This is a genomic window from Enterobacter sp. BWH52 (assembly GCF_001037565.1).
Taxonomy (GTDB): domain Bacteria; phylum Pseudomonadota; class Gammaproteobacteria; order Enterobacterales; family Enterobacteriaceae; genus Enterobacter; species Enterobacter hormaechei_C.
In genome coordinates this window covers 775,708-833,378 of sequence record NZ_KQ089854.1, presented here as the reverse complement: position 1 = coordinate 833,378, position 57,671 = coordinate 775,708, and the positions used below count along the sequence as shown (strand labels likewise).

Sequence of the window (57,671 nt, the reverse complement as noted above, 5' to 3'; positions counted from 1 at the left end):
CACCTCTGTACCGGTAATTTTTGTTGAGGCAAGGCGTGGTGACACGAAGCATACTCAGGTATGTGAGTGTCGCCGCAACGCAGCATCAGCAAAAATTTGGTAGGCCTGAGTGGACTTGAACCACCGACCTCACCCTTATCAGGGGTGCGCTCTAACCACCTGAGCTACAAGCCTGTAGAGGTTTTTTACTGCTGTTTTTCATCAGACAATCTGTGTGAGCACTGCAAAGGCAGGTTCTTTAAGGTAAGGAGGTGATCCAACCGCAGGTTCCCCTACGGTTACCTTGTTACGACTTCACCCCAGTCATGAATCACAAAGTGGTAAGCGCCCTCCCGAAGGTTAAGCTACCTACTTCTTTTGCAACCCACTCCCATGGTGTGACGGGCGGTGTGTACAAGGCCCGGGAACGTATTCACCGTGGCATTCTGATCCACGATTACTAGCGATTCCGACTTCATGGAGTCGAGTTGCAGACTCCAATCCGGACTACGACGCACTTTATGAGGTCCGCTTGCTCTCGCGAGGTCGCTTCTCTTTGTATGCGCCATTGTAGCACGTGTGTAGCCCTACTCGTAAGGGCCATGATGACTTGACGTCATCCCCACCTTCCTCCAGTTTATCACTGGCAGTCTCCTTTGAGTTCCCGGCCTAACCGCTGGCAACAAAGGATAAGGGTTGCGCTCGTTGCGGGACTTAACCCAACATTTCACAACACGAGCTGACGACAGCCATGCAGCACCTGTCTCAGAGTTCCCGAAGGCACCAATCCATCTCTGGAAAGTTCTCTGGATGTCAAGAGTAGGTAAGGTTCTTCGCGTTGCATCGAATTAAACCACATGCTCCACCGCTTGTGCGGGCCCCCGTCAATTCATTTGAGTTTTAACCTTGCGGCCGTACTCCCCAGGCGGTCGACTTAACGCGTTAGCTCCGGAAGCCACGCCTCAAGGGCACAACCTCCAAGTCGACATCGTTTACGGCGTGGACTACCAGGGTATCTAATCCTGTTTGCTCCCCACGCTTTCGCACCTGAGCGTCAGTCTTTGTCCAGGGGGCCGCCTTCGCCACCGGTATTCCTCCAGATCTCTACGCATTTCACCGCTACACCTGGAATTCTACCCCCCTCTACAAGACTCTAGCCTGCCAGTTTCGAATGCAGTTCCCAGGTTGAGCCCGGGGATTTCACATCCGACTTGACAGACCGCCTGCGTGCGCTTTACGCCCAGTAATTCCGATTAACGCTTGCACCCTCCGTATTACCGCGGCTGCTGGCACGGAGTTAGCCGGTGCTTCTTCTGCGGGTAACGTCAATCGACAAGGTTATTAACCTTATCGCCTTCCTCCCCGCTGAAAGTACTTTACAACCCGAAGGCCTTCTTCATACACGCGGCATGGCTGCATCAGGCTTGCGCCCATTGTGCAATATTCCCCACTGCTGCCTCCCGTAGGAGTCTGGACCGTGTCTCAGTTCCAGTGTGGCTGGTCATCCTCTCAGACCAGCTAGGGATCGTCGCCTAGGTGAGCCGTTACCCCACCTACTAGCTAATCCCATCTGGGCACATCCGATGGCAAGAGGCCCGAAGGTCCCCCTCTTTGGTCTTGCGACGTTATGCGGTATTAGCTACCGTTTCCAGTAGTTATCCCCCTCCATCAGGCAGTTTCCCAGACATTACTCACCCGTCCGCCACTCGTCAGCGAAGCAGCAAGCTGCTTCCTGTTACCGTTCGACTTGCATGTGTTAGGCCTGCCGCCAGCGTTCAATCTGAGCCATGATCAAACTCTTCAATTTAAAAGTTTGATGCTCAATGAATTAAACTTCGTAATGAATTACGTGTTCACTCGTTGAGACTTGGTATTCATTTTTCGTCCGAGGACGTTAAGAATCCATGTCACTTTGAGTGCCCACACAGATTGTCTGATAAATTGTTAAAGAGCAGTTGCGACGCGCTTCAGCGCTGTGTCGCGAGGTGGCGTATATTACGCTTTCCTCTTTCAGAGTCAACCCTGATTTTCAGGATTTTTTCTCTTCAACCGACCGGGTTGTTTGTGAAGTGATTCACATCCGCCGTGTCGATGGAGGCGCATTATAGGGAGCCGCCGAGGAATGACAAGCGGAAAAATGCATTTTTATTTCAACCGCTCACCTTTTCGCCAAAACGCCTATTTTTGGTGCTTTTTAATCTCTTTTGGCAGTTCTGCCAGACTAGTTATCACCCAGTCGGCTGCATTTTCTGCTTCTGGGGTGACCGGTTTACCGGTACGCACTAATACTTTGGTACCTACACCTGCCGCCGCTGCTGCCTGCATATCTTCCAGTTTATCGCCCACCATATAAGATGCGGCCATATCAATGTGCAGGAATTCCTTTGCAGAGATAAACATGCCCGGGTGTGGCTTACGGCAATCGCAGGTCTGACGATACGCCTCTACACTTCCCTGCGGGTGATGCGGACAATAATAGATGCCATCAAGATCGACGCCGCGATCGGCCAGAGACCAGTCCATCCATTCCGTCAGCGTCTCGAACTGCGCTTCGGTAAATTTACCTCGGGCGATACCGGACTGGTTAGTTACCACCACCAGCGCATAGCCCATCTCTTTCAACTGGCGCATGGCATCTATTACGCCCTCGATAAATTCGAACTCATCAATCTCATGGACGTAACCGTGATCCACATTAATAGTGCCGTCACGATCGAGAAAAATTGCGGGTACAGATTTTGCCACCGGTTTGCTCCTGAAAAAGGCTTGTTCAGCTAGTATCTCATGAATCGCAGCGCAATAAAGTGCTCATCGCAAAGAGGTGGATTGATTTAGACGTCTGGATGCCTTAACATCCATTTTGTTTACGGTCATTCCCCGTATCTGGCAGAAGAAAATGCCACGGCTAACTTACTTACGATAAAAATAATCTAATGATTAAACTTTCCAATATCACCAAAGTGTTCCAGCAGGGGAACCGAACCATTCAGGCGCTGAACAACGTCAGCCTGCATGTGCCTGCTGGTCAGATTTATGGCGTCATTGGCGCATCGGGTGCAGGTAAAAGTACGCTGATCCGTTGTGTTAACCTGCTTGAGCGCCCAACCCAGGGCAGCGTAGAAGTTGGCGGCCAGGAGCTTACCGCTCTCTCAGAAAAAGAACTCACCAAAGCGCGTCGCCAGATTGGCATGATTTTCCAGCACTTTAACCTGCTGGCCTCACGCACCGTTTTCGGTAACGTTGCGTTACCCCTGGAGCTGGATAACACACCAAAAGAAGAAATTACGCGTCGCGTCACCGAACTGCTCGATCTGGTTGGTCTGGGTGATAAACATGACAGCTACCCGGCAAATTTGTCCGGCGGGCAAAAACAGCGAGTAGCAATCGCTCGCGCGCTGGCAAGCAACCCAAAAGTGCTGCTGTGCGATGAAGCCACCAGCGCATTAGATCCGGCTACCACGCGCTCTATTCTGGAACTGTTAAAAGACATTAACCGTCGTCTGGGCCTGACTATCCTCCTTATTACGCATGAAATGGATGTAGTGAAACGTATCTGCGACTGTGTAGCAGTCATCAGCAACGGTGAGCTGATTGAGCAGGACACGGTGAGCGAAGTCTTCTCGCACCCGAAAACGCCGCTGGCTCAGCAGTTCATTCAGTCCACACTGCATCTTGATATTCCGGAAGATTATCTGGAACGACTGAAAACAGAAGCCGTTGCAGACAGCGTTCCAATGCTGCGCATGGAGTTTACGGGTCAGTCCGTTGACGCACCGCTGCTTTCCGAAACCGCGCGTCGCTTTAACGTTAATAACAACATTATTAGCGCGCAGATGGATTACGCCGGTGGCGTGAAGTTCGGCATTATGCTGACGGAAATGCACGGCACACAGGAAGAAACCCAGGCGGCAATTGCCTGGCTGCAAGAACATCACGTAAAAGTAGAGGTACTGGGTTATGTCTGAGCCGATGATGTGGCTACTGGTTCGCGGCGTTTGGGAAACGCTGGCAATGACCTTCGTATCGGGCTTCTTTGGTTTTGTGATTGGGCTGCCGGTCGGCGTGTTGCTGTACGTCACGCGCCCGGGTCAAATTATTGAAAACGCGAAGCTGTATCGCACGCTCTCTGCGCTGGTGAACATTTTCCGGTCTATTCCGTTCATTATTCTGCTGGTGTGGATGATTCCGTTTACTCGCGTGATCGTCGGGACGTCGATTGGTTTGCAGGCGGCAATTGTCCCGCTGACAGTAGGCGCGGCACCGTTTATCGCCCGTATGGTGGAAAACGCCCTGCTGGAAATCCCAACAGGCCTGATTGAAGCTTCCCGCGCGATGGGTGCAACACCAATGCAGATCGTTCGCAAAGTTCTGCTGCCAGAGGCGCTGCCTGGGCTGGTGAACGCAGCAACCATCACGCTTATCACGCTGGTCGGTTATTCCGCAATGGGCGGCGCCGTAGGTGCTGGCGGTTTAGGCCAGATTGGATATCAGTACGGCTATATTGGCTATAACGCTACCGTAATGAATACCGTTCTGGTATTGCTGGTTGTGCTGGTTTACTTAATTCAATTCTCTGGCGATCGTATCGTCCGGGCTGTTACGCATAAATAACGTTACAAACAACACAAACTCGACGAGTTAAGGATATAACATGGCGTTTAAATTTAAGACCTTCGCAGCAGTAGGCGCACTGATTGGCTCGCTGGCACTGGTGGGTTGCGGTCAGGACGAAAAAGATCCAAACCACATCAAAGTAGGCGTTATCGTCGGTGCAGAACAGCAGGTTGCTGAGGCCGCGCAGAAAATCGCTAAAGAGAAATATGGCCTGGACGTTGAACTGGTGACCTTCAACGATTACGTTCTGCCGAACGAAGCGCTGAGCAAAGGCGACATTGACGCTAACGCCTTCCAGCATAAACCGTACCTGGATCAGCAGATCAAAGATCGCGGCTACAAACTGGTTGCTGTCGGTAACACCTTCGTTTACCCGATTGCCGGCTACTCCAAGAAAATTAAATCTCTGGATGAACTCCAGCCGGGTTCACAGGTTGCCGTCCCTAACGACCCAACCAACCTTGGCCGTTCCCTGCTTCTGCTACAGAAAGTGGGCCTGATTAAACTGAAAGAAGGCGTTGGCCTGTTACCGACCGTTCTGGACGTAACCGAAAACCCGAAAAATCTGAAAATTGTTGAGCTGGAAGCACCACAGCTGCCACGTTCTCTGGACGATGCGCAGATCGCCCTGGCCGTGATCAACACCACTTACGCCAGCCAGATCGGCCTGACCCCAGCGAAAGATGGCATCTTCGTTGAAGATAAAGATTCCCCGTACGTCAACCTGATCGTGACTCGCGAAGACAACAAAGACGCGGAGAATGTGAAGAAATTCATACAGGCATATCAGTCTGAAGAAGTGTACCAGGAAGCCAATAAGGTGTTTAACGGCGGCGCGGTTAAAGGCTGGTAATCTCCCGGCAGTGTAATATCATCAAGACGGGCATTTGCCCGTCTTGTCATTTGTGCGGTCAACTGCTTCAATATCTGACGTTTTGATTATCCACTGAGGAATTATTATGCGTGCTTTACCGATCTGTCTTTTAGCACTGATGCTGAGCGGCTGTTCTATGCTAAGCAGATCTCCTGTTGAACCTGTTCAAAGCACTGCAACCCCGCCAAAAGCGGAGCCAGCAAAACCGAAAGCGCCTCGCGCTGCGCCGGTACGTATTATTACCAAAGCCGACGAGCTGGTCGGTAAGCCATTCCGTGAACTGGGCGAAGTGAGCGGCGAATCCTGCCAGGCAACGAATCAGGACTCTCCACCCAATATTCCGACAGCCCGCAAGCGTATGCAAATCAACGCGTCGAAAATGAAAGCCAACGCGGTGTTGCTGCACAGCTGTGAAGTCACCAGCGGCACACCAGGTTGCTATCGTCAGGCGGTATGTATCGGTTCTGCGCTTAACATTACGGCGAAATGAGTTCATTTCAGTTCGAGCAGATAGGCGTTATCCGCTCCCCTTATAAAGAAAAGTTCGCCGTGCCGCGTCAGCCGGGTCTGGTCATTCACGGCGGCGGCGAGCTTCATCTTGTCGCGCCGTATAACCAGGCCGATGCAGTGCGCGGGCTTGAGGCGTTCAGCCATTTATGGGTGGTCTTTGTGTTTCACCAGACCATGGAAGGCGGCTGGCGTCCCACTGTGCGTCCTCCTCGTCTGGGCGGAAATGCCAGAATGGGGGTCTTTGCCACCCGCTCAACCTTTCGTCCCAACCCCATCGGAATGTCGCTGGTCGAGCTGAAAGGCATACGTTGTCAGAGAGATCAGGTGATCCTGGAGTTAGGTAGCCTTGACCTGGTTGATGGCACACCGGTCATAGATATTAAGCCTTACCTGCCCTTCGCCGAAGCGCTGCCGGATGCCCGGGCAAGCTATGCTCAGGACGCACCGCAGGCAGATATGCCGGTTCACTTCACGTCTGAAATAACGACGCAAATCAGCGAGCTGGAAAAGCGTTATCCACGTCTGCGTGACTTTATCGTTGAAGTGCTGGCGCAGGACCCCCGTCCCGCCTACCGCAAAGAAGAGGAAGCCGGGAAAACGTACGCCGTCTGGCTGCTGGACTTTAACGTGCGCTGGCGCGTGACTGCGGCGGGTTTTGAAGTGTTTGCCCTGGAACCCAGGTAATTTTGTTCTCCTCTCTTTTGGCATCTTTGCCACACTGGTAAACTAAACCACTTTTTTTGTGTCAGGCTGGTGTTTCAGCCTGTTCCAATCGTCGAAATGGAACCGTAACAACATGCGTACTAGCCAATATCTGCTCTCCACTCTGAAGGAGACACCTGCCGACGCCGAGGTGATCAGCCACCAGCTGATGCTGCGCGCCGGGATGATCCGCAAGCTGGCCTCCGGGTTATACACCTGGCTGCCGACCGGCGTGCGCGTCCTGAAAAAAGTCGAAAACATCGTGCGTGAAGAGATGAACAACGCCGGTGCTATCGAGGTGTTAATGCCGGTCGTTCAGCCCTCTGAACTGTGGCAGGAGAGCGGTCGCTGGGAGCAGTACGGTCCTGAACTGCTGCGTATTGCCGATCGTGGCGATCGTCCATTCGTCCTCGGCCCAACGCATGAAGAAGTGATCACCGATCTGATCCGTAACGAGCTGAGCTCTTACAAACAGCTGCCGCTGAACTTCTTCCAGATCCAGACCAAGTTCCGTGACGAAGTGCGTCCACGCTTTGGCGTCATGCGTTCTCGCGAGTTCCTGATGAAAGATGCTTACTCTTTCCATACTTCTCAGGAATCGCTGCAAGAGACCTACGACAAAATGTACGCGGCCTACAGTAAAATCTTCTCCCGCATGGGGCTGGATTTCCGTGCTGTACAGGCTGATACCGGTTCAATCGGCGGTAGCGCCTCCCATGAATTCCAGGTTCTGGCGCAGAGCGGCGAAGACGATGTGATCTTCTCTGACTCCTCTGATTACGCCGCGAACATCGAATTTGCAGAAGCGCTGGCACCAAAAGAACCACGCGGCGCGGCAACGCAAGAGATGACGCTGGTTGATACGCCAAACGCGAAAACCATCGCCGAGCTGGTTGAGCAGTTTACTCTGCCGATCGAAAAAACCGTGAAAACCCTGCTGGTGAAATCGGCTGAAGGTAGCGCTTATCCACTGGTTGCCCTGCTGGTACGAGGCGATCACGAGCTGAACGAAGTGAAAGCCGAGAAGCTGCCGCAGGTTGCCAGCCCGCTGACCTTCGCAACGGAAGCGGAGATCCGCGCCGTGGTGAATGCAGGTCCTGGTTCTCTGGGCCCGGTGAACATGCCTGTTCCGGTGGTCATTGACCGCACCGTTGCGGCGATGAGCGACTTCGCTGCGGGCGCAAACATCGACGGTAAACACTACTTCGGCATCAACTGGGATCGGGACGTGGCGACGCCGGAAGTGGCTGACATCCGTAACGTGGTCGCAGGCGATCCAAGCCCGGACGGCAAGGGTACCCTGATGATCAAACGCGGTATCGAAGTAGGCCACATCTTCCAGCTGGGCGATAAGTACTCACGCGCAATGAACGCTGCCGTTCAGGGCGAAGATGGTCGTAACCAGGTTCTGACCATGGGCTGCTACGGCATTGGCGTAACGCGCGTTGTTGCTGCCGCTATCGAACAGAACTATGACGAACGCGGAATCGTCTGGCCGGATAACATCGCGCCGTTCCAGGTAGCGATCCTGCCAATGAACATGCACAAGTCTTACCGCGTGCAGGAGCTGGCTGAGAAACTCTACGCTGAGCTGAGCGCGAAAGGTATCGACGTGCTGATGGATGACCGTAAAGAGCGTCCTGGCGTGATGTTTGCTGACATGGAACTGATCGGTATTCCACACACCATCGTCATTGGCGACCGTAACCTCGACAGCGACGAGATTGAATACAAGTACCGTCGCAACGGCGAAAAACAGATGATCAAGACGGGCGATATTCTTGATTACCTGGTGAAAGCCATCAAAGGTTAAGAAACAAAAAACCCCGCCAGTGCGGGGTTTTTTAATGGCTATATCTTATTTACTGTCGCAGTCTTTCCCCGCAGCAAACTTCGCGTCTTTATCTGCCACTAGCGTTTTCACCAGCTCGCCGCTATCCGGGTTTGGCTCCAGCGTAAAATGCCCTTCAACCGTCAGCAACACTGGCTTACTGTCGTTGCCGCGCGCAACGGCATAGTCTCGCTCCAGCTGGGCATTGTTCGCCACGCTGACTTTCTTCCCGGTTGCACAGTCAGTGAAGATCGCCGCATCCGCCATGTAGAAATACATTCCTCGCATCGCCATTGGGGTGGCTGGCAGGGTCGCTTTCACCGGGGCCAACGTGTAGTTGAACTGGGATTCAATCGGATTGCCTTCGCGATCGAGCATCTCCATCCCCTCGCCTTTGGCGCGGAAGAAGGTTTTATCGCCCGTGGTATCCGTCAATACCAGCTTCTCAGCCGTACGCGCCCATGTTCCGTAAGATGCAAAAGAAGACGGTTCTTTCGCCCCCTGGTAACGCTGGTTCATGACCCAGGTGCCATCTTTTTGCAGGAACAGAGAGGTTTCGATGCCCTCGCAATCTGCACACGGTAATACGCCGCGCCAGCTTTGCTGCATCGGCTTTAATTCTTCATTTTGCGTTGGCTGTAGTACCTGCGTTTCCGAACGGTTATTACAGCCAAAAAGCGCAAACAGGCTTGTCACGGCCAGCGCTGATAATAATGCTTTTTTCACAATACTTTCCTTATGAAAAGGGTATCCCTTTCGTCACATTATGGGTGACGGACTTTGCCACGCAGTGATTTTACGGTGGATTTCTGCGCCTTCGATGACAACCGACGTTCTTTCGATGCCCGCGTTGGACGTGTTGCCCGGCGACTTTTTTGTACAGCCGTCAGCTCTTTGATGACCGCGACCAGCCGGGCAATTGCCGCTTCCCGGTTAAGCTCCTGGCTGCGATACTCCTGCGCTTTAATCACTATCACACCCTCGCTGGTGATCAGGTGATGGCTGGCGGCAAGCAGGCTTTCTTTATAATACTCTGGCAGGCTGGAGGCCCGAATGTCAAAGCGCAAATGGATAGCCGTTGAGGCCTTGTTAACGTGCTGCCCCCCTGCGCCCTGGGCCCGGATAGCGGTGATCTCCAGCTCGTTATCAGGGATGCTGACATTTCGGGACAATACAATCATGATGCGGGCTGCCAGGCCGTGAGATGAATTTCCAGATTATTCTGAGAATCGGAAAGCCAGATGGCACCGTCCTGAATTGTTGCCTGTAGCGCCATCGTCCGGCTGGCGAACGCACTCAGCTGCGCCAGCTGTTCATCATCCAGATACCAGACGGTAAGATTTTTGAACTGCGCACATTTATTTTTATTTTGTTGCCACCAGATCTCCGCCGCGCGCTGGTTGTAGGCAAACAACGCCACTTCAGCAGACTGGGTGCAGGCCTTTTTGATCCGGCGTTCATCCGGCAGGCCAAGCTCAATCCATAAATCGATACCCAGATGATCGTTGCGCAACCAGGCTTCCGGTTCATCTTCCGCGCTTAAACCACGGGTAAATTGCAGACGCTCGTCGGCATACTTAATCCACGCCAGCAGGCGCAGCATCATGCGCTCCTGGGTTTCAGAAGGGTGACGCGCCAGCGTCAATGACGCATCCAGAAACTGGTTACGGTCAAGATCCGCCACATTGACCACAGCTTTATAAATAGTCGCTTTCAGCGCCATGAGAGAACTCCTTTTGAATCAGGCGTACATTGTAGCGAAAACCGCGGCAAAAGGCTGTTACGAGGTGGTGGCTCACTCTTATCAAGGCGCTGATATTGCTTAAATGAGTATGGTATAGTCACCTTGCTAAACCGAGTTTAACTTCGTAGGCTTAATGATATCTCACAGTAAGTCAGTACGCTGGCAGGAGGTGATGTGAATAATTATTGTGAGTTGATTCGCAGACGGTATGCGGAGATCGCCAGCGGAGATCTGGGGTACATTCCGGATGCGTTGGGCTGTGTATTGAACGTGCTAAATGAAGTGGCCTCTGATGAGAGCCTTTCTGAATCGGTCAGGGAAAAAGCAGCGTATGCTGCGGCGAATTTACTGGTGAGCGATTATGTCGATGAATGATACTTATCAACCCATCAATTGTGATGACTATGACAACCTCGAACTCGCCTGCCAGCATCATTTAATACTGACGCTGGAGCTAAAAGATGGCGAAGTGCTAAAGGCAAAGGCCAGCGATCTGGTTTCCCGTAAAAATGTGGAATACCTGGTTGTGGAAGATGCAGGTGCAACGCGTGAGCTACGCCTCGACAAAATTGCCAGTTTCAGCCATCCGGAAATCGGCACCGTCGTGGTGAGCGAATCCTGATAACCAACGGGCAGCCAGGCTGCCCGTTACGCTTTCCATTCAAAATTAACACCCGCTTCAGCCCACCCCTCTTCAGTGATGAACACCCCTGCCGCCGCGATGAGCGTGTCGCCGTAAAACAGAAGCGGCGTGGTATCACGTCGCCAGGGCGGAACGTTCTGTTCCTGCCAGATTTTCTTCAGCTTACGCCCGCCGTTACGACCGACGATATGCAGCATGCCGCTGGCCCTGAAGCGTATGGTAACGTTCTCGTCCGGCTCAGGTAGACGCACATTGCCCGAATGACTTAACGCAACGACACCGGCATTCATCGGTAGCGTTAACGCTTTTTCCGGCGACGGCCAGCCGAGCACAACGTCAGCCAGCGACGGCACAGATTTTACCCACCAGAGTTGCCCTTTATAACGCCTGACGTCATAACCATTCAGGTGTATACACGGTGCGGCATCTTCCCTCGCCTGTGCAACTTCCTCCCAGATACGGTTGAGCATCGCCCTGGACGGCATAACCGCACGGTGGTAAGCCAGCCAGCGGCGAATCAGAGCAGCCCGACGCACGGGGCTCATCACCTTCAACGGCGCAACGTTCAGGGCACCGTCAGCGGTAATCAGTGTATTCAGCTCCCCGCTCAGCAACTCATCCAGCAAGCTTTCCTGTTCAGCACACAGCATGGCGCTTCTGGCCGCCGCTTCGGAAAAATGCGCCCAGCGCTCACTCAGCAGCGGTAAGACGCGCAGGCGCAGGAAGTTACGGTCGTAACTGTCGTCCTGATTGCTGTCGTCTTCAATCCAGCACAGATGATGCTGCTGCGCCCAGGCTTCCAGTGATGCGCGCGTCTCACCCAGCAGCGGGCGGATGAGCTCTGTTTCAGCAAAATCAGCGCGCTCAGGCATGGCGGATAAACCCGCAGGCCCGCTGCCCCGCTTGAGCGCCAGTAAAAACGTCTCGCACTGGTCGTCCAGATGCTGCGCGGTGACCAACGCTTCTCCAGGCTGTAATGCGCCAGAAAACGCGGCGTAGCGGGCTTTCCGCGCCTGCGCCTCAATACCCAGCCCCTCATCCTCAAGCGTGACGCGTTCAACGATCAGCGGGATCTCCCACCCTGAGCACACCGCTTCGCAGTGCGCCACCCAGTCGTCGGCATGGGGGCTTAAGCCGTGATGGATATGCATCGCCCGCAGCTGGACGTCAGGCTCACGGTCGCGCCAGAGCTTAAGGCGGTGCAGCAAAACGGTGGAATCCAGGCCACCGCTGAACCCCACCAGCAGCTGGCGGTAGGGTGAAACGGCGTGCGCGATAGCGGGTAAGGTCATAGGAAATTACACATAAAAAATGCCCGAACTGAACGGGCATTATCACACATGACGGCGATTACTGCTGATAAAGCTCCAGCGGCAGGCCGTCCGGATCGTTGAAAAAAGTGAAACGTTTATCGGTAAAGGGATCGACACGAATCGCTTCGCAGGCCACGCCGTGGGCTTCCAGATGTTTTACCGCGCTGTCCAGGTCATCGACACTGAAGGCCAGGTGGCGCAGGCCGCAGGCTTCCGGGCGTGAAGGACGCGCTGGCGGGAAAGGAAAAGAGAACAGCTCAATCACATATTGACCGTTTAACGCCAGATCGCCTTTCCAGGAGTCGCGCTCCTCACGGTAGGCCTCGCTCAACAGCGTAAAGCCGAGAACGTCGCAGTAGAATGCCTTACTTTTCGCATAATCGGTGGCAATGATCGCAATATGATGAACCGCTTTTAAACCCAGCATAGTTTCTCCTTTTTATGATGCCCTGAACGTTACAACCGACAACCCGCCCCTGGCAAGCGGCCCCTTTTATTTTAGGACTCTCACCCAGTACACGCCGTTATCATCGCGTTTCGCGCCATGAATATCCGTTTCAAAGCCAGGATAGTGGCGCCCCACCGAACAGAGCATCAGCAGGAAATCGAGCACCGCCCGGCTCTCCTCGGTGATCATTTCACCCGGCATCAGCAGCGGCACGCCTGGCGGATAAGGCAGGATCATGTTGGCCGATACCCGCCCGACCAGGTTCTCCAGTTCAACGGTTTCAACCTCCCCTTTCACCTGGCGCTGCCACGCCCTGTGCGGCGTCAGCTTCATTTCAGGCAGAACATCAAATGCCTGCAACATCAGGCGCGGCAGATCGTGCTGGCGGATCAGCCTGTGGATCCCCTGGGCCAGATCCTGAATACGCATATTGCGGTAGAAGTCAGGATCTTCCGCGTAGAGATCCGGCAGCATGTTCTTCACCCGCAGGTTCAGATCGTATGCGCGCTTAAACTCCATCAGTCCCCGGAGCAGCCCCATCGCACGGGTTTTATCGATCCCTATGCTGAACAGGAACAGCAGATTATAGGGGCCGGTTTTCTCCACCACCACGCCGCGCTCATCAAGGAACTTCGCCACCAGCGCAGCCGGGATCCCTTCCTCACCCATCACACCCTGCTCATCCATGCCCGGCGTCAGGATTGTCACCTTAACCGGATCGAGGAACATGTGGTCCGCATCAGCATCCCGAAAACCGTGCCAGCTCTCCCCCGGCGCGACGGGCCAGCATTCTGCCTCATCAATCTCTTCCGGCTGCCAGATATCAAAGAACCAGCCGTCCGCTTCATCTTTAAGTCGCTGAACCTCTTTTCGGAAATGCAACGCCCGCTCCACCGAACGATTGATCAGGCGTTTACCCGGATTACCGCGCAGCATCGCCGCCGCCGTTTCGATGGACGCCACCAGCGGGTAGCTTGGCGACGTGGTCGTGTGCATCATGAAAGCTTCGTTGAAGGTGTCCTCGTCGTACTCACCCTTGATGTGAATGAGAGACGCCTGGGAAAACGCGGCCAGCATTTTGTGCGTCGACTGCGTTTCGAAGAACACCTTGCCCGGCACCCGCTCGCCGCTCATCCCACTTTTACCCGAGTAAATCGGGTGGAAATTAGTGTAAGGCACCCACGCGGAGTCAAAGTGAATCGACGGCACGTCCAGCGTCTGCTTGATCCAGTTCGTGTTGTAAAGCAGCCCGTCATAGGTGGAGTTGGTGATCACCGCATGCACAGGCCAGCTTGCCTCGGGGATAGCCGCGATCTTATTTTCAATGGCTTCATGCGCGAACTCACGGCGAGGAATGCCGCCGAGGATCCCCAGCGCATTACGCGTGGGAGACAGCCAGAGCGGCACCACATCGCTCATCATCAGCAAATGCGCCAGTGATTTATGGCAGTTTCGGTCAATCAGCAGCGTACTGCCGGCAGGCGCGGCGTACATCCCGACGATTTTGTTCGAGGTTGAGGTACCGTTGGTCACCATGTAGCTTTGCTCGGCGCCAAAGGTCCGGGCGATGTATTCTTCAGCTTCCAGATGCGGGCCGGTATGATCCAGCAGAGAGCCTAACTCGGTGACCGAAATCGACACGTCCGCCTTCAGCGTGTTACCGCCGAAGAAATCGTAGAACAGGCATCCCACCGGGCTTTTTTGATAGGCCGTTCCCGCCATATGGCCTGGCGTACAGAAGGTGTACTTCCCTTCTTTCACATAGGTGAACAATGCGCGCGTAAACGGCGGTGTGATGTTATCGAGGTATTCACCAGTGTACTGCTGAATGCGGGTCGCAATGTCCTCGGCAACGCCGAGTGAGTATTCGAAGAACCACAGCGCCATACGCATATCGTGCGCACTCACGTCCATGGTCGAGTGAGTGTTGATAAACGCGTACAGCGGAAGATATTCGTTGAGCTTATTGATATCGCTGCACAACTCCATGTCGTATTCGTCCCAGTCGAATATCACGCCACAAATGCGCGGATTGTGTTCGATAAATTTCAGCAGGTCGGCGCTGTTTTGCGGCCAGATCAGCTGGTATCCGCGTGCTTTAAGGGCTTGCTCCAGCTCCTTGATGGGTTCGTCTTTATAAAAGACGCCGTGTGGCCCCATGATGGCAATGATGTTCATGGTTTACCTCCTTGAAAAACATCAGATAAGCATAGTTAAGGTAAACGGCAGGTATAAAAAAAGCCGCAACAATGTGCGGCTTTTAGGATAATTGTGAGGCTTACGCGTAACCGTAGGTCATCAGACGCTGATAACGACGGTTGAGCAGATCTTCTGTGCTCAGCACGTCCAGGTCCGCCAGGTCTGCCAGCAGCTGCGCTTTCAGGGAAGCAGCCATCACTTCCGGCTTACGATGCGCGCCACCCAGCGGTTCAGGGATAACGGTGTCGATCAGCTTCAGCTCTTTCAGACGTGGGGCAATGATGCCCATCGCTTCAGCAGCCAGCGGCGCTTTATCGGCACTTTTCCACAGGATGGAGGCACAGCCTTCCGGAGAGATAACGGAATAGGTACTGTACTGTAGCATATTCACTTTATCGCCCACGCCAATTGCCAGCGCACCGCCGGACCCACCTTCACCGATAACGGTACAGATGACCGGCACTTTCAGGCGAGACATCTCGCGCAGGTTGCGTGCGATGGCTTCAGACTGACCACGCTCTTCGGCACCAACCCCCGGGTAAGCACCCGGCGTGTCGATGAAGGTGATGATTGGCATATTGAAACGCTCAGCCATCTCCATCAGACGCAGGGCCTTACGGTAGCCTTCTGGTGCTGGCATACCGAAGTTACGACGGATTTTCTCTTTGGTTTCACGGCCTTTCTGATGACCAATGATCATCACCGGACGTCCATCCAGACGCGCGATACCGCCGACGATAGCTTTATCGTCAGCGTATGCGCGGTCGCCTGCCAGTTCGTCAAATTCGTCAAACGCCAGGCGGACATAATCCAGGGTGTACGGACGCTGTGGATGTCGCGCCAGCTGGGCGATCTGCCATGCGCCGAGATCGGCAAAGATTTTGCGCGTCAGTTCTACGCTTTTTTCGCGCAGACGATGCACTTCTTCGTCGATGTTAATATCCAGTTTTTCATCCTGACGGCTCACGGCTGTCAGAGAATCGATTTTCGCTTCCAGCTCTGCAATCGGCTGTTCGAAATCAAGGAAATTCAGACTCATAGTATTCCTGTATTAGTCAAACTCCAGTTCCACCTGCTCCGAACCAATGAGGCCACGGAGATCGTTCAGTAAACGATCGCTCGGAGAGACACGCCACGTTGCACCAAAGCGCAACCGCGCGCGTGCATCCGCCCTCTGATAGTAGAGATGTACTGGAATGGTCCCCGAGCGGTGGGGTTCCAGAGACTGACGGAGTCGGTTTAAAAGCTGGTCATCAATTTGCCTGTCCGTCAGCGAGATAGCAAGCCCGCGAGCATATTTTTCCCGGGCTTCGTCAATGTCCATCACTTCGCGGGCGGTCATTTTAAGCCCCCCGCTGAAGTCATCAAAGCTGACCTGTCCGCTGACGATAAGTATGCGGTCTTTTTCCAGCAATTGCTGGTATTTATCCAGCGCGTCGGTGAACAACATCACCTCCAGACGCCCGGAACGGTCATCCAGGGTACAGATGCCGATACGATTGCCGCGCTTGGTGACCATTACCCTTGCAGCAATCACGAGCCCCGCAGCCGTGGTGATTTTACCACGTTCTGTCGGATGCATGTCTTTAAGCCTGTGGCCGCCGACATAGCGCTCAATTTCTTTAAGATACTGGTTGATCGGGTGCCCCGTCAGGTACAGACCTAACGTTTCCCGCTCTCCATCCAGCACTACCTGTTCTGGCCACGGCTGGCAGTTGGAATAGGACTGCTCGATCTGCTCTGGCTCTTCCGCCAGCACGCCGAACATATCCGCCTGGCCAATGGCTTCCGCTTTCGCATGCTGATCGGCCGCCTTCAGCGCATCGCCGAGCGAGTTCATCAGCGCGGCGCGGTGTGGCCCCAGACGGTCAAACGCGCCGGACATGATCAGTTTTTCCAGCACGCGGCGGTTCAGTTTTTTGGTATCGGTACGGGCGCACAGATCGAACAGCTCACGGAAGTAGCCGCCGTTGTTACGCGCTTCAATGATCGCCTCGATCGGCCCCTCACCCACGCCCTTGATCGCGCCGATCCCATAGACGATTTCCCCGTCATCGTTAACGTGAAAATGATACAGGCCCGAGTTAATATCCGGCGGCAGGATCTTCAGCCCCATGCGCCAGCACTCGTCCACCAGGCCAACCACCTTCTCGGTGTTGTCCATATCGGCAGTCATTACCGCTGCCATAAACTCAGCGGGATAGTGAGCTTTCAGCCACAGCGTCTGATACGAAACCAAAGCATAGGCGGCGGAGTGAGATTTGTTAAATCCGTACCCGGCGAATTTCTCCACCAGGTCGAAGATTTTCATCGCCAGTTCGCCATCGATGCCGTTTTTCTTCGCTCCATCTTCAAAGATGGAGCGCTGCTTGGCCATCTCTTCCGGCTTTTTCTTACCCATCGCACGACGCAGCATGTCTGCGCCGCCAAGGGTATAACCCGAAAGTACCTGGGCGATCTGCATCACCTGCTCCTGATACAGGATGATGCCATAGGTTGGCTCCAGTACCGGTTTCAGGCTTTCATGCTGCCACTGAACGTCCGGGTAGGAAATTTCTTCGCGCCCGTGCTTACGGTCGATAAAGTTATCCACCATCCCCGACTGCAACGGCCCCGGACGGAACAGGGCCACCAGCGCGATCATATCTTCGAAGCAGTCGGGTTGCAGACGCTTAATCAAATCTTTCATGCCGCGGGATTCAAGCTGGAAGACGGCTGTCGTCTCCGAGCGTTGCAGCATGTCGAAACTTTTCTTGTCATCAAGCGGGATAGCCGCGATATCCAGCGGCGGTTCGCCGTTCTTCTCGCGACGGGCGTTGATCATCTCCAGCGCCCAGTTGATGATGGTCAGCGTACGCAGGCCGAGGAAGTCAAACTTCACCAGCCCGGCGTATTCCACGTCGTTCTTGTCGAACTGGGTGACCGGATGCTGGCCCGCTTCATCGCAGTACAGCGGCGCGAAGTCGGTGATTTTGGTCGGGGCGATAACCACGCCCCCCGCATGCTTACCGGCGTTACGCGTGACGCCTTCCAGCTTGCGCGCCATGTCGATCAGCGCTTTCACCTCTTCGTCGGCTTCGTAGATTTCCGGCAGCTGAGGTTCGGCTTCAAAGGCTTTCGCCAGGGTCATGCCCGGATCGGGCGGGACCAGCTTAGAGATACGATCGACAAAACCGTACGGGTGGCCCAGAACGCGGCCCACGTCGCGGATAACCGCTTTCGCCGCCATCGTCCCGAAGGTAATGATCTGTGAAACCGCATCACGACCGTACATATCGGCCACGTGCTCAATCACCTGGTCGCGTTTTTCCATGCAGAAGTCGACGTCAAAGTCGGGCATGGAGACACGTTCCGGGTTGAGGAAACGTTCGAACAGCAGGTCGAATTCCAACGGATCGAGGTCGGTGATTTTCAGTGCGTACGCCACCAGCGAGCCGGCACCGGAACCACGGCCCGGGCCTACCGGCACGCCGTTATCCTTCGACCACTGGATGAACTCCATCACGATCAGGAAGTAGCCAGGGAACCCCATCTGGTTGATCACCTGGAGTTCAATATCCAGGCGCTCGTCATATTCAGGACGCTTCTCTTTACGGACCGCTTCATCCGGGAAAAGGAATTCCAGACGCTCTTCCAGACCCTCTTTCGATTTCATGACCAGGAAATCTTCGGTGGTCATGTCGCCCGTCGGGAACTGCGGCAGGAAGTATTCGCCGAGACGCACGGTGACGTTACAGCGCTTGGCAATCTCTACGCTGTTTTCCAGCGCTTCCGGGATGTCCGAGAAAAGCTCACACATCTCCTCTTCGCTGCGCATGTACTGCTGCGATGAGTAGTTGCGCGGGCGTTTCGGATCGTCGAGGGTGAAGCCGTCGTGGATAGCGACGCGAATTTCATGCGCGTCAAAATCGCCCGCCTCAAGGAACCGCACATCGTTGGTGGCCACTACAGGCAGGCCACGCGCTTCCGCCAGGGCGACGGCCGCATGCAGATAGCTCTCTTCGTCCGCACGCCCGGTACGGATCAGCTCCAGGTAATAGCGATCCGGGAAATACTCTTCGTAGAACGAGACGCACTGATCCACCAGCGCGTTGTTACCGCGCAGCAGACATTTGCCGACATCCCCCATACGACCACCGGAGATCAGCAGCAAACCTTCGTTCAGCTCTGCCAGCCAGTCGCGGTCAATCCATGGGCCCAGTGCGCCGTAGCCGCGCTGGTAGGCTTTTGAGATCAGCAGAGTGAGGTTCTGATAGCCCGTGTTATTCATGGCTAACACGGAAATTTGCGTCATCTCATCGCCGAGCAGGTCGCTCTGCACATGAAAATCCGCACCGACGATGGGCTTTAATCCTGCGCCATGCGCCGTTCCGTAGAACTTCACCAGGCCACACAGGTTGGTAAAATCGGTGATCGCCAGCGCAGGCATGCCAAGCGAGGCCGCCTTTTTTACCAGCGGCCCGGTCTTTGCCAGCCCATCGATCATGGAGTAGTCGCTATGCACCCGCAGGTGTACGAAACGTGGTTCAGCCATCTTCAAATCCCGCGTTACTTAATTGCTTGCGTCTTGATTCAGGACACCAGTCCCAGCGCGCGTTTCACCGGGCCAAAGCTGCGCCGATGATGTTCAGTTGCGCCATGTTCAGCCAGCTTTTCCAGATGGAAAGCCGTTGGATATCCCTTGTGCTGGGCGAAACCATACGCGGGATAAGTGAGGTCCAGCGCGGCCATTTCAGCATCGCGCGTCACTTTGGCAATGATTGACGCCGCACTGATTTCTGCGACGCGGCTATCGCCTTTAACAACAGCCATGGAAGGCATCGGCAGCGCCGGGCAACGGTTACCGTCGATCAGTACATACTCAGGCACAATCTTCAGGCCCGCAACGGCACGCTGCATCGCCAGCATGGTAGCGTGCAGAATGTTTAGATCGTCAATCTCATGCGGTTCTGCGCGCCCGAGACTCCAGGCCAGCGCCTTCTCTTTAATTTCATCGAACAGCGCTAAACGACGCTTTTCGCTCAGTTTTTTCGAGTCGTTCAGGCCAACGATCGGGCGGGCTGGATCGAGGATCACCGCCGCGGTCACAACGGCACCCACTAACGGGCCACGACCGACTTCATCCACACCGGCAACGAGGTGGGTATGGGGATAAATAAATTCCATCATTGTGCTAACTCCAGCACCGCATCGGCCGCCTGCTCATCAGCATTACAGCGGATCAGTTGATGCAGTTCACGGAAGGTATCATGCATCTGGTGGCTGGTTTTACCGTTGGCCAGCAGCGGCAGCAGCGCATCTGCCAGCGCCTGCGGCTGGCATTCATCCTGCAAGAGCTCTTTCACCAGCTCGCGACCCGCAAGCAGGTTTGGCAGAGATACGTAATCTGTTTTTACCAGACGTTTTGCCAGCCAGAAGGTAAACGGCTTCATGCGATAACCGACCACCATTGGGCATTTTGCCAGCATACACTCCAGCGCAGCCGTGCCGGAAGCCAGCAGTGCGGCATCGCTCGCAAACATAGCTTGCCGCCCTTTTCCGTCCAGCAGGCGGACGTGAAGATCCGGGGCGACGTCGGCTTTGATACGCTCAAACTGCTCCCGGCGTTTGGCATTCACCAGCGGCACGACCACTTCAAGATCGGGGTAAGTCTTGCGAAGAATTTGCGCCGTTTTCAGGAAATCGGCACTGAGCATTTCAACTTCCGCACCCCGGCTTCCTGGCAGCAGCGCCAGACAATGCACATCATGCGGGATGCCCAGTTCGTCACGCGCCGCGTTTTTATCCGGATCCAGTGGCATGGCATCCGCCATGGTATGACCGATAAAACGGCACGGGACATTAAATCTGTCGTAAAACGCTTTTTCGAAAGGCAGAAAAGCCAGCACCAGATTGGTGGACCGTCCGATTTTGAAAACGCGTTTCTGTCGCCACGCCCACACGGATGGGCTGACGTAATGGATCGTTTTGATCCCCTGCTTTTTCAGGTTCCCTTCAAGGGTAATATTGAAATCAGGCGCATCAATGCCGACAAATACATCGGGCTTGAGGTCGGTAAAGCGGCGGGTAAGGTCGGCGCGGATATGCAGCAGGCGACGCAAGCGGCCCAGCACCTCGACGATGCCCATCACAGCCAGCTCTTCCATTTCATACCAGGCTTCGCAGCCTTCGGCCTGCATTAGCGGCCCAGCCACGCCCACAAAGCGGGCATTGGGTACACGGGCTTTAAGCGCGCGGATAAGACCTGCACCAAGAATATCGCCGGAGGTTTCTCCGGCGACCAGGGCGATGGTAAGCGGACGACTGTCGACCATTAACGAATCAGACCACGGGTTGAACGTTCAAAGAATTCCATGAACGTTTTCACTTCAGGGTGCTTATTCGCCAGCTCGGCAATTTCCGGCTTAGCCTCTTCCAGCGTTTTACCGCTACGGTACAGCAATTTGTACGCGTTGCGGATCGCGGTAATCGCTTCGCGGCTGAAGCCACGACGCTTGAGACCTTCAATGTTCACGCCAAACGGCGTGGCATGGTTGCCCTGCGCAATCACAAACGGTGGGACGTCCTGCGCCACACCGGAGCATCCGCCGACCATCACGTGTGCACCAATGATGCAGAACTGATGGACTGCGGTCATGCCGCCAATAATGGCGAAATCATCGACCGATACGTGTCCCGCCAGCGTTGCGTTGTTGGCGAGAATACAGCGGCTCCCCACGGTACAGTCGTGCGCAATGTGCGCATTAACCATAAACAGGTTGTCGCTGCCCACCTTCGTCAATCCACCGCCTTGCGTTGTACCACGATGAATGGTGACGCTTTCGCGAATGCGGTTACGATCGCCGATTTCCACGCGGGTCGGTTCGCCAGCATACTTGAGATCCTGGTTAACTTCGCCGATGGAGGCGAACTGATAGATCTCATTGTTGCAGCCAATGGTGGTATGACCATTCACGACAACGTGAGATTTCAGTACTGTACCCTCACCAATTTCGACATGGGGTCCAACAATACAAAACGGGCCGATGTGGACATTGGCATCAATGATGGCACCCGTTTCCACAATGGCGGTAGGATGAATAAAGGCGGATTTATCAATCACGTATCAGGCCTCCCGGCTACGCGCACACATCATTGTCGCTTCGCAAACAACTTTGCCGTCAACCATAGCTACGCCTTTGAAGCGAGTCAGGCCGCGACGCGTTTTTTCAAAAGTGACTTCCATGATCATTTGATCACCAGGCACGACCGGACGCTTGAAGCGCGCTTCATCGATACCCGCGAAGTAATAGAGTTCACCCGGTTCCAGTTTACCTACGCTTTTAAACGCCAGAATACCGGTAGCCTGTGCCATCGCTTCCAGGATCAATACCCCAGGGAAGATAGGCTTACCAGGGAAGTGCCCCTGGAAGAACGGCTCGTTAACGGAGACATTTTTCACTGCGCGCAGAAAACGACCTTCTTCAAAATCCAGCACACGGTCTACCAGTAAAAACGGATAGCGGTGCGGCAGAAGTTCTAAAATCTCTTCAATATGCAGAGTATGAGTGTCAGTAGTCAAAATACTCTTCCTGTCAAATGTACTAAGTAGCAATAATAACACGGCCTGCCGGTTTATAAACAAAGCCGACAGGCCGGGAAATTTAGCGTTAAACGGATGAACGCTTAGTCTTGTTGATCGATTTTGCGCTCAATCGCTTTGAGTCGCTTGCTCATATCATCAATATTCATCACCAGTGCAGCTGTTTTACGCCAGACCTTGTTCGGTTGCAGCGGAATACCGGAGGAATAAACGCCAGGCTCAGTGATTGGACGCATCACCATGCCCATCCCCGTCACCGTGACTTTGTCGCATATTTCCATATGGCCATTGATCACGCTGGCACCGCCAATCATGCAGTAACGGCCAATTTTCAGGCTGCCTGCCATGATAACACCACCCGCAACTGCGGTATTGTCGCCAATCACAACGTTATGTGCAATCTGGCACTGGTTGTCTATGATAACACCGTTACCAATAATGGTGTCGTCAAGCGCACCGCGGTCGATGGTGGTGCAAGCGCCGATCTCCACACGATCGCCGATAATCACGCGACCCAGCTGAGGGATCTTAACCCAGTTACCCCGATCGTTAGCGTAACCAAATCCGTCAGAACCAATCACCGTGCTGGACTGTACGAGACAATTCTCGCCAATCTCAACCTCATGGTAGACAGAGACATTGGCCCACAGACGAGTCCCTGCGCCAATTTTCGTATTTTTTCCAACAAAGCAGCCTGGGCCAATCACCACGTTATCACCCAGCACGACGCCGGATTCGATAACGGCGTTTGCGCCGACTGATACGTTGTTACCCAGCTGAGCCGTCGGATCAATCGCAGCACTGGCTGCAATGTTCTGTGCCGGCTGCGGCGTGGTATCAAGAATTTGGGCCATGCGCGCATAGGTCAGGTAGGGATTTTTCACTACCAGTGCAGCGCTAGTGGCAAACGGAAGATCGTCCTGCGTCAGAACAACGGCAGACGCCTGGCACTGGGCCAGGTGTTCACGGTACTTAGGGCTTACCATGAAGGTAATAGTGCCTGCTTTAGCAGATTGCATGGACGCAACAGCGGTGATGACGATATCGCCATCACCGTGTAATTCTGCATCCAACTGCTGAGCTAAATCAGCCAGTCGAATTGAAGGCATTACTTATTTAACCTGTTTCAGAACATCAGCGGTGATGTCTTTAACATCGCTGCTGTTGAATGCAACGGCGTTCGAATCAACAACCAGATCGATGCTCTGATCGGCTGCGACTGCTTTAACGGCAGACTGAATACGCGTCACCAGTTTGCCACGCTCTTCGTTAGAACGACGCTGACGATCCTGCTCGAAAGCCTGCGCTTTCTGAGAGAAGGTCTGGCGCTGAGACATGACGTCTTTTTCCAGTTTGCTGCGCTCGCTCGCTTTCATGGTAGAACCATCACGCTGAAGACGCTGCATCTTGGACTGAAGATCACCTTCCATACGTTGCAGTTCGCTCGCACGGCCTTTGAATTCGTTTTCCAGCGTTGCAGAAACACCGGTTTTCTGTGCAACCTGCTGGAACAAATTACCCATGTTGACGATTGCAATTTTATCCGCTGCCTGAGCAGAAGTTGCCATCGCTAAACCGAGACCTGCAGCTAATAACCACTTTTTCACAATTAACTCCTTACCATCCCATTGGCACCCGAGGGGTACCGTTCTTTGCGTGGCAAGGCGATCGTTTTACCGATCGCCGGTTGTCAGCGCTACACTGCCAACGCATTCCATTGCAGCGGATTATTACCAGGTTTTACCAATGTTAAACTGGAACTGCTCCGCTTTGTCTCCATCGTATTTCTTAAACGGCTGGGCGTAAGAGAAGACCAACGGCCCCAGCGGTGACATCCATTGTAATGCGATACCTGCGGACATGCGAATGTTGCTCGGATCGCTGTAGTCCGGAACCCCCGCCGCACGCATCTGGGCGGTGTTCTCCCAGTTGGTGTCCCACACTGTACCTGCATCCATAAAGAAGGAGGTGCGGACAGAGTTTGCGTACTTGTCGCTGATAAACGGCGTAGGCGTGATGAACTCGAGGCTCGCCACGGCCATAGCGTTACCACCTACTGCGTCATCAGAGCTACATACTTGCTTAGGATCACGGCTTGCGCAGTTATCTTCGTCATTACCGCCGTAATAAACCGCTTTCGGACCAATGTTATTGGACTGGAAGCCACGCACGGTGCTTGAACCACCGGCGTAGAAGTTTTCATAGAACGGCAGTTCTTTGCTTCCAATACCGTCACCATAACCCCAACGGGTACGACCCAGAACAACCCACTTGTGATCTTCATCAATTGGGAAGTAGGACGCCGTATCCAGCGTGACCTTGTAGAACTCGTTATCCGAGCCCGGGATAGTCACTTTACCGTTCAGGTTGACACGTGAACCTTCCGTCGGGAAGTAGCCACGGTCAAGACGGTTGTAGGTCCAACCGTAGTTGAAGGTGAAGTCATCCGCGGCGAAACCGTTGTCATCGCTGGACGTACTCGCCGACTGACCGATGGAGTCCAGGTAACGCCACATCGCCACCTGCGGTTGCATGTTGGACAGGTCGTTATGCACGTACCCTAAACCTGCGCGCAGGGTGTTGTATTCGTTAACCGGGAAGCCGAGCGTACCATCCAGACCGTAACTCTTGTTGGTATACGAGGAGAGGTCCGCGTCATCCGCTTTAAAGTCGTTATAGAAGATACGACCGCCCAGGCTTACACCGTCAACGGTGAAGTATGGGTTGGTAACAGAGAACTCAGAGTAGGTCTGGTAGTCGTTTTTCGTCCCGTTGATACCGACAGAGTAGCCCGTACCCAGCCAGTTATCCTGCTGAACGCCGACCTGGAAGCTCACGCCACTTTCAGTGCCGTAACCAATACCGAAGTTGAAGCTACCGGTATTACGTTCTTTAACTTTATAAACAACATCAACCTGATCCGGACGACCTGGTACACGCTGAGTATCGGTATCGACCGTTTCGAAATAGCCCAGACGGTTCAGACGCTCTTTACCCTGGTCTACCAGATCGCTTCCCAGCCATGCCCCTTCCATCTGGCGCATTTCACGGCGCAGAACGGAGTCTTTAGAGGTATCGTTACCTTCGAAGCGGATCTTACGCACATAGAAACGGTTGCCCGCATCAACGTTAACGTGCAGCTTAACGGTTTTATCCGTGTCGTTAATTTCCGGCTGCGTTTGCACACGCGGATACGCATAACCATAACGGCCGAGCAGCTTCTTAATGCTGTCTTCCATTTTGGTGACTTTAGATCCGCTGTACAGATCGCCCGGCTGAATTTTGGTCAGAGATTCAATTTCAGCTGAATGTCCTGCCAGGTTGCCGCTGACTTCAACACCTGAAAGCGTGTACTTATCGCCTTCAGTGATGTTAACGGTAATGTAGATACCTTTCTTGTCCGGAGTCAGACTCACCTGAGTTGAATCGATGTTGAAACGGGCGTAACCGCGATCCAGATAGTAGCTGCGCAGGGTTTCAAGGTCACCCGCCAGTTTCTGTTTCTGGTATTTACGATCGCCCACCACGTTCCACCACGGCACTTCGTCACGCAGCTGGAAGTTGGAGATCAGTTCGTCGGTGCTGAACGCGTGGTTACCCACGATGTTGATCTGCTGGATCTTCGCAGAAACACCTTCCTGGAAGACCAGTTTCAGGTCGACACGGTTACGTGGCAGCGGTGTAACAACCGCTTTAACGCTCGCGCTGTATTTACCGACGCTGTAATAGAAATCTTCCAGACCTTTTTCAATGTCTGCAAGGGTTGTGCGGTCCAGAGATTCCCCCACACGAACACCCGATGCCTCAAGGTTCTGCTTGAGCATGTCATCTTTCACCGACTTGTTGCCGGAGAAAGTGATGCTGGCAATCGTTGGACGTTCTTTTACCTGAACCACCAGCGTATCACCATCGCGCAGGACGCGGACGTCCTCAAAGTTGCCAGTGGCAAACAGAGCACGGATGGTGTTACTGATATCTTCATCATTAACCGTATCGCCGGGGCGCACAGGCATACTGAGGAGGGCCGCACCAACGGCGACACGCTGAAGGCCTTCGAAATGAATATCTTTCACTACGAACCCGTCAGCACCGTATACGGTCGCGCTGCTAAACAGCAGCGACGCTATGAGCAACTTTTTCATCGCCATCGTTATTATGCGTTCTTCCTAACTAACTCTCTTACAACCGAGAGAAATCATTGAAAAGTGCAAGCCCCATTAACAGCACCAGCAAAATCGAGCCAATGCGATAACTAAAGTCTTGAACTCGCTCGGATACCGGTCCGCCTTTTAGCTTTTCAATCGCTAAAAACAGCAAATGGCCCCCATCTAGTACGGGAAGCGGGAACAGGTTGATTATCCCCAGGTTCACGCTAATCAGCGCAAGGAACATGAGATAATAAATCACCCCGAACTCCGCTGACATCCCAGCCCCCTGAGCAATCGAAATTGGCCCACTGAGGTTGTTCAGTTTCACATCACCGGTTATCAATTTCCCCAACATGTTGACCGTAAGCTTCATCAGCTGCCATGTTTTATCCGTGGCCTCAACGATGGCGCTAAACGGCCCATACTGGCGTATTGTCTTGTACTCATCTGGCAGTGGGATCACTTTCGGCACAACGCCGGCAAACCCTTCCGCCTTACCGCCGCCCGATTTGGTATCCGGGGTGAGAGTCAGTGAGAGCGAACTCCCCTGCCTTTCCACTTCCAGCGCGAGCGGCTTGCCTGGATTATCGCGCACCAGAGTAACAAAGGTCATCCATTGTGTTAATGGCTGACCATCGACTTTAACGATCCTGTCACCCGCTTGTAAACCTGCTTTACTCGCTGCCGATTTGGCCTGTACTTCGGCTAATACCGGCTCGATCTGCGCGCCGCGCGGTCGAATCCCGAGTGCGGCGACAGGGTCCTCTTTGTCTGGCTCAAAGCGCCAGTGGCGTAAATCCAGCACTTTTTCCTGCCGCTGGTCGGAACCAAATGGCGATACGCTGACGGTTGTCTGCTCATCACCGATTTTGGCAACCAGTTGTAACCTCACGGCATCCCAATCAGGGGTTTCGATACCATCAATCGCTTTAAGTTCCATTCCCGGTGTAATTTGCGCCGTTGCCGCAATAGAACCCGTGGTGATTTCGCCCACGACCGGGCGCACGCCAGGCACGCCGATGATAAACACCAGCCAGTAGGCGAAGATAGCGAAGATGAAATTGGCTACCGGGCCGGCAGCGATGATGGCAGCACGTTGTCCAACAGTTTTATTGTTAAACGCGCGATGGCGAAGTTCCGGGGCGACAGGCTCAACGCGTTCGTCGAGCATTTTGACATAGCCGCCCAGGGGAATCAGAGCAATGACAAACTCGGTGCCATGCTTATCGGTACGCTTCCAGAGCGATTTGCCAAAGCCAATCGAGAATCGCTCCACCCGCACACCACAGCGCCGGGCAACCCAGAAATGGCCAAATTCATGCACGGTAATCAGTACACCCAGTGCAACAATGAACGCCGCCAGATTCCAGAGAATGCTCAGCATAAAACCTTCCGTTATATCGTCCCAAACACCAGTAAAAGCAGGCAAGCAAATACGGGAACAGCCGCGGTAAGGCTGTCAATGCGATCCAGTATTCCGCCATGTCCTGGAATCAGGTGACCACTGTCCTTAATCCCTGCTTCACGCTTAAACATACTCTCGGTTAAATCACCCAGCACCGATGCCAGCGCCGCGAAAATCGAACATACCAGCAGCGTGGAGGGGGCAACCTCAAGATTCGCCCAGACCCCATAGCCCCAGGAGATAATTGCTGCCGTAAACAGGCCGCCAATGAAGCCTTGCCAGGTTTTGCCCGGAGAAACCTTTGGCGCCAGTTTATGTTTGCCGAACAGTTTACCAAACATATAGGCCCCGGAGTCAGCCCCCCAGACGAGAATCATCACATAAAGCAGCCATATCGCGCCGCTGTAGTGGTTTTCGTCATAGTGCCAGGCGCGCAGCGCAACCATCCCCCAGAAAAAGGGAACAATCGTGAGCAGACCAAAAATAAGGCGCAACACTTTAGAGTTACGCCAGATCGCCGCAGAGCCTGGATAGAAAAGCACTAAAACAAGCGCAGCAATCCACCAGGCCAGCGATATCCATAAGGATCCGGCAACCAGCGGCTGGTGAACATCGTGATGATATTCAGGCAAGGTATACAGCATCAGGGCCAGTAAAAAACCACAGAGTACCGCCAGCCATACCCGCTGAGTGCGCGAGGTAAAGCCGCTAAGCTGCCCCCATTCCCACGCGGCGAGCATACACACCACCAGCGTAACAATAGCGAATCCCACCGGAGGCAGTAAAAACAGCGCTGCGATGACGACGGGTATTAATACAAAAGCGGAAATCAGGCGATACTTCAGCAAAAGCTACCCCCATCAGGCGTTATCGCCACCAGGCTCGGTGCCGCCGAAACGACGCTCTCGATTGGCAAAGGCATGCAGCGCACCTTCAAAGTCTTGTTCATCAAAATCTGGCCAAAGAACATCCGTAAAGTAAAGTTCGGCGTAGGCAATTTGCCACAGCAAAAAGTTACTAATGCGATGCTCCCCCCCTGTCCTTATAACCAAATCCACGGGTGCCAGTTCATTCATGCAGATTTGCTGACTCAGCGCCTCTTCATCAATCTGGTCGGGTCTTAACAGCCCTTCCTGAACCTGCTCAGCCAGATGCCGAACCCCCTGGATAATATCCCAGCGTCCGCCGTAATTCGCCGCGATATTGAGCGTCAGGCCGGTATTATTTTCCGTCAGCGCTTCTGCTTTGCGAATCCGTTCCTGCAAACGTGAGTTAAAACGACTGGTTTCGCCAATAATACGCAAGCGGACGTTGTGGCGGTGCAGGCTTTTTACTTCGCTATCGAGCGCCCACACGAACAGTTCCATCAACGCAGTCACTTCCTGCGCAGGTCGATTCCAGTTCTCACTGCTAAAAGCATAGAGCGTTAACGCATCAATGCCGTTATTGGCGGCAAAAGAAACGGCGCGGCGAACAGATTTCGCCCCAGCTTTATGCCCAAAGGCTCGTATCTTCCCTTGTCTTTTCGCCCAGCGGCCATTGCCATCCATGATGATTGCAACATGGCGACAGCCATGTGCTGGCAAGTTTTCGCTTATTGGTTGATTCGCAGACAACATAACGCGTTTTTAGTCCCTGAAAGGATTTAACGGTACACAGGAATACTGAAGCCTATACATAAAAAAGCCGTGTCAAACCACGGCTTACCTGACCACTTAAAGCCAAATACCTGCGATCAGGTGGCGCAGACTATATCACTGAAGCCCAACGCTAACAAATAGCACGACGACTAGTGCTTGCTTTATCACCAGCTTGCGAGACGTGTCACCTGTTTACGCGCAACAATGCGTGCCTGTTCATCCACGGCCAGCACCTCTTCCACGCTCTGCGGCTCACGCAAATCCATCATCTCCAGCACGGATAAATTCAACGCGGCGATATCAGTGAAGCGGATCTGCTGATTCAGGAATGCTTCAACGGTCACTTCATTGGCCGCATTAAGCGCCGTTGTCGCCGCCTGCCCCTGATCGAAGGCCGTCATCGCCAGTTTCAGACAGGGATAACGGTCGTAATCAGGCTCGCTAAACGTCAGTGAACTCAGCTTGCAAAAATCGAGAGGCTTAACGCCCGATTTTACGCGGTTTGGCCACGCCATTGTATGAGCAATTGGCGTACGCATATCCGGTTCGCCCAGCTGGGCCAGCACGCTGCCGTCCTGATAGCGCACCATCGAGTGAATAACCGACTGCGGGTGGATCAGCACTTCCATCTGTTTCGCCGACGCATTGAACAGCCAGCGAGCTTCAATGTATTCCAGACCTTTGTTCATCATGGTGGCCGAATCGACGGAGATCTTACGCCCCATTGACCAGTTCGGATGACGACATGCCTGATCCGGCGTCATTGCGCTCAATTCAGACAGTGGCGTTTCACGGAACGGGCCACCAGACCCGGTAAGCAGAATCGACACAACGCCATTCTGCTCCAGGTCAGCGTACCCCAGGTTTTGTTGAAAAGGTTGGGGTAAACTCTGAAAAATGGCGTTGTGCTCGCTATCGACCGGCAAAAGACGTGCCCCACGCTGTTTTACCGCCTCCATAAAGAGGCGTCCGCAGGTGACCAGCGACTCTTTGTTCGCAAGCAGGACATCTTTTCCCGCATCGATCGCGGCAAGCGTCGGCAGAAGACCCGCCGCCCCGACGATTGCCGCCATAACCTGATCGACTTCATCAAGCGCGGCCATATCGCACGCCGCCTGTTGCCCGCTGAGCACCTCGGTACGGCAGCCCTTCTCCTGCAACAGCGCTTTTACCTGGCGGGCGCTCTCTTCATCATCCATCACCGCAAAACGGGGGGTAAACTCCAGGCACTGTTCGACCATTCGCTGCACGTTTTTTCCGGCCACAAGCGCGGCTACGGTGTAGCTGTCAGGATTATGACGTACAACGTCGAGAGTGCTGCAACCGATAGAGCCGGTCGAGCCGAGGAGAGTGAGATGCTTCATGAGATGCCCAAAAGTTAGACCAGATAAAAGCAAAACGCCGCCAGCAAGACTCAATGTCCTTCTGAACGGCGTTTATCAGTGTACAGCGAAAATCAGAACTGCATCAGTTCCGCTTCTTTTTCTGCCAGCGCCGCATCAATTTTCTTGATCGCCGCGTCGGTCATTTTCTGAATGTCGTCCTGAGAACGACGATCGTCGTCTTCGCTGATCTCTTTTTCTTTCAGCAGGGCTTTCACTTTATCGTTCGCATCGCGACGCACGTTACGTACGGAAACGCGACCCTGCTCAGCTTCACCGCGAACCACTTTGATCAGGTCTTTACGACGCTCTTCCGTCAGCGGAGGCAGTGGAACGCGAATATCCGCGCCCGCTGAGCTTGGGTTCAGACCCAGGTCAGATGCCATGATCGCTTTTTCAACGGCCGGGCTCATTGAGCGATCGAACACGTTGATTTTCAGGGTACGGGTATCTTCTACCGTCACGCTCGCCAGCTGACGCAGTGGCGTAGGCGTACCGTAGTATTCTACGATGATGCCATCCAGCAGGCTTGGGGAAGCTCGGCCAGTACGGATTTTGCTGATTTGGTTTTTGAACGCTTCTACGCATTTGTCCATGCGTACTTCAGCATCTTTTCTGATGTCGTTAATCACGTTACGGATCCTTGAAAACTTGTCTCAGGCAGACTATCCGCCAGCACAGCGCTACAGGTGTGCTAAGTATAGTCGCGTTTAATTCATGACAACGCCAAAGGCGCGCCCGGGTAAGATACCACGTCGAAATAAAGCGGAATCTTACCTGTATTTATCGCCGACGGAAATTATTCCGTGATCAAAGTGCCTTCTTTTTCGCCCATAACAACGCGACGCAGCGCGCCAGGCTTGTTCATATTGAAGACACGGATCGGCAGTTTGTGGTCACGAGCCAGCGTAAAGGCGGCAAGATCCATCACTTTTAGCTCTTTTTCCAGCACTTCGCTGTAGCTCAGCTGATCGTACATGGTCGCTGAAGGATCTTTTGCCGGGTCGGCAGTAAACACGCCATCTACTTTGGTCGCTTTCAGCACCACATCGGCTTCGATTTCGATACCGCGCAGGCAGGCTGCGGAATCGGTGGTAAAGAACGGGTTACCCGTACCGGCGGAGAGGATCACCACGCGGTTGTTGCGCAGCAGGCTGATGGCCTCTGCCCAGCTGTAGTTATCGCATACGCCATTCAAAGGAATAGCGGACATCAGGCGAGCGTTCACATAGGCGCGATGAAGCGCATCACGCATCGCCAGGCCATTCATCACGGTTGCCAGCATACCCATGTGGTCGCCCACTACGCGGTTCATCCCCGCTTTCGCCAGACCAGCACCACGGAAAAGGTTGCCACCGCCAATGACCACGCCAACCTGAATACCCAGTTCGACCAGTTCTTTGATTTCCTGTGCCATGCGATCAAGGATGCTTGCGTCAATACCGAAGCCTTCCGATCCTTGCAGCGCTTCGCCACTCAGCTTAAGCAGAATGCGTTTGTACACGGGTTTTGCATTGGTAGCCATGTTTCTTTCCTGAGACTGTCAACGATTAAGATGGGGTTAATTCTGGCGACATGATATGTCGCAAATCAGCACAGCGATACTGGAGCCTGTCTGATTTCGTGAGACGGGTGACAAAAAGAAGCCGCCCTCAGGCGGCTCCTTTTCAATCATTAAGACTGCTTGGACATTGCAGCAACTTCTGCTGCGAAGTCAGTCTCAACTTTCTCGATGCCTTCGCCCACTTCGAAGCGGATGAAGCCAGTTACATCAGCGTTGTGCTCTTTCAGCAGCTGAGCAACAGACTTGCTTGGATCCATTACGAAAGGCTGGCCAGTCAGAGAAACTTCGCCGGTGAATTTCTTCATGCGGCCTTCAACCATTTTCTCTGCGATTTCTTTTGGCTTACCAGACTGCATCGCGATGTCCAGCTGAACCTGGTACTCTTTCTCTACCACTTCAGCAGACACGTCTTCTGGCTTAACGAATTCTGGTTTGCTTGCAGCGATGTGCATTGCCAGCTGTTTAACCAGCTCTTCGTCAGCGCCTTTAGCCGCAACCAGAACACCGATACGCGCGCCGTGCTGGTAAGAGCCCAGAACGTCACCTTCCAGGGAAGCAACGCGACGGATGTTGATGTTCTCACCGATTTTAGCAACCAGCGCAACACGCTCTTCTTCGAACTGTGCTTTCAGAACTTCAACGTCAGTGATTTTGCCTGCAACCGCTGCGTCCAGAACTTTGTTAGCAAATGCCTGGAAACCAGCATCTTTAGCAACGAAGTCAGTCTGGCAGTTAACTTCCAGAATGATGCCGTAGTTGCCGTCGATTTTAGTGATGATCACGCCGTCAGCAGCAACGTTGCCTGCTTTCTTAGCTGCTTTGATCGCACCGGATTTACGCATGTTTTCGATTGCCAGCTCGATGTCGCCGTTCGCTTCGGTCAGCGCTTTTTTGCAATCCATCATGCCTGCGCCAGTACGCTCACGCAGCTCTTTTACCAGGGATGCGGTAATTTCAGCCATTCTTAAATCCTCGGGAGATGTGAACTGCCCGGCCGGGAGCCAAACAGTATAAATTGAAAAAAGGGGCCGATAATGGGCCCCTATTCATACACGGTACTAATAAGGGGTAAAACCTTATTATTCAGCTTCTACGAAGCTTTCTTCCGCCTGAGAAGCCAGATCCTGGGAACGGCCTTCACGAACGGTAGCAGCTACAGCGCTCAGGTACAGGCTAACAGCACGGATTGCGTCGTCGTTACCCGGGATAACGAAGTCAACACCGTCCGGATCGGAGTTGGTATCAACGATAGCGAATACCGGGATACCCAGGTTGTTAGCTTCTTTGATTGCGATGTGCTCGTGGTCTGCATCGATTACGAACAGCGCGTCTGGCAGGCCGCCCATATCTTTGATACCGCCCAGGCTGTTTTCCAGCTTGTCCAGTTCACGAGTGCGCATCAGCGCTTCTTTCTTAGTCAGCTTATCGAAAGTACCGTCCTGAGACTGGGTTTCCAGATCTTTCAGGCGCTTGATGGACTGACGAACAGTTTTCCAGTTGGTCAGCATGCCGCCCAACCAGCGATGGTTCACGAAGAACTGGTCGCAGCTGTTAGCAGCATCTTTCACAGCTTCGCTTGCAGCGCGCTTAGTACCAACGAACAGAATCTTACCTTTACGGGAAGAGATCTTGTTCAGCTCAGCCAGGGCTTCGTTGAACATTGGTACAGTCTTCTCAAGGTTGATGATGTGAACTTTGTTACGTGCGCCGAAGATGAAAGGCTTCATTTTCGGGTTCCAGTAACGGGTCTGGTGACCGAAGTGAACACCAGCCTTGAGCATGTCGCGCATGGAAACAGTTGCCATGTTTAAAACCTCTATATTGAAAGTTGGGGTTATGCCTCCACGTATCCCATATTACCGACCCCGAAGGGCACCCCGGAATATGTGCCGATACGTGTGTGTTGTTACACAAAGTGAGATTTGTCGCTCCCGTCCAGCCTGTGTATCTGAGATGGATCGGAAGTCCGGCGCGCTTTATATCACAAAACACGGCCAGAAACCAATAATTGTTGGCGGAGTGTGCTGTTAATGATTCTCAATTTGGCACGGGGTGCGCCTGACTGATACCATTGACAACACTTACACTAGTATTGTCGAAAAAATCGACACCGATGGACAGATTACATGGCTATCTCTATTAAGACACCTGAAGAAATTGAAAAGATGCGCGTCGCCGGTCGTCTGGCCGCGGACGTGCTGGAAATGATTGAGCCGTTTGTGAAACCGGGCGTCAGCACTGGCGAACTGGATCGCATCTGTAACGACTATATCGTCAACGAGCAGCACGCGGTCTCCGCCTGCCTTGGCTATCACGGTTTCCCGAAATCCGTCTGCATCTCTATTAATGAAGTGGTTTGCCACGGCATTCCGGATGACGAGAAGCTGCTGAAAGATGGCGACATTGTCAACATCGACGTGACCGTCATCAAAGACGACTACCACGGCGACACCTCTAAGATGTTCATCGTTGGCAAGCCAACGATTCTGGGCGAGCGTCTGTGCAAAGTAACGCAAGAGAGCCTCTACCTGGCGCTGAAAATGGTGAAGCCGGGCATCCGCCTGCGCACCATCGGCGCCGCAATCCAGAAATTTGTGGAAGCGGAAGGTTTCTCCGTGGTGCGCGAATATTGCGGTCACGGTATTGGTCGTGTGTTCCATGAAGAACCGCAGGTTCTGCACTACGATGCAGACGACGGCGGCGTGGTGCTGCAAAAGGGCATGACCTTCACGATCGAGCCAATGGTCAACGCAGGTGATTACCGCATCCGTACCATGAAAGATGGCTGGACGGTAAAAACCAAAGACAGAAGCTTGTCTGCCCAGTACGAGCATACTATTGTGGTTACAGACAACGGCTGCGAAATTATGACGTTGCGCAAGGATGACACCATCCCGGCGATACTGACGAACATTGAGTGATAAGAAGCCGGCGAATGCCGGCTTTTTTAATGGCGATAGCTTTTTCTTATGGGTGGCGCACGATGAGTAATCTCTTACCCGAACAGTATGCTAACACAGCACTTCCCACCCTCCCCGACCAGCCTGATAACCCGGGCGTCTGGCCACCGCATGAACTGTCCTGCGCGCACATCAAAGCCCACATGGAGGTTTTCCATCGCTGGCTGGGTAACGCATTTGACGCAGGCGTTTCGGCCGAGCAGCTCATTGAAGCGCGCACCGAATTTATCGACCAGCTTCTGCAACGTCTCTGGATCGACTACGGTTTCGGACAGGTGAGCGACGTCGCGCTAGTTGCTGTTGGCGGCTATGGCCGGGGTGAACTGCATCCGCTCTCTGATATCGACCTGCTGATCTTAAGCCGTAAAAAACTGCCGGACGATCGGGCGCAGAAAATCGGTGAACTGTTGACCCTGCTCTGGGACGTAAAGCTGGAAGTGGGCCACAGCGTACGCACGCTGGAAGAGTGTCTGCTGGAAGGGTTATCTGACCTGACCGTCGCCACCAACCTGATTGAAACCCGCCTCCTGATTGGCGACGTGGCGCTGTTCCTCGAACTGCAAAAGCACATCTTTAGCGACGGCTTCTGGCCTTCGGAAAAATTCTTCGCCGCGAAAGTCGAAGAACAAAACCAGCGCCACCAGCGCTATCACGGTACCAGCTATAATCTCGAACCGGATATTAAAAGCAGCCCCGGTGGCCTGCGCGATATCCACACGCTGCAATGGGTTGCCCGTCGCCATTTTGGGGCAACATCGCTGGACGAAATGGTCGGGTTTGGTTTTCTGACCGAAGCCGAACGTAACGAACTCAATGAGTGTCTGCATCTGCTGTGGCGCATCCGTTTTGCCCTGCACCTGGAAGTCACCCGCTACGATAACCGCCTGCTGTTTGACCGACAGCTCAGCGTGGCGCAGCGCCTGAATTACCAGGGCGAGGGCAACGAGCCGGTCGAGCAAATGATGAAGGATTTCTTCCGCGTCACCCGCCGCGTCTCTGAGCTGAACCAGATGCTGTTACAGCTGTTCGATGAGGCGATCCTCGCGCTGACGGCAGACGAAAAACCGCGTCCGATTGATGACGAATTTCAGCTACGCGGCACGCTGATCGATCTGCGCGACGAAACGCTGTTCATTCGCGAACCGGAAGCGATCCTGCGAATGTTCTATACCATGGTGCGCAACAGCACGATCACCGGGATCTACTCCACTACCCTGCGTCATCTGCGCCATGCACGGCGTCATCTGAAGCAGCCGCTGTGTTACATCCCGGAGGCGCGCTCGTTGTTCCTGAGGATGCTTCGTCATCCGGGCGCCGTCAGCCGCGGACTGCTGCCAATGCACCGTCACAGCGTGCTGTGGGCCTATATGCCTCAGTGGTCGCATATTGTCGGGCAGATGCAGTTCGACCTGTTTCACGCCTATACGGTGGATGAGCACACGATCCGCGTCATGCTGAAGCTGGAAAGTTTCGCTAAAGAAGAGACGCGATCCCGCCATCCGCTGTGCGTTGATCTGTGGCCACGTCTGGCACACCCGGAGCTGATCCTGATCGCTGCTCTGTTCCATGATATCGCCAAAGGTCGCGGCGGCGACCACTCCGTACTCGGTGCCCAGGACGTGCTGAAATTTGCCGAGCTGCACGGCCTGAACTCGCGTGAAACGCAGCTTATCGCCTGGCTGGTTCGCCATCATCTGCTGATGTCGGTTACCGCTCAGCGTCGTGATATTCAGGATCCGGAAGTGATCAAGCAGTTCGCCGAGGAAGTGCAAACGGAGAATCGCCTGCGCTACCTGGTCTGCCTGACGGTAGCCGATATCTGCGCCACCAACGAAACCCTGTGGAACAGCTGGAAGCAGAGCCTGCTGCGCGAGCTGTACTTCGCCACCGAAAAACAGCTGCGTCGCGGGATGCAGAATACCCCGGACATGCGCGAGCGTGTGCGCCATCACCAGTTGCAAGCGCTGGCCCTGCTGCGCATGGATAACATCAACGAAGAGGCGCTGCATCAGATTTGGGCGCGCTGTCGCGCCAACTACTTTGTACGCCACAGCCCAAACCAGCTTGCCTGGCACGCCCGGCATCTGCTGAAGCACGACCTGACGAAACCGATGATTCTGCTTAGCCCGCAGGCCACGCGCGGCGGGACGGAGATCTTTATCTGGAGCCCGGACCGGCCTTATTTGTTTGCAGCGGTCTGTGCCGAGCTGGACAGGCGTAACCTGAGCGTTCACGACGCGCAGATTTTTACCACCCGCGACGGCATGGCGATGGACACCTTTATTGTGCTGGAGCCGGACGGCAGCCCGCTATCGTCGGACAGGCATGAGGGGATACGCTTTGGCCTTGAGCAGGCGATTACGCAGCGCAGCTGGCAACCTCCGCAGCCGCGCCGTCAGGCGGCAAAACTGCGCCACTTTACCGTCGATACCGAGGTCAATTTCCTGCCGACCCATACCGACCGTAAATCGTTCCTTGAGCTGATTGCGCTCGACCAGCCAGGGCTACTCGCCCGCGTCGGCCAGGTTTTTGCCGATCTGGGAATTTCGCTTCACGGCGCCCGAATTACAACGATTGGCGAACGAGTAGAAGATTTATTTATAATCGCGACGGCCGACCGGCGTGCCCTTAATAATGACCTGCAACTTGAAGTGCAACAACGGTTGACAGCAGCCCTCAATCCAAACGATAAAGGGTGACGTGTTTTTTAGTGAAATGGAAAGAGTAAACAATGCAGCAGTTACAGAACGTTATTGAGTCCGCTTTTGAGCGTCGCGCCGACATCACTCCGGCAAATGTGGATACCGTGACCCGTGAAGCGGTAAACCAGGTTATTTCCCTGCTGGATTCCGGCGCGCTGCGCGTGGCAGAAAAAATCGACGGTCAGTGGGTTACTCATCAATGGCTGAAGAAAGCTGTGCTGCTCTCTTTCCGCATCAACGATAACCAGGTTATCGACGGAGCAGAAAGCCGCTACTTCGATAAAGTGCCAATGAAATTTGCGGATTACGACGAAGCGCGCTTCCAGAAAGAGGGCTTCCGCGTAGTACCACCGGCAGCCGTTCGTCAGGGGGCATTCATCGCACGCAACACCGTGCTGATGCCATCCTACGTGAACATCGGCGCCTACGTTGACGAAGGCACCATGGTGGACACCTGGGCTACCGTCGGCTCCTGCGCGCAGATCGGTAAAAACGTTCACCTGTCCGGCGGCGTGGGCATCGGTGGCGTTCTTGAGCCACTTCAGGCTAACCCAACCATCATCGAAGACAACTGCTTCATCGGCGCACGTTCCGAAGTGGTTGAGGGCGTGATCGTCGAAGAAGGTTCTGTGATCTCCATGGGCGTGTACATTGGCCAGAGCACCCGTATTTACGATCGCGAAACCGGTGAAATTCACTACGGCCGCGTTCCAGCCGGTTCCGTTGTGGTTTCCGGCAACCTGCCGTCTAAAGATGGCAAATACAGCCTGTATTGCGCGGTCATCGTGAAAAAAGTGGACGCGAAAACGCGCGGTAAAGTAGGCATCAATGAACTGCTGCGCACCATCGATTAATCGGGTATAACAAAAAGCGGGGGCAACCCCGCTTTTTTTATATCCGAAGGTGGCGAAAATAGATTTTTTCGTTAATTATTCATAGGTTATGTTGAGATCAAGGGTACCGCTATGTACGATAATCTGAAAAGTCTGGGCATTACCAATCCTGATGAAATTGATCGTTATAGTCTTCGCCAGGAAGCCAATAACGATATTTTGAAAATCTATTTTCACAAGGACAAAGGAGAGTTCTTCGCCAAAAGCGTGAAGTTTAAATACCCTCGCCAGCGTAAGACCGTTGTCGCTGACGGTATCGGTCAGGGATATAAAGAAGTACAGGAAATCAGCCCTAACCTGCGCTACGTGATCGACGAACTCGATCAAATCTGCCAGCGCGATCGCAGCGAAGTCGATCTGAAACGTAAGATCCTTGACGACCTGCGTCACCTGGAAAGCGTAGTCACCAATAAGATCAGCGAGATTGAAGCGGATCTTGAGAAATTGACGCGGAAATAAGTTATTCCGGTGCGGTCTGATGCCCTCACCCCGGCCCTCTCCCACAGGGAGAGGGTGAAAACCGTACACAACCTTATCTCTGCTCATCCAGCTGCAACGCCACATACAGCAGTAGCCGGTCGTCAAAATTCCCTAAATCCAGCCCCGTCAGTTCCGAGATCCGGTTAAGCCGATACTCCAGCGTATTACGGTGAATAAACAGCGCTTTTGACGTTGCCAGCGGCTGCACGTTATGCCGGAACCACGCCTGCAACGTGCGGCGCAGCAGCCCGTTGTTGTCCATCGCTTTCAGACGCACCAGCGGGCGCGCCAGCTCGTTGGCCTGCCAGCCACCGCGCAGGCTGTCGAGCAGGACCGGCAGCATCAGATCCTGATAGAAATAACTGCGGCTCTCCGGCATGCGCTGTTTACCCACCATCATGGTGGTGCGCGCCGTTCGCCATGAACGGGCGATACTCCCCGGCCCGGTAAAGTAATTTCCCAGCGCGACGCGAAAACGGAGCTGTCCGTTCTCCTTCATGCGCTCGATGAGCAGCTCAACGCGGCGACGATGATCTTCCGCGTCCCAGCGGCCAAACTGATTAAGCGCAGGCTTGAGCACCACCATTTCCGTTAAAGAGACGATTGCCACCAGGTTGTTACGCTCCGGCGTCGCCAGCATGTTTTGCAGCTGCTGTAGCTCCACCATGGCGCTGTCCACGCCAAGCTGGCCGCTATCCACCTCAATAACGGCAACCACGCGCGGCTGATTCAGGTCGATACCCAGACGCTGCGCCCACTCGCTCAGGGCAGGCGTATGCTCCTCCGCCTGAATCAAATTCATCACCAGCTCTTCGCGCAGGCGGCTGTCCTGGGCGAGCAGGTGCATCAGACGCGACTGCTCCAGCATCATCTCCGCCGTCATGCAGACCAGCTCACCGTATTTACGCAGCGATTCAGGATCGCCGGTCAGACCGATAACGCCAACAATCTCTCCTTCCAGACGCAGCGGCAGGTTGATCCCCTGACGAACCCCGTGCAGATGTTTCGCCACGGCGTCATCGATGCCGACCACGCGCCCCTGAGAGAGCACCAGCAACGCCCCTTCGTGCAATTCCCCAATACGCTCACGATCGCCGCTGCCGATAATGCGCCCACGGGCATCCATTACGTTGATATTGGTATCAATGATGCGCATGGTTCGCGCCACGATATCCTGCGCCATTTTGGTATCAAGATGCCAGCCAGCCATAAAACCCTCCCGTGAGCAGAGCTCAAGCATAGGGAAGTTCAGCTAAGGCTGCATTGTGCAGATGCCCAAAGGCAGAGAGAGATGTATGGAGTTGTGGGAAAGGTCACAGAAACGAGAAAGCCCCTGCGAACAGGGGCTTAAGATGATTACTGCATCAGGAGATAAATAGAAGTATCACCACGCTGAATATTCAGTGCCAGCACGGACGGCTTGCTGTCGAGAATTTTGCGCAGTTCAGCGATGTTTTTCACCGGCTGCTGGTTAGCGCCCATGATCACATCACCTTTTTTCAGGCCGATACGGGCAGCAGGTGAGTTTGCTTTCACGTTGTTCACCACCACGCCTTTATCTGCCCCTTTGTTGCTCATCTCAGCACCTTCAATACCGCTGAAGATGGTGCTGGAATCCACCTGATTCTGACTGCTCTGTTGCAGTTCCAGGCTCACGTTAACCGGCTTACCTTCACGCAGCAGGCCGAGGGTCACTTTACTGCCGATTGGCATAGAACCCACTTCCGCACGCAGGGCGGCAAAGCTGCTGATCGGTTTACCGTTCAGCGAAGTGATCACGTCACCCGCTTTAATGCCGGCTTTCGCCGCCGAGGAGTTCGGCATGACCTGGCTTACGAATGCGCCGCGCTGAGCGTCTACTTTCATTGCTTTCGCCAGCTCGGAGTTCAGCTCGGTACCCATGATACCCAGCTCACCGCGTTTCACCTGTCCATATTGCACCATCTGCGCAGTCAGGTTTTTCACCATGTTGCTCGGGATAGCAAAGCCGATACCGATGTTGCCACCGTCCGGTGCCAGGATAGCGGTGTTGATACCGATCAGTTCACCATTCAGGTTAACCAGCGCACCGCCGGAGTTACCACGGTTAATGGCCGCATCCGTCTGGATGAAGTTTTCATAGTTTTCCGCATTCAGGCCGCTACGTCCCAGCGCCGAGACGATACCCGAGGTCACGGTTTCGCCCAGACCAAACGGGTTACCGATGGCGACGGTGTAGTCACCCACGCGCAGCGCGTCAGAGTCGGCAAGCTTAATCGCCGTCAGGTTCTTCGGATCCTGGATTTGAATCAGCGCGATATCGGAACGCGGGTCTTTACCGACCACTTTAGCATCGAATTTACGGCCATCGCTCATCTGCACCTTAATGGTGTTAGCATTATCTACCACGTGGTTATTGGTCACCACGTAGCCTTTGGCTGCATCAATAATCACGCCCGAGCCGAGTGCCATGAATTTCTGCTGCTGGCCGCCGCCCATGCCGTCATCCCCTGCACCGCCGCCCTGACAGAACGGGGAGCTCTGAAATGGCGAACCGTCCTGGCAGAACGGCGAATTGTCGCCGAAGAACTGCTGGAAATTACGCGGCATACGCGGCGTATTGACGGTTGTGCTGCCCTCAACGTTAATACTCACCACCGATGGCATCACTTTTTCGAGCATCGGGGCCAGGCTTGGCATCTGCTGCGCAGTCGCTGCCGAGGAAGCTGTCTCGGCCGCCATCGCCAGAGGGGACAGCGCTAAACCTAAACTCAGAGCCAGTGCACTCATTGCTAATGTGGTTTTTTTCATGTTTCTCAATCTCGATTTACCAGATAACGCAAAATTGCTGTGTAACTCAGATTCGTTTTATACCGCTTAGTTCCGGGATTAAGTTTATGGAAAAAGTAAAAATTTATTGGTCGTCTTTACAAAACTCATGGCTTATTCAACGGCCATAAGCTTGCGGTATTCATCCCAGGCATACAAATCTGTCATCCCGCTGATATAGTCCTGGATAAGACGACAGCGATAATAATATTCCATGACTGGCCATTGGGAAGAATGACGATCTATTTTACTGACGGCTTCAATGTATGCCAGCCGGTGGCGCGTTGAAAGCTTCTGATAGAGACGAGATTCAATCGGCAGGTGGCGAACACGTTCATTTTCGACCAGCTCGCTAAACTCATCGACCGTCAGCTGGAGCAGCGGGCCATAAATCTCCAGCAACCCGCTGATAACCCGGTATCCTTGCAGCTCCAGCTGCTCGACATCCGGGTGGCTGAAAACATGGCGGACAGCCACGTTTTTATATAATTCAAGAAGCTGGCTAAAACTGCTCTCATCTTCCAGCAGGGCGTGATTAAATTCCCCGCTAAATATCATCGGCAAATTATCAATGAAACGGGCGGCTGCATACGGCACCAGTTTATTCAGCGTGTTTACTCGCAAATACATAAAGAACTGATCTTCGGTACTGCGGCTCAGCGAATTTGAACGCGATTTATCCCAGGCATTCTCGACGACCTGTGCAAACAGAGAACCTTTTTCATGCTCTCCCCAGGCATCATGAAGATGCTGATACAGCTCCTCGACGCTGAATATTCTTTTTTCCACCGCGTCTTCCAGATCGGCCACGCAATAAGAAATGTCATCAGCCGCTTCCATAATCCATGTCAATGGAAAACGGCCATTGGGGGTCAGAGACAGTTCTTTACGCAACCGCGCGATATATGCTTCTTCCGATAAGTAATAGCCCGGTTTTTTCATCAGGTAGCTATGCGTGGCGGGCGTTTCTCCGGTCCACCACGCGGGACGCGTGTATTTAAGAATACAGCCCACCTGGGCCCAGGTCAGATTCATCCGCATCAGGGAGTGCACCAAACGGATCCCCTGCGCGTTACCTTCGAAATGACACAGATCCTGGCGCACCTTACGGCGCAGATCGTTCAGGCTATCTTCACCTTCACGCAGGCGTAAATCGCGTACCACACAGCGGTCATCGCTGAGCGGCTGGCTTATGGCATCAGAGGGAAAAAGCCGCTGTTTAAACCAGTCATTGATGGCGGCCTCGCCGAAATGACCAAAGGGAGGATTGCCGATATCGTGCATCAGGCAGGCCATCTCAACGATGCTTTCGAACGGGCCGGTCAGTTCATCCAGTCCGTAGGTTTCCAGCAGACGTTGCTCTTTAAGGCGGCTGAGGATCTCTTTCGCAATGTAGCGCCCCACCTGCTGCACTTCCATGGAGTGCGTTAACCGCGTACGCACCGCGGCGTTACGCTCCAGCGGGAACACCTGGGTTTTTTGCTGTAACCGGCGGATGGCGGGCGAATTGATGATGCGTCCGCGATCGCTTTCAAAAATGCGCAGGATCTCATGTTCGCTCTTATCGCCCTGTGGCGAACGGAAACGTCGGTGCCAGTTAATTTTGGTGCGAAAATCGATTGGTGCCATGTGCTCCCCCGCGTGAGAATGCGTTTCCCCTTAACCGCATGATAGACTATGCATCTTAACAAGGCACATCGCGAGTAAATCTATGAAAATCGGCATTATTGGTGCAATGGAAGAAGAAGTTACGCTGCTGCGTGACAAAATTGAGAACCGTCAGACCCTCTCCCTCGGTGGCTGTGAGATCTACACCGGCCAGCTGAACGGTGTTGACGTGGCTCTGCTGAAATCAGGCATCGGTAAAGTTGCAGCGGCACTGGGCGCGACCCTGCTGCTTGAGCGCTGCAAGCCTGACGTTATCATTAATACAGGTTCTGCGGGCGGTCTGGCGCCGACGCTGAAAGTGGGCGATATCGTGGTTTCCGACGAAGCGCGTTACCACGATGCAGACGTCACCGCATTCGGCTACGAATATGGTCAGCTTCCGGGCTGCCCGGCCGGGTTTAAAGCGGATGATAAGCTGATTGCCGCCGCTGAAAGCTGCATCAACGAGCTGAACCTCAATGCGGTGCGTGGCCTGATCGTCAGCGGCGATGCCTTTATCAACGGCTCTGTTGGTCTGGCGAAAATCCGTCATAACTTCCCGCAGGCTGTGGCCGTCGAGATGGAAGCCACGGCCATTGCGCACGTTTGCCATAACTTCAGCGTGCCGTTCGTGGTCGTTCGCGCGATCTCTGACGTAGCGGACCAGCAGTCCCACATCAGCTTCGACGAGTTCCTGGCCGTTGCGGCCAAGCAGTCCACCGTGATGGTGGAAACCCTGGTGCAGAAACTGGCGCGTGGGTAAGGTGTCATTCAGGGCGCTGGTCGCCCTGCTTCTGTTCGCTCCGGCCTGGCTCATCGCCGCGCCGCGGGTGATCACACTCTCCCCTGCCAATACGGAACTGGCTTTTGCCGCCGGGATCACGCCCGTTGCGGTGAGCAGCTTTTCCGATTATCCACCGCAGGCCGCCCAAATCGAACAGGTTGCCACCTGGCAGGGAATGAATCTGGAACGCATCGTTGCGCTAAAGCCCGATCTGGTACTCGCCTGGCGCGGCGGTAATGCCGAACGGCAGGTAAACCAGCTCTCTTCGCTGGGAATAACGGTTAAATGGGTGGACGCGGTGAGCATCGAACAGGTGGCGCAAACCCTCCGTGACCTCGCGCCCTTCAGCCCTACCCCCCAACGCGCCGGACAGGCTGCACAGCAGATGCTCAACGACTATGCCGCGCTAAAAGCCCGATACGGCACGCAACCGAAACAACGCGTTTTTCTGCAATTTGGCAGCCAGCCGCTGTTCACTACCGGGAAAGGTTCGATCCAGAACCAGGTGCTTGAAACCTGTGGAGGTGAAAATATCTTTGCCGAAAGCCGGGTCCCCTGGCCCCAGGTCAGTCGTGAGCAGGTTCTGGCGCGACAACCGCAGGCCATTGTGGTGGTCGGAAATGCGAGCGAGATTCCTAAAATAGAACAATTCTGGCATCGGCAGCTTAAAATTCCGGTCATCGCACTCAACAGCGACTGGTTTGAACGCGCCAGCCCGCGTATTATCCTCGCCGCAAAACAACTCTGCGCCGAACTGGCAGAGGGTCACTCAAACAGATAAATACCCCCTTCGAGGATTTAACGATGCTCGTGTATTGGCTGGATATTCTTGGCACAGCCGTTTTTGCTATCTCCGGCGTTTTGCTTGCCGGAAAACTACGCATGGATCCTTTTGGCGTACTGGTGCTCGGCGTCGTTACGGCGGTGGGAGGCGGAACGATCCGCGATATGGCGCTGGCAAATGGCCCGGTATTTTGGGTAAAAGATCCCACGGATCTGGTGGTGGCGATGGTCACCTGCCTGTTAACCATCGTGCTGGTTCGTCAGCCTCGCAGACTGCCAAAATGGATATTACCGGTGCTGGATGCTGTCGGTCTGGCGGTCTTTGTGGGAATAGGCGTGAACAAAGCCTTTATTGCCGGGACTGGCCCGCTGGTGGCGATCTGTATGGGCGTGTTAACCGGCGTGGGCGGAGGGATTATTCGCGACATACTGGCGCGAGAAGTCCCGATGATCCTGCGAACGGAAATCTACGCGACGGCCTGTATCATCGGGGGGATTGTTCACGCCACGGCGTATTACACTTTTGCTGTCCCGCTGGAAAACGCGGCGATGCTGGGGATGGTGGTCACGCTGGTGATCCGTTTAGCGGCGATACGCTGGCACCTGAAGCTGCCGACCTTTGCACTGGATGAAAATTCAAGATAGGTATCGTTTATAAGCCCGGTAGCGCTTCGCTTACCGGGCCTACAATTTGCATTCAGTTTTAAATACTGAATGAAGAACCACACCCGCAGGTGCTGGTCGCATTCGGGTTAGTCACCACAAAGCGCGAACCTTCCAGACCTTCAGTGTAGTCCACTGAACCGCCCACCAGATATTGCAGGCTCATCGGATCAACCACCAGCGCGACGCCCTGTTTCTCGATAGTCATATCACCATCGTTAACCTGGTCGTCAAAGGTAAAACCATACTGGAAGCCACTACAGCCGCCGCCGGTAATATAAACACGCAGTTTCAGATCCGGATTGTCCTCGTCGGCAATCAGGGTTTTCACTTTTTTCGCTGCTGCTTCGGTAAATTCCAGCGGCAACGCTACGTCATCACTCATCTTATGCTCCCATGAATACTGCGACTGCTATTGGGCAAAAATCACCCAATTCTTTTTGTCATTATCTAATACCCTGGTAATTCATTCAAGTATTCTGCTTCAGGGCCTGTTCAGCTTCCTGTTTCGCCAGGGTACGGGCAAGAATGGTGGAGTATAGCGGTTTTCCACCCAGGAATTGGGCTAATAGTGTCGCGCCGAGACAGGTAATGATCATTGGCAAAATGAGCTGGTAATTGTCGGTCATTTCCAGCACCAGTACGATCCCGGTAAGCGGCGCGCGCAGGGAGGCCGCCAGCAGCGCCCCCATTCCCGCCACCGCAAACGTCCCCGCGTCCAGATGATAGGCCGGGAAGCCAACCGCTGCCGCCATGCCAAACGCCGTGCCCAGCAGCGTTCCCAGCGCCAGCATCGGGGCAAATATGCCGCCCGGTGCGCCGGAGGAGAAGCACAGCACGGTCGTGATAACCCGCGAGATAAACATAAACAGCAGCAGCCCCACGCTGAAATTCCCCGCCGCGGCAATGGGAATCAGCCCGAAACCGCCGCCCGCCGCGTTCGGTTCGATAAAGCCGAGGATCCCGCACACGCCGCCAAGCAGGCCCCCCACCAGCACCCATTTCGTGGTATTTCCGCCATGGATGCGCTGAAACATATCCTGAGCCCGTAAAATCAGGGTGTTAAAAAGCGGGCCAACGACGCCAAAAATCATCCCAAGAACCAGATACAGCCACAAAGTATTGACCGGCGCATTGGTTAGCTTGCCAACTTCAATCACCGCCCCTTCGCCATTAAAGACGCGAAAGACAATGCTCGACATAATCACGCCGGTAAACACCGCTTTAATGGAGATCAGGTTGTAGCGGAACTGGGCGCGCATCTCTTCAATGATAAACAGGATACCCGCCAGCGGCGCGTTAAACGCCGCAGACAGCCCCGCCGCCGCCCCCGTCGCCAGCAACGTATGCCGTGCTTCGGCGCTGCGCATACGGAACAGATCGCCGACCATGCGCCCGACGTTACCGCCCAGCTGTACCGTTGGCCCTTCCCGACCGAGCACCATGCCCGCCCCGAGCGTTCCCATCCCGCCGATAAATTTCACAGGAAGTACCCGCCACCAGCGAACCGGGCGTAGCTCCTCCAGCGCCCCTTCAATTTCCGGGATCCCCGAGCCGCCCGCTTCGGGTGCGAATTTACGTACCAGGAAATAGCCCACCATGGCAAACAGGGCCGAAAGGCCAAAGGCCCACACCCAGACCAGCCATTCCCGATCCGCAAAGCTGGCGACGGTGCCTATGCGCCAGTTGAGCACCGCGTTGACGGCTTTTTCAAACGCGACGCCCACGAGACCGGCCAGCGTGCCCACAACGGCAGCTGCCAGCAGAATGGCCAACGGGGTTTTGTCACGGTTGAGCAGCCGCCGGATGCTGACCCGGCGCTTCGCGCGCGTAAACTGCTGTTGTTCAAAAGACGGAGTGTTCTCGTTCATTACCTGTTCTGTTTCGTCATACAAATGGCCGCAGGGATTTTACCAGAGACAGTCCCCTCGTCCCCTGAAAAATACTTAACAATTGTTAAGCCCTTTACGGGGCAAAAATTTTATAACCTCATCCGGATCACTTAGAATAGTCTCCTTAACTTATTTCTACGAACCAGGAACGACGCCATGAGCAAGTCTGAAAACCTCTACAGCGCAGCCCGCGAGCTTATCCCAGGCGGCGTAAACTCACCGGTGCGCGCCTTTACCGGCGTGGGTGGCACCCCGCTGTTTATCGAACGTGCGGATGGCGCATATCTGTATGATGTGGATGGTAAAGCCTATGTCGATTACGTCGGCTCCTGGGGCCCGATGGTACTGGGCCACAACCACCCGGCGATCCGCAACGCGGTGATTGAAGCCGCTCAGCGCGGCCTGAGCTTCGGTGCGCCAACCGAGATGGAAGTCAAAATGGCGGAGCTGGTCACCGAGCTGGTGCCGACAATGGACATGGTACGTATGGTGAACTCCGGTACGGAAGCGACCATGAGCGCCATCCGTCTGGCGCGCGGCTTTACCGGCCGTGACAAGATTATCAAGTTCGAAGGCTGTTACCATGGCCACGCCGACTGCCTGCTGGTAAAAGCCGGTTCCGGCGCGCTGACGCTCGGTCAGCCTAACTCTCCGGGCGTGCCGGCTGACTTCGCAAAACACACCCTCACCTGCACCTATAACGATCTGGACACCGTTCGCGCGGCGTTCGAGCAGTATCCGCAGGAGATCGCCTGCATTATCGTTGAGCCAGTTGCGGGCAACATGAACTGTATCCCACCGCAGCCGGATTTCCTGCCGGGCCTGCGCGCGCTGTGCGATGAGTTCGGCGCGCTGCTGATCATCGACGAAGTGATGACCGGTTTCCGCGTCGCACTGGCGGGGGCGCAGTCATACTACGGCGTCGAGCCGGATCTGACCTGCCTCGGCAAGATCATTGGCGGCGGCATGCCTGTCGGCGCGTTTGGCGGCCGTAAGGACGTAATGGACGCGCTGGCGCCAACCGGTCCGGTTTACCAGGCGGGTACGCTCTCCGGTAACCCGATTGCGATGGCGGCGGGCTTTGCCTGTCTGACCGAAGTGGCGCAGCCGGGCATCCACCAAACCCTGACGGACCGGACGACGCAGCTGGCAAACGGTCTGCTGGAAGCCGCAGAAGACGCGGGTATTCCGCTGGTGGTAAACCACGTCGGCGGGATGTTCGGGATTTTCTTCACCGAGGCGAAAACCGTGACCTGCTATCAGGACGTGGTGAAATGCGACGTGGAACGCTTCAAACGCTTCTTCCACCTGATGATGGAAGAAGGCGTGTATCTGGCCCCGTCAGCGTTTGAAGCGGGCTTTATGTCCGTGGCACACAGCGAAGAAGATATCAATAACACCATCGACGCAGCGCGTAAGGTGTTTGCGAAGCTGTAAAATGTGCGGCTTGATGCCCTCACCCCAGCCCTCTCCTACAGGGAGAGGGAGCAAACGCTAAAACGGCAATCTAAGGATTGCCGTTTACTTTTATTACCGACTCTGCTTTCTCAACAGATATATAAAGTACGGCGCGCCGATAAAGGTCGACAGCAGGCCCGCCGGGATCTGATACGGGAACAGCACCATCCTTCCGCACCAGTCAGCAAAGACCAGGATCGCCCCGCCCGTCAGCGCAGAGATCACGATATGTGGCAAAGTCCTGCGGAAGCCCATCATACGGGCGATATGCGGCGCCATTAATCCGACAAAACTGAGCGGGCCGATAGTCATGGTGGCCGTCGCCGTCAGGCACGCGGCCAGCAGCAACAGGGCGATGCGCGTTGGCGTCAGCGCCACCCCGACCGCGCGAGCGGTATCCCCACCCAACGGCAGAATGGTCATCCAGCGGCGGCACAGCGGCACAATCGCCAGCAGCACGATCATCACAATCCCGGTATGCACCACCTGACTGCCGGTGGCGTTGTATGTTGAACCGGAAATCCAGGTCAGGATCTGCGCCATGCGCGGATCGCCGCTCGCCTGCAACATCATCAGCAGCATAGTAAACGCGGTGCTGAGCGCCATCCCGGCCAGCAGCATGCGGTGAGGTGAGAAACCACCTCGCCCGGAGGCGATCAGGATAATCATCAGCGTGACTGCCGCACCGATACTCCCGGCAGGCATCAGCCAGCCGAAGGCATTTCCCGGCACGAGGAACAACATCAACACTACGCCAAACGCGGCGCCGGAACTGATGCCCAGGACTTCCGGGCTTGCCATCGGGTTGCCGGTGAGACGCTGGATAATACAGCCCGCCACCGCCAGCATGACGCCCGCAATCAGCGCGGAGAAGATCCGTGGCCAGCGCCACTGCATGAGTTCATGCAACAAATCCCCCGTCGCCCAGTGCCAGCCCGTGGCGTCGCGTCCCAGCGAGAGTGCGGCAAACGAGGCGATAACCAGCACTGCCAGTCCGGCAAGGCTGAACCACACCACCGACTGACGCTCAGCATGTACTTTATCGCCGGCATCCATTGCCGGGGCGCTAATGCTGCGCAGGCGCGGCAAGAGCCACAGCAGCAGCGGCGCACCGATCAGGGCCGTCACCGAGCCCGTGGAAACTTCCATCCAGACGCGCGCCAGCCAGAGAATGAGCTGATCGGAAAGCCAGAGGATCAGCGCACCAATCAGCGGCGCCAGCATCAGGCGCGCCAGCAGACGGCGTGCGCCGAGCATTTTTGCCAGCAGCGGCGCAAACAGGCCGATAAAGCCGATGATGCCGACGGCGTTAACCAGTAACGCGCTGAGCACAATCGCCAGGGTCAGGGCCGCCAGACGCGCCAGCGACAGCGCCAGCCCGAGATTGCGCGCCACGCCGTCGTCCAGGCCCATCAGCGTGAGCGGACGCAGCAGCAGCAGTGTCAGCACCACGCCGCCAAACAGCTGCGGCCACAGGCGCTGGACGATACTCCAGTCGGTCTGGGTGAGCGTGCCGGTACTCCACATAAACATGCTTTGCAACTGGTCGTGGTGAAACAGCACCAGCAGCTGGTTGATCGCCCCACAGTAGAGGCTGACGACCAGCCCCGCGAGGATCAGCGTGACCGGCGAGAGACGTTTTCCCCAGGCCACGCCAAAGACCAGCGCACCGACCACGCATGCGCCTGCCAGCGCGGCAAACTGCGAGGTTAACGCTCCCGGCAGGGTCCAGAGAGTGGTGATGGTGATCCCCAACTGAGCCCCCGTCGCCACGCCCAGCGTGGTCGGCTCCGCCAGCGGGTTACGTAGCACCTGCTGAAACAGTACGCCCACCAGTCCCAGTCCCGCCCCGACCAGCAGGGAGATAGCCAGACGCGGCAGCAGGCTGTAGTGGAACAGCATTTGCTGAATATTATCGATATCCGGTGCGGCAAACGCGGCTGCCCACTGATCGCGCGGCAACGCCGTGGTCAGGTTAAAGCCGGTTAACGCCAGGGCAGCCAGAAAAATGATTGCTAACAGTAACATCGGGAAACGGGCCATACGCGTGCTCATGCCTTGCCTCCCAGTGCATTGTCCAGCACGCGGGCAAAATGCATGGCCGACAGCGTCGCGCCGTAGAACCATACCGCTGGCGCGCGCAGGAAGCGCTGCTCGCGGACGAACGGCATTGCCTGCCAGAGCGGAGTCGCCATCAGGGTTTGCATCTCGCGCTCATTGCCGTGGTCAAAGCACAGCACGTCCACATCACGAAACGCCGCCAGACGGTCAATCCCCACGGCGGTACTGCCCCAGAACGTCATCTCGCCTTCCCAGGCATTGCGAATGCCAAAGCTGTCGAGCACTTCCTGGAACAGACAGTTATTTCCAAAGACCAGCATATGGCGGGCATCCAGCAGGGTCACCATCAGCAAAGGCCGATCGCCACGGTGGGCAAAGCGCGGCTTAAGGGAATCAATCAGCGCATCAAATTCATCGAGGTGTTTTTTCGCCTGAGCCTCACGGTTGAGGAACTGCGCCATCTCGTGGATGGAATTTTTTGCCATGGTCAGCGGCTTTTTACCGTCGCTAAAGGAAAAGCCCCGTCCGGGCGCAATCTTCGCCATGGTCTCTTCCGACGGACCATACCCCGCAGACCAGAATAAATAAGACGGTTTCATCTGGGTGAGAAGCTCAAGGTTCGGCTCCGTACGCAGACCGATGTCGATGACGGAGTCCGGCAGTTTTGGCTCATTCACCCACAGGGTGTAGTTGGGAATATCGGCCACACCGTAAGGCGTCACGCCCATCGCCATCATCAGTTCAACGGGCAACCACTCCAGCGCCACGATGCGGTGCGGATCGATAGCGGCAGCGCGGGCCGGGCCCATCTTTAACAGCAGCGGTGAGAGCGCCATGGCCGTCAGCAGGCGACGGCGGCTAATGAAAGTTGAATCCAGCATCAGTAGACAAAGCTCACGGGTGCAGCCCCGGCCGGGTGAGGCAGGATGCCCATAGGAATACCGTAGATATGTTCCAGCGTTTCGCTACGCATCAGTTCGGCAGGCGTACCCTGAGCGATCATTTCACCGCCGCGCAGCGCTACCAGATAGTCGCAATAGCGTGCCGCCATGTTGATATCATGCAGAACGGCAATCACCGTCAGGCCGCGCTGCTGACTTAAGCGATGCACCAGCGCCAGGACGTCAACCTGATGAGCAATATCCAGCGCCGACGTGGGTTCGTCGAGCAGCAGGCAGCGGCTGTCCTGCGCCACCAGCATTGCGATCCATGCGCGCTGACGCTCGCCACCGGACAGGCTATCCACCAGACGGTGCGCCAGCGGTTTTAATCCCACCAGCGCGATCGCCTCTTCCACTTTCTCTCTGTCAGCAACGCCAAAACGCCCGAGCGCACCGTGCCACGGATAACGTCCAATCGCCACCAGCTCGCGCACCGTCATCCCCTCCGCCTGCGGCAACTGCTGCGGCAGATAGGCCACCTTGCGGGCAAAGGCCTTACTGCTCCAGCTCGCCAGCGGCTGGTCATCCAGCAAAATGTCGCCCTCGGACGGTGGCTGATGACGGCCCAGCATCTTCAGCAGCGTCGATTTACCGGAACCATTGTGCCCGATTAAACCGGTCACTTTACCTGCGGGAAACGTCAAAGAGAGCGGATGCAGCAAGGTGCGCCCGGGTACGCGAAAGGAGAGATTATTGAGCGTGAAGGTGGAGTCGGATTGCGTTTTGTTATCCTGCATGTCAGCCAACTTAAATAAAAAGGGCACGGCGAACCGTGCCCATAAAGAGGTTAGAAGCGGAAGGTCGCCGTGGCAACAACCTGGCGTCCTGCTCCCCAGTAGCATGCATACTCGCTGTAGCAGCTGGAGACGTATTCACGGTCAAAGATGTTGTTCACGTTGACGCCGACGGAAGAGCCCGGCAGACCGAAGCGCGCCAGATCGTATTTCACGGTCGCATCCGCCAGGGCATAACCCGCGACGTTAAAGGACTCATAGGCTTTAGGCGACGCTGAGGAGTAGTACGTCACCGTGTTACCGATGTAACGCGCGCCTGCACCGACGGTCAGGCCACTCAGCGCCGTCTCGTGGAAGGTGTAATCCGCCCAGAGGGATGCCATGTTGCGCGGTACTTCTGCCGGACGACGACCTTCATACCAGGTATCGTGGGTGTATTCCGCATCGGTGTAGCTGTAGGCCGCCGTCACGTTCACGTTAGCCGACACCGCCGCTTTCGCTTCCAGCTCAAAGCCACGGGAGCGAATTTCACCGCCCTGCACGCTAAAGCCGCTGGTCGGGTTCGCCGGATCGGCGGTCAGGTTATTGTTCTTGGTCAGCTGGTATACCGCTGCCGTCACCACAACAGGCAGATCTTTTGGAACATACTTCACGCCCGCTTCATATTGCTTGCCGCGTGCCGGATCGAACGGTTTACCACCCTGAGTAGTGCCAGAGAGCGGTTCGAAAGATTCACTGTAGCTGAAGTATGGTGTAATCCCGTTGTCGAACAGGTAGTTAATCCCCCCGCGCCAGGTAAATGCCTGATCGTTAATTTCCGCGGTGGTTCCGTTATTACGGTTAAAGGCAGACGTTTTCGCAAAGTCATAGCGGCCACCCAGGGTGAGTACCCACTTATCCCATTCCGCCTGATCCTGCGCATAGAGCCCGGTCTGCTCCTGGCGATTGAGCATGGCATACGGGAAGTTCACATTAACGTTCGCATTGCCGTGCTGCGGATTGTTCATGCTGATCGGATCGGCGGTACCGTAGTCAGCATCAATGTCATTGCGCATACGAAGGTAATCCACACCCGTCAGCAGGGTATGGTCAACGGCGCCGGTCGCGAATTTCGACTGGAGCTGTGTATCAACCGTGAACGAGTTGAGGTCTTCATCTGAGCGCACGTACGCGCGGCTGATCTGGGCCGGGGCGATATAGCCGTTACCGTAAACTGAACGGTAAAGCGTGTTGATTTTGGTATAACGCAGGTTCTGACGCACGGTGAAGGTGTCGTTGAATTCATGCGCGAAGCTGTAACCCACCATTTTCTGACGACGGGAGATCTTATTGTCTTCATCGCCTTCGTTGAAGTCGGTCGGCAGTTTGTGCGCTTTTCCGTTAGCATCATAGTAAGGCACAACGGTACCTTCACGCGGCAGCCAGCCGTAGTAACCCGCATCCGGATCGCTCTGGAAGTTGCTCAGGAAAGTGAAATCGGTTTTATCATCAGGACGCCAGCTGAAAGACGGCGCAATCGCGTAACGAGTAGACTTCACCATTTCCTGCTGCGCATTTTCACTGCGCCCCAGACCGGTCAGACGGTAGGACCACACGCCGTCATCGTCAATCGCGTCGCTGAAATCAAACCCGGTCTGCCAGAGGTTATCCGTCCCCATTTTGAACTGAATTTCTTTCAACGGTTCCGTAGTTGGACGCTTGCTGACCATACTCACTACGCCGCCAGGATGGCTTTTGCCATACAGTACAGACGTCGGGCCACGCAGCAGCTCTACGCGCTCAAGGAAGTACGGGTCCATGGACGCTTCAGAGTAGTTGTCTCCCTGCAACTTCATACCATCCAGATACTGGTTGGTATTCACGGTGCTGGAGGTCGTGAAACCACGAATCGAAACCACATCGTAAGTTGTTGATGCGCCGCGCGTTGCGAAAACGCTTGGGGTATAGGCCAGCGCCTGTTTAACCGTTCCCGGCTGTTTCATGTCCATCTCTTCACGTGTAACCACGGAAATAGACTGCGGGGTTTTCTCGATCGGTGTATCGGTTTTCGTCGCCGTTGCAGTGCGCTTTGCTGCAATCGTCGGTGCAGGACCCCAGGCACTTTCCTGTGCAGCCGGTGCGGCAGTCACGGTGATGGTTTCTTCTTTCTTGGGGGTTTCAGCGGCCTGTGCGTAAGCAGACATGCCGGCAACCGCTGTGGCTACGACGGCTGCGATTTTACGCAGCGACGTGTTAATTGGCTGAGCAGTATTGGAAAGCGCCATGATGGATCTCTGATGAAAAAGGTGAATGATAACGTAAACGAGAATTATTATTATGACCGCAGAATAATATGCGAAACGCTGACGGCATAGCAAGCGATATGCGGCCCTACAAGAATTAAGGGTTTAAGAAATAATCAACGGAAAATGGGTCGTTAATAAGGGTTGAAAATGGGGTTAAGGAAATGAGTTGCCGAGGTGAAAAAATACCCCCTTCCCGGGAAGGGGGTATCAGTAGGGTTAGTTCCCGCCGAACATATCCTTGATCCAGCCGGCGACGCCGTCGCTGTCTTTCTTCTCTTCCTGCTGCTGCGGCTGTTGCTGCTGCGGCTGCTGAGGTTGAGAAGACTGATCGAACGGGTTACCTGTCGGTTCTTCTGGCTGGCTTTGCTGGCACAGCGCATCCGGGTTGGTCGTCCAGACCGGCAGCGTACGCACGCCACCGCCGCAAATGAAGTTACCCGAGCTGTCCACGCCCATATCGACGATATCTTCCGGAGCAACGAGGTTCAGCGGCACCGGAGACTGATTCGCGAGGTAGCGCTGGTAAATCGACATAGCACCGCTCGCGCCATACAGTTTGGTCGGCTGGTTGTTATCGCGCCCCACCCAGGTGATGACCACTTCACGACCATCAATACCGGCGAACCAGGTATCGACATTGTTGTTGGTGGTCCCGGTTTTACCCGCCAGATGCAGACCAGGATACTTCGCCCCCAGCTGACGACCGGTACCGCGCTGAACCACCTGCTGCATGGTCCACAGCGTCATATAGGCCGCCTGTGCCGGAACAGCGCGCTCCGCCTGCGGGAAGCTCTGATACAGCACGGAGCCATCTTCGGCAATCACCGAACGCAGAGCGGAGAGCGGCGCTCGGTTACCGCCGCTGGCGATGGTCTGGAACGCCTGCGCCACTTCGATTGGCGTCAGGTTAAGCGCCCCCAGGATCATCGCTGGCACAGGGTGCAGCTGATCTTTCGGTACGCCCAGCTTCTGCCAGGTGTCGGTGATGGCTGGCAGGCCCAGCGCCATCCCGAGGTTAACCGTTGGCACGTTCATCGAGCGGGTTAACGCATCCACCAGCATCACCTGACCGCTGAACTGTCTGTCATCGTTCTGCGGTGACCATACCTGGCCGTTAGGCTGGCGCAGGGAGATTGGCGCATCGGCAATCCAGGTGTTCAGCCGATAGAGGTTCGGCTGGCTCAGCGCGGTCAGGTAGGTTGCCGGTTTTGCCAGAGAACCAATCGAACGACGCGCCTGCATTGCGCGGTTATAGCCCGCATACTGCGGCTCAGCACCGCCCACCATGGCACGAACTTCGCCGGTGTTACGGTCAACCACTACCATCGCGGTTTCCAGATCGCTCAGCTTACGCTGCTTTTTCAGCGCCGGAATACCTTCTACCGCCGCTTTTTCTGCCGCATCCTGCGCCACGGAATCAAAGGTGGTAAAGATCTTCACGCCTGAGAGATCTTTCACTTTATCTCCGAGCTTAGACTGCAACTCCTGACGCACCATCTGCATAAAGGCAGGCTGCGGAGAGATCACCCCACCGCGCGGCTGAACGCCCAGCGGACGCGCGCTCAGCATGTCGTACAGCTCCTGGTCAATCACCTGCTGTTGTTGCAGCAGACGCAGCACCAGGTTACGACGCTCCAGCGCCAGTTTCGGGTTACGCCACGGGTTGTAGATCGACGCGCCTTTCACCATGCCCACCAGCAGCGCCTGCTGGTCAAGGCTCAGCTCTTCTACCGGACGGCCAAAGTAGTACAGGCTCGCCAGCGGGAAGCCGCGGATCTCGTTATCGCCGCTCTGACCGAGGTACACCTCGTTCATGTACAGCTCAAGAATACGATCCTTGCTGTAGCGCGCATCCATCAGCACGGCCATGTACGCTTCGTTGGCTTTACGCCAGTAAGAGCGCTCGCTGGAGAGGAACAGGTTTTTCACCAGCTGCTGGGTCAGGGTACTCGCCCCCTGCACCGTACGCCCGGCGGTCAGGTTCGCCAGTACCGCACGACCA

50 protein-coding genes, 1 tRNA gene and 1 rRNA gene (1 of these 52 running past the window's edge) are annotated in these 57,671 nt (G+C 54.9%); 16 read left to right on the top strand and 36 right to left on the bottom strand.

What is annotated here, in order from left to right; translation table 11 throughout:
* Positions 1 to 97 precede the first annotated feature (97 nt).
* The 3 genes from SK47_RS03895 to gmhB form a co-directional block, all read right to left on the bottom strand.
* Positions 98 to 174, bottom strand: a tRNA-Ile gene (locus tag SK47_RS03895).
* A gap of 70 nt (positions 175 to 244) precedes the next feature.
* Positions 245 to 1,786, bottom strand: a 16S ribosomal RNA gene (locus SK47_RS03890).
* 371 nt (positions 1,787 to 2,157) lie between these two features.
* Complete coding sequence (gene gmhB, locus SK47_RS03885) at positions 2,158 to 2,724, bottom strand: D-glycero-beta-D-manno-heptose 1,7-bisphosphate 7-phosphatase (protein WP_048243524.1); 567 nt, start codon at positions 2,722 to 2,724, stop codon at positions 2,158 to 2,160.
* A gap of 188 nt (positions 2,725 to 2,912) precedes the next feature.
* Between gmhB and metN the strand changes: the two genes are divergently transcribed.
* From metN to proS, 6 genes are all read left to right on the top strand, one after another.
* Entirely contained in the window at positions 2,913 to 3,944 is a 1,032-nt protein-coding gene (gene metN / locus SK47_RS03880; protein ID WP_003856124.1) for a methionine ABC transporter ATP-binding protein MetN, read from the top strand.
* Positions 3,937 to 4,590 carry a methionine ABC transporter permease MetI gene (locus tag SK47_RS03875; protein WP_003856130.1) on the top strand — a complete coding sequence of 218 codons (654 nt, stop codon included), beginning with the start codon at positions 3,937 to 3,939 and terminating at the stop codon, positions 4,588 to 4,590. The genes metN and SK47_RS03875 overlap by 8 nt, the downstream gene beginning before the upstream one ends.
* A gap of 40 nt (positions 4,591 to 4,630) precedes the next feature.
* Positions 4,631 to 5,446, top strand: a complete 816-nt coding sequence (metQ, locus tag SK47_RS03870) for a methionine ABC transporter substrate-binding lipoprotein MetQ (RefSeq protein ID WP_003856132.1) — start codon at positions 4,631 to 4,633, stop codon at positions 5,444 to 5,446.
* A 106-nt stretch (positions 5,447 to 5,552) separates the two neighbouring features.
* On the top strand, positions 5,553 to 5,957 hold the full coding sequence (gene rcsF, locus SK47_RS03865) for an Rcs stress response system protein RcsF (RefSeq protein ID WP_003856133.1): 405 nt from the start codon (positions 5,553 to 5,555) through the stop codon (positions 5,955 to 5,957).
* Positions 5,954 to 6,661, top strand: coding sequence for a tRNA (N6-threonylcarbamoyladenosine(37)-N6)-methyltransferase TrmO (gene tsaA, locus SK47_RS03860; protein ID WP_003856135.1), 708 nt, complete (start codon positions 5,954 to 5,956; stop codon positions 6,659 to 6,661). Before rcsF ends, tsaA begins: the two co-directional genes overlap by 4 nt.
* A 112-nt stretch (positions 6,662 to 6,773) precedes the next feature.
* A complete protein-coding gene (gene proS, locus SK47_RS03855) occupies positions 6,774 to 8,492 on the top strand; it encodes a proline--tRNA ligase (protein ID WP_003856138.1) in 1,719 nt (572 codons plus the stop codon).
* A 45-nt stretch (positions 8,493 to 8,537) separates the two neighbouring features.
* Here the strand turns inward: proS and nlpE are convergent, their stop codons facing one another.
* From nlpE to SK47_RS03840, 3 genes are read right to left on the bottom strand one after another with little or no spacing between them, the layout of a single operon-like run.
* Positions 8,538 to 9,236: an envelope stress response activation lipoprotein NlpE gene (nlpE, locus tag SK47_RS03850; protein ID WP_003856140.1), complete on the bottom strand. Its 699-nt coding sequence runs from the start codon at positions 9,234 to 9,236 to the stop codon at positions 8,538 to 8,540.
* Between the two features lie 38 nt (positions 9,237 to 9,274).
* On the bottom strand, positions 9,275 to 9,691 hold the full coding sequence (arfB, locus tag SK47_RS03845; RefSeq protein ID WP_003856142.1) for an alternative ribosome rescue aminoacyl-tRNA hydrolase ArfB: 417 nt from the start codon (positions 9,689 to 9,691) through the stop codon (positions 9,275 to 9,277).
* Entirely contained in the window at positions 9,688 to 10,233 is a 546-nt protein-coding gene (locus SK47_RS03840) for a YaeQ family protein (protein WP_003856144.1), read from the bottom strand. Before SK47_RS03840 ends, arfB begins: the two co-directional genes overlap by 4 nt.
* Positions 10,234 to 10,428: 195 nt before the next feature.
* Here SK47_RS03840 and SK47_RS03835 point away from each other — a divergent pair, with 195 nt between their 5' ends.
* Both SK47_RS03835 and rof read left to right on the top strand, forming a co-directional pair.
* Complete coding sequence (locus tag SK47_RS03835) at positions 10,429 to 10,629, top strand: YaeP family protein (RefSeq protein ID WP_003856146.1); 201 nt, start codon at positions 10,429 to 10,431, stop codon at positions 10,627 to 10,629.
* Positions 10,616 to 10,876 carry a Rho-binding antiterminator gene (gene rof, locus SK47_RS03830; protein WP_003856148.1) on the top strand — a complete coding sequence of 87 codons (261 nt, stop codon included), beginning with the start codon at positions 10,616 to 10,618 and terminating at the stop codon, positions 10,874 to 10,876. Before SK47_RS03835 ends, rof begins: the two co-directional genes overlap by 14 nt.
* A 26-nt stretch (positions 10,877 to 10,902) precedes the next feature.
* On the opposite strand, the gene tilS is transcribed toward rof, so the two are convergent.
* The 20 genes from tilS to rpsB form a co-directional block, all read right to left on the bottom strand.
* Entirely contained in the window at positions 10,903 to 12,189 is a 1,287-nt protein-coding gene (gene tilS, locus SK47_RS03825; RefSeq protein WP_048209811.1) for a tRNA lysidine(34) synthetase TilS, read from the bottom strand.
* Positions 12,190 to 12,247: 58 nt separating this feature from the next.
* The gene (locus tag SK47_RS03820) at positions 12,248 to 12,637 is read right to left on the bottom strand and encodes a VOC family protein (protein WP_003856151.1); all 390 of its coding nucleotides are present in this window, start codon (positions 12,635 to 12,637) and stop codon (positions 12,248 to 12,250) included.
* Between the two features lie 66 nt (positions 12,638 to 12,703).
* Entirely contained in the window at positions 12,704 to 14,836 is a 2,133-nt protein-coding gene (locus SK47_RS03815) for a lysine decarboxylase LdcC (protein WP_003856152.1), read from the bottom strand.
* A gap of 100 nt (positions 14,837 to 14,936) precedes the next feature.
* A complete protein-coding gene (gene accA, locus SK47_RS03810; protein WP_003856154.1) occupies positions 14,937 to 15,896 on the bottom strand; it encodes an acetyl-CoA carboxylase carboxyl transferase subunit alpha in 960 nt (319 codons plus the stop codon).
* A 12-nt stretch (positions 15,897 to 15,908) separates the two neighbouring features.
* Positions 15,909 to 19,391 carry a DNA polymerase III subunit alpha gene (gene dnaE / locus SK47_RS03805; protein ID WP_003856156.1) on the bottom strand — a complete coding sequence of 1,161 codons (3,483 nt, stop codon included), beginning with the start codon at positions 19,389 to 19,391 and terminating at the stop codon, positions 15,909 to 15,911.
* A 38-nt stretch (positions 19,392 to 19,429) separates the two neighbouring features.
* Positions 19,430 to 20,026: a ribonuclease HII gene (gene rnhB, locus SK47_RS03800; protein WP_003856158.1), complete on the bottom strand. Its 597-nt coding sequence runs from the start codon at positions 20,024 to 20,026 to the stop codon at positions 19,430 to 19,432.
* Positions 20,023 to 21,171, bottom strand: coding sequence for a lipid-A-disaccharide synthase (lpxB, locus tag SK47_RS03795; protein WP_003856161.1), 1,149 nt, complete (start codon positions 21,169 to 21,171; stop codon positions 20,023 to 20,025). Before lpxB ends, rnhB begins: the two co-directional genes overlap by 4 nt.
* Positions 21,171 to 21,959, bottom strand: coding sequence for an acyl-ACP--UDP-N-acetylglucosamine O-acyltransferase (lpxA, locus tag SK47_RS03790; protein WP_048243522.1), 789 nt, complete (start codon positions 21,957 to 21,959; stop codon positions 21,171 to 21,173). The genes lpxB and lpxA overlap by 1 nt, the downstream gene beginning before the upstream one ends.
* Positions 21,960 to 21,962: 3 nt before the next feature.
* Positions 21,963 to 22,418, bottom strand: coding sequence for a 3-hydroxyacyl-ACP dehydratase FabZ (gene fabZ / locus SK47_RS03785; protein WP_003856165.1), 456 nt, complete (start codon positions 22,416 to 22,418; stop codon positions 21,963 to 21,965).
* 104 nt (positions 22,419 to 22,522) lie between these two features.
* Positions 22,523 to 23,548: a UDP-3-O-(3-hydroxymyristoyl)glucosamine N-acyltransferase gene (gene lpxD / locus SK47_RS03780; RefSeq protein WP_003856168.1), complete on the bottom strand. Its 1,026-nt coding sequence runs from the start codon at positions 23,546 to 23,548 to the stop codon at positions 22,523 to 22,525.
* 3 nt (positions 23,549 to 23,551) lie between these two features.
* Positions 23,552 to 24,046, bottom strand: coding sequence for a molecular chaperone Skp (gene skp / locus SK47_RS03775; protein WP_003856169.1), 495 nt, complete (start codon positions 24,044 to 24,046; stop codon positions 23,552 to 23,554).
* 123 nt (positions 24,047 to 24,169) lie between these two features.
* Positions 24,170 to 26,587: an outer membrane protein assembly factor BamA gene (gene bamA, locus SK47_RS03770; RefSeq protein ID WP_003856172.1), complete on the bottom strand. Its 2,418-nt coding sequence runs from the start codon at positions 26,585 to 26,587 to the stop codon at positions 24,170 to 24,172.
* Between the two features lie 31 nt (positions 26,588 to 26,618).
* Positions 26,619 to 27,971, bottom strand: coding sequence for a sigma E protease regulator RseP (gene rseP / locus SK47_RS03765; protein ID WP_003856174.1), 1,353 nt, complete (start codon positions 27,969 to 27,971; stop codon positions 26,619 to 26,621).
* Positions 27,972 to 27,982: 11 nt separating this feature from the next.
* Positions 27,983 to 28,840 carry a phosphatidate cytidylyltransferase gene (cdsA, locus tag SK47_RS03760; RefSeq protein WP_003856175.1) on the bottom strand — a complete coding sequence of 286 codons (858 nt, stop codon included), beginning with the start codon at positions 28,838 to 28,840 and terminating at the stop codon, positions 27,983 to 27,985.
* A 12-nt stretch (positions 28,841 to 28,852) separates the two neighbouring features.
* Positions 28,853 to 29,611 (bottom strand): (2E,6E)-farnesyl-diphosphate-specific ditrans,polycis-undecaprenyl-diphosphate synthase, encoded by a 759-nt coding sequence (gene ispU, locus SK47_RS03755; RefSeq protein WP_003856176.1) that lies wholly within the window; start codon positions 29,609 to 29,611, stop codon positions 28,853 to 28,855.
* A gap of 185 nt (positions 29,612 to 29,796) precedes the next feature.
* Positions 29,797 to 30,996 (bottom strand): 1-deoxy-D-xylulose-5-phosphate reductoisomerase, encoded by a 1,200-nt coding sequence (gene ispC / locus SK47_RS03750; protein ID WP_023315432.1) that lies wholly within the window; start codon positions 30,994 to 30,996, stop codon positions 29,797 to 29,799.
* 92 nt (positions 30,997 to 31,088) lie between these two features.
* Positions 31,089 to 31,646, bottom strand: coding sequence for a ribosome recycling factor (gene frr, locus SK47_RS03745; RefSeq protein ID WP_003856180.1), 558 nt, complete (start codon positions 31,644 to 31,646; stop codon positions 31,089 to 31,091).
* Positions 31,647 to 31,813: 167 nt separating this feature from the next.
* Positions 31,814 to 32,539, bottom strand: coding sequence for a UMP kinase (gene pyrH, locus SK47_RS03740; RefSeq protein ID WP_003856194.1), 726 nt, complete (start codon positions 32,537 to 32,539; stop codon positions 31,814 to 31,816).
* Positions 32,540 to 32,688: 149 nt separating this feature from the next.
* Positions 32,689 to 33,540: a translation elongation factor Ts gene (gene tsf / locus SK47_RS03735; protein WP_003856196.1), complete on the bottom strand. Its 852-nt coding sequence runs from the start codon at positions 33,538 to 33,540 to the stop codon at positions 32,689 to 32,691.
* Between the two features lie 117 nt (positions 33,541 to 33,657).
* Positions 33,658 to 34,383 carry a 30S ribosomal protein S2 gene (rpsB, locus tag SK47_RS03730; RefSeq protein ID WP_003856207.1) on the bottom strand — a complete coding sequence of 242 codons (726 nt, stop codon included), beginning with the start codon at positions 34,381 to 34,383 and terminating at the stop codon, positions 33,658 to 33,660.
* A gap of 321 nt (positions 34,384 to 34,704) precedes the next feature.
* On the opposite strand from rpsB, the gene map reads away from it, so the two are divergent.
* The 4 genes from map (at position 34,705) to SK47_RS03710 (ending at position 39,592) form a co-directional block, all read left to right on the top strand.
* Complete coding sequence (gene map, locus SK47_RS03725) at positions 34,705 to 35,499, top strand: type I methionyl aminopeptidase (protein WP_003856208.1); 795 nt, start codon at positions 34,705 to 34,707, stop codon at positions 35,497 to 35,499.
* Between the two features lie 62 nt (positions 35,500 to 35,561).
* Positions 35,562 to 38,237, top strand: a complete 2,676-nt coding sequence (glnD, locus tag SK47_RS03720; RefSeq protein WP_048245034.1) for a bifunctional uridylyltransferase/uridylyl-removing protein GlnD — start codon at positions 35,562 to 35,564, stop codon at positions 38,235 to 38,237.
* Positions 38,238 to 38,269: 32 nt separating this feature from the next.
* Entirely contained in the window at positions 38,270 to 39,094 is an 825-nt protein-coding gene (gene dapD / locus SK47_RS03715) for a 2,3,4,5-tetrahydropyridine-2,6-dicarboxylate N-succinyltransferase (RefSeq protein ID WP_003856214.1), read from the top strand.
* A gap of 111 nt (positions 39,095 to 39,205) precedes the next feature.
* Positions 39,206 to 39,592: a DUF3461 family protein gene (locus SK47_RS03710; protein ID WP_003856216.1), complete on the top strand. Its 387-nt coding sequence runs from the start codon at positions 39,206 to 39,208 to the stop codon at positions 39,590 to 39,592.
* 73 nt (positions 39,593 to 39,665) lie between these two features.
* On the opposite strand, the gene SK47_RS03705 is transcribed toward SK47_RS03710, so the two are convergent.
* From SK47_RS03705 to dgt, 3 genes are all read right to left on the bottom strand, one after another.
* Positions 39,666 to 40,823 (bottom strand): CdaR family transcriptional regulator, encoded by a 1,158-nt coding sequence (locus SK47_RS03705; protein ID WP_048243521.1) that lies wholly within the window; start codon positions 40,821 to 40,823, stop codon positions 39,666 to 39,668.
* 146 nt (positions 40,824 to 40,969) lie between these two features.
* Positions 40,970 to 42,403, bottom strand: a complete 1,434-nt coding sequence (degP, locus tag SK47_RS03700; RefSeq protein ID WP_023303104.1) for a serine endoprotease DegP — start codon at positions 42,401 to 42,403, stop codon at positions 40,970 to 40,972.
* 132 nt (positions 42,404 to 42,535) lie between these two features.
* The gene (dgt, locus tag SK47_RS03695) at positions 42,536 to 44,050 is read right to left on the bottom strand and encodes a dGTPase (protein ID WP_048243519.1); all 1,515 of its coding nucleotides are present in this window, start codon (positions 44,048 to 44,050) and stop codon (positions 42,536 to 42,538) included.
* An 82-nt stretch (positions 44,051 to 44,132) separates the two neighbouring features.
* Between dgt and mtnN the strand changes: the two genes are divergently transcribed.
* The 3 genes from mtnN to SK47_RS03680 are packed head-to-tail and all read left to right on the top strand — an operon-like array spanning position 44,133 to position 46,280.
* Positions 44,133 to 44,831: a 5'-methylthioadenosine/S-adenosylhomocysteine nucleosidase gene (gene mtnN, locus SK47_RS03690; protein ID WP_003856223.1), complete on the top strand. Its 699-nt coding sequence runs from the start codon at positions 44,133 to 44,135 to the stop codon at positions 44,829 to 44,831.
* Complete coding sequence (btuF, locus tag SK47_RS03685) at positions 44,824 to 45,633, top strand: vitamin B12 ABC transporter substrate-binding protein BtuF (RefSeq protein WP_023324176.1); 810 nt, start codon at positions 44,824 to 44,826, stop codon at positions 45,631 to 45,633. Before mtnN ends, btuF begins: the two co-directional genes overlap by 8 nt.
* Positions 45,634 to 45,656: 23 nt before the next feature.
* On the top strand, positions 45,657 to 46,280 hold the full coding sequence (locus SK47_RS03680) for a TRIC cation channel family protein (protein WP_003856227.1): 624 nt from the start codon (positions 45,657 to 45,659) through the stop codon (positions 46,278 to 46,280).
* 58 nt (positions 46,281 to 46,338) lie between these two features.
* Here the strand turns inward: SK47_RS03680 and erpA are convergent, their stop codons facing one another.
* Complete coding sequence (erpA, locus tag SK47_RS03675) at positions 46,339 to 46,683, bottom strand: iron-sulfur cluster insertion protein ErpA (protein ID WP_003856230.1); 345 nt, start codon at positions 46,681 to 46,683, stop codon at positions 46,339 to 46,341.
* 85 nt (positions 46,684 to 46,768) lie between these two features.
* On the bottom strand, positions 46,769 to 48,169 hold the full coding sequence (clcA, locus tag SK47_RS03670) for a H(+)/Cl(-) exchange transporter ClcA (protein WP_032608537.1): 1,401 nt from the start codon (positions 48,167 to 48,169) through the stop codon (positions 46,769 to 46,771).
* Between the two features lie 177 nt (positions 48,170 to 48,346).
* Between clcA and hemL the strand changes: the two genes are divergently transcribed.
* A complete protein-coding gene (hemL, locus tag SK47_RS03665; RefSeq protein ID WP_047054315.1) occupies positions 48,347 to 49,627 on the top strand; it encodes a glutamate-1-semialdehyde 2,1-aminomutase in 1,281 nt (426 codons plus the stop codon).
* 93 nt (positions 49,628 to 49,720) lie between these two features.
* Here the strand turns inward: hemL and fhuB are convergent, their stop codons facing one another.
* The 5 genes from fhuB to mrcB form a co-directional block, all read right to left on the bottom strand.
* A complete protein-coding gene (gene fhuB / locus SK47_RS03660) occupies positions 49,721 to 51,703 on the bottom strand; it encodes a Fe(3+)-hydroxamate ABC transporter permease FhuB (RefSeq protein WP_047054317.1) in 1,983 nt (660 codons plus the stop codon).
* The gene (gene fhuD, locus SK47_RS03655) at positions 51,700 to 52,590 is read right to left on the bottom strand and encodes a Fe(3+)-hydroxamate ABC transporter substrate-binding protein FhuD (RefSeq protein WP_047054318.1); all 891 of its coding nucleotides are present in this window, start codon (positions 52,588 to 52,590) and stop codon (positions 51,700 to 51,702) included. Before fhuD ends, fhuB begins: the two co-directional genes overlap by 4 nt.
* Positions 52,590 to 53,387, bottom strand: coding sequence for a Fe3+-hydroxamate ABC transporter ATP-binding protein FhuC (gene fhuC / locus SK47_RS03650; protein ID WP_003856242.1), 798 nt, complete (start codon positions 53,385 to 53,387; stop codon positions 52,590 to 52,592). The genes fhuD and fhuC overlap by 1 nt, the downstream gene beginning before the upstream one ends.
* 50 nt (positions 53,388 to 53,437) lie before the next feature.
* Positions 53,438 to 55,648, bottom strand: a complete 2,211-nt coding sequence (gene fhuA / locus SK47_RS03645) for a ferrichrome porin FhuA (protein WP_023299357.1) — start codon at positions 55,646 to 55,648, stop codon at positions 53,438 to 53,440.
* A 237-nt stretch (positions 55,649 to 55,885) separates the two neighbouring features.
* Positions 55,886 to 57,671: the 3' portion of a bifunctional glycosyl transferase/transpeptidase gene (gene mrcB / locus SK47_RS03640; RefSeq protein WP_003856245.1), read on the bottom strand. The gene runs 740 nt beyond the window's last position; only the last 1,786 of its 2,526 coding nucleotides appear in the window; its start codon lies beyond the right edge, outside the window; its stop codon occupies positions 55,886 to 55,888.

Bases quoted from the DNA above. Each gene is read 5' to 3' on its own strand.
- metN (WP_003856124.1), top strand. From the start codon at position 2,913: ATGATTAAACTTTCCAATATCACCAAAGTGTTCCAGCAGGGGAACCGA.
- SK47_RS03875 (WP_003856130.1), top strand. From the start codon at position 3,937: ATGTCTGAGCCGATGATGTGGCTACTGGTTCGCGGCGTTTGGGAAACG.
- metQ (WP_003856132.1), top strand. From the start codon at position 4,631: ATGGCGTTTAAATTTAAGACCTTCGCAGCAGTAGGCGCACTGATTGGC.
- rcsF (WP_003856133.1), top strand. From the start codon at position 5,553: ATGCGTGCTTTACCGATCTGTCTTTTAGCACTGATGCTGAGCGGCTGT.
- tsaA (WP_003856135.1), top strand. From the start codon at position 5,954: ATGAGTTCATTTCAGTTCGAGCAGATAGGCGTTATCCGCTCCCCTTAT.
- proS (WP_003856138.1), top strand. From the start codon at position 6,774: ATGCGTACTAGCCAATATCTGCTCTCCACTCTGAAGGAGACACCTGCC.
- arfB (WP_003856142.1), bottom strand. From the start codon at position 9,691: ATGATTGTATTGTCCCGAAATGTCAGCATCCCTGATAACGAGCTGGAG.
- SK47_RS03840 (WP_003856144.1), bottom strand. From the start codon at position 10,233: ATGGCGCTGAAAGCGACTATTTATAAAGCTGTGGTCAATGTGGCGGAT.
- rof (WP_003856148.1), top strand. From the start codon at position 10,616: ATGTCGATGAATGATACTTATCAACCCATCAATTGTGATGACTATGAC.
- tilS (WP_048209811.1), bottom strand. From the start codon at position 12,189: ATGACCTTACCCGCTATCGCGCACGCCGTTTCACCCTACCGCCAGCTG.
- SK47_RS03820 (WP_003856151.1), bottom strand. From the start codon at position 12,637: ATGCTGGGTTTAAAAGCGGTTCATCATATTGCGATCATTGCCACCGAT.
- SK47_RS03815 (WP_003856152.1), bottom strand. From the start codon at position 14,836: ATGAACATCATTGCCATCATGGGGCCACACGGCGTCTTTTATAAAGAC.
- accA (WP_003856154.1), bottom strand. From the start codon at position 15,896: ATGAGTCTGAATTTCCTTGATTTCGAACAGCCGATTGCAGAGCTGGAA.
- dnaE (WP_003856156.1), bottom strand. From the start codon at position 19,391: ATGGCTGAACCACGTTTCGTACACCTGCGGGTGCATAGCGACTACTCC.
- rnhB (WP_003856158.1), bottom strand. From the start codon at position 20,026: ATGATGGAATTTATTTATCCCCATACCCACCTCGTTGCCGGTGTGGAT.
- lpxB (WP_003856161.1), bottom strand. From the start codon at position 21,171: ATGGTCGACAGTCGTCCGCTTACCATCGCCCTGGTCGCCGGAGAAACC.
- lpxD (WP_003856168.1), bottom strand. From the start codon at position 23,548: ATGCCTTCAATTCGACTGGCTGATTTAGCTCAGCAGTTGGATGCAGAA.
- bamA (WP_003856172.1), bottom strand. From the start codon at position 26,587: ATGGCGATGAAAAAGTTGCTCATAGCGTCGCTGCTGTTTAGCAGCGCG.
- rseP (WP_003856174.1), bottom strand. From the start codon at position 27,971: ATGCTGAGCATTCTCTGGAATCTGGCGGCGTTCATTGTTGCACTGGGT.
- ispU (WP_003856176.1), bottom strand. From the start codon at position 29,611: ATGTTGTCTGCGAATCAACCAATAAGCGAAAACTTGCCAGCACATGGC.
- ispC (WP_023315432.1), bottom strand. From the start codon at position 30,996: ATGAAGCATCTCACTCTCCTCGGCTCGACCGGCTCTATCGGTTGCAGC.
- pyrH (WP_003856194.1), bottom strand. From the start codon at position 32,539: ATGGCTACCAATGCAAAACCCGTGTACAAACGCATTCTGCTTAAGCTG.
- tsf (WP_003856196.1), bottom strand. From the start codon at position 33,540: ATGGCTGAAATTACCGCATCCCTGGTAAAAGAGCTGCGTGAGCGTACT.
- rpsB (WP_003856207.1), bottom strand. From the start codon at position 34,383: ATGGCAACTGTTTCCATGCGCGACATGCTCAAGGCTGGTGTTCACTTC.
- map (WP_003856208.1), top strand. From the start codon at position 34,705: ATGGCTATCTCTATTAAGACACCTGAAGAAATTGAAAAGATGCGCGTC.
- glnD (WP_048245034.1), top strand. From the start codon at position 35,562: ATGAGTAATCTCTTACCCGAACAGTATGCTAACACAGCACTTCCCACC.
- dapD (WP_003856214.1), top strand. From the start codon at position 38,270: ATGCAGCAGTTACAGAACGTTATTGAGTCCGCTTTTGAGCGTCGCGCC.
- SK47_RS03710 (WP_003856216.1), top strand. From the start codon at position 39,206: ATGTACGATAATCTGAAAAGTCTGGGCATTACCAATCCTGATGAAATT.
- SK47_RS03705 (WP_048243521.1), bottom strand. From the start codon at position 40,823: ATGGCTGGCTGGCATCTTGATACCAAAATGGCGCAGGATATCGTGGCG.
- degP (WP_023303104.1), bottom strand. From the start codon at position 42,403: ATGAAAAAAACCACATTAGCAATGAGTGCACTGGCTCTGAGTTTAGGT.
- dgt (WP_048243519.1), bottom strand. From the start codon at position 44,050: ATGGCACCAATCGATTTTCGCACCAAAATTAACTGGCACCGACGTTTC.
- mtnN (WP_003856223.1), top strand. From the start codon at position 44,133: ATGAAAATCGGCATTATTGGTGCAATGGAAGAAGAAGTTACGCTGCTG.
- SK47_RS03680 (WP_003856227.1), top strand. From the start codon at position 45,657: ATGCTCGTGTATTGGCTGGATATTCTTGGCACAGCCGTTTTTGCTATC.
- erpA (WP_003856230.1), bottom strand. From the start codon at position 46,683: ATGAGTGATGACGTAGCGTTGCCGCTGGAATTTACCGAAGCAGCAGCG.
- clcA (WP_032608537.1), bottom strand. From the start codon at position 48,169: ATGAACGAGAACACTCCGTCTTTTGAACAACAGCAGTTTACGCGCGCG.
- hemL (WP_047054315.1), top strand. From the start codon at position 48,347: ATGAGCAAGTCTGAAAACCTCTACAGCGCAGCCCGCGAGCTTATCCCA.
- fhuB (WP_047054317.1), bottom strand. From the start codon at position 51,703: ATGAGCACGCGTATGGCCCGTTTCCCGATGTTACTGTTAGCAATCATT.
- fhuD (WP_047054318.1), bottom strand. From the start codon at position 52,590: ATGCTGGATTCAACTTTCATTAGCCGCCGTCGCCTGCTGACGGCCATG.
- fhuC (WP_003856242.1), bottom strand. From the start codon at position 53,387: ATGCAGGATAACAAAACGCAATCCGACTCCACCTTCACGCTCAATAAT.
- fhuA (WP_023299357.1), bottom strand. From the start codon at position 55,648: ATGGCGCTTTCCAATACTGCTCAGCCAATTAACACGTCGCTGCGTAAA.